The sequence below is a fragment of the Pseudochelatococcus lubricantis genome (assembly GCF_042432495.1).
GTDB classification, from domain to species: Bacteria; Pseudomonadota; Alphaproteobacteria; order Rhizobiales; family Beijerinckiaceae; genus Pseudochelatococcus; species Pseudochelatococcus lubricantis.
Map to the genome: position 1 here is coordinate 1 of NZ_JBHLXC010000007.1, position 56,221 is coordinate 56,221.

The window sequence follows — 56,221 nt, forward strand, 5'->3', positions numbered from 1 at the left end:
AAGCCAAAGCCGCAAGGACAACGCCACCTACGATTCTCTTCCATTCTTCAATTGTCAAAGAACAAACGTATTCCAATCAAATGGAACACCAAGCCATAACAGGCCAAATCATATAGCCAACTCTATAAGACAAAAACAAATTGTCAACCCAACCCTCGCAAGCCGGGCAAAACAATCAATTCCGCTCACAGAAAAATAAAACCCAGCCGCCGCAACCAATCTCTCAAACCGCCCGCAGCGCCGGTGTGTTTGTTGTATATGCCGGGCCGCCCTTCGCTGTCAACGCCCTTGTGAAATTTTTTTGACGAATTCTTCGATTGGCGATCCTCCTTGTGGGTAAAAAGCCTTGCCGGCTTTGGGTTTGGCGGCCATCGCCATGGCGCGGGAAAACCGGTTCGGGAGCCTTCTCCCGCTATGCCGCGTCGCATGAGAGAGTCGCGCAACGTCCGACAGCTACGCGGACGAATGAGGAAAGAGCGGCACCTCGACATGGAGCGAGGCGCTATATATCTTCACGCGAACGCTGGTTGGGACGGGCGCACGCATGATTGGCGAGGACGGGACGCTCTGATGCTTCAAAGAACGCCGGTTGCATTTCGGGTCGATGCCGCGCTGCGGCAGCCGACGACACTGGCTCACCGGCGATTCGAGTCCGCCAGCGTCGATAACGTTCCGCCGCTCGATCCTAGCGGCATCGCCATCATCAACCGGAACAGGCGGCGCGTCAGTCTGCGCTGGCTCGTGGGCAGCGTTCTCACGGCTTTGAGCGGCGGCGCGCTGATCGGCGGGGCGATCATCATCGCACTGCAGGGGGAGATCGCGTATGTGGCCCGGCCGCAGCGGGCCGACGTAAGCAGCCCGGGCAGCGAATCGCAGTCCACCGTGCGCAAGACCGACCGGCTGGTCCGGAAGGAAATGACCGGCAGTTCCGCCCGCCTCGCGTTCAAGGCGCCGATGACGGTGCGGGTCGGCGATCGGGAGGTCATCAAGACGCGCGATTTCGTGCGAATCAGCGCCCCGTTGTCGCTGACCGCCGGCACCTATGCGCGGTCGATTCCGCCGTTCAACCCGCTCAACCTCTTCGCCGACAGCAATAACGGTCCCGCAGCGGGCCGGGACATCGCGCCGGACGCCGCCGATGTCGACGTCTCCGTCATCAAGCGCCCGCTTGCGGGAATCGCCTTCACGCCCACCTCATCCGCCCTCGATGCCGAGGAGGCGCTGGCGCAGATCGTCGCCGAGGAGAGGCTGACGCGCAGCATTGGCGGCAACGCTTCCCAGCCGGATGCAGCCCGCCTGATGCTGTTCCACTCACTTCGCCAGGCGCCCGTCGGACCCGCGCCAATGGCCTACGCGACGCTGGTTGACGCGCCTTTCAGTGATATCGATGTCCGCGTCATTCCGGAAAACGTCACCCTGCTGCCCAAGCAAGCGCCGGCGCTCATGTCGCCGCTCGGAGAACGCCACGGCGAGGAGCGAATCGCCGGCCGCCCGGGCGACACCGTGCTGAAAGTGATCCTCGGCCAGGGTGCGCAAGCCGAGACCGCCCGCGCCATTCTGGCCGCGCTCGAACTCAAGGAGCGCGACAGGCTCCGCGAAGGGCAGAGCCTCGCCATCCTGCCGGCACTCGACGTCTCGGCGAACGGTTCCGATAGCGATTCGTCGGCCATCGGGCGCGTCACGCTGTGGGACGAAGGGACGATTCGTGCCATCGCGGCGCTGACGGACGACGGCCGTTATGTGCCTGTCTCCCTGCCGCAGGATGAGATGGCGGCCGCTGGAAACCACAGCCACGACGATTCGCGGATCGAGCGTGTGGAAGGGCCGGGTGCGCCGCTCTACGAAAGCCTGCATGAGACTGCCGCGCGCTATGAAGTGCCGGCCGATCTGGTGCGGGAGATCGTTCCGCTCTTCGCCTCCGACGTCGATTTCCAGCGCCGTGTCGGAACAGGCGAATCGGTGGAGTTGCTCTATACGACAGCCGAGGACGGCGACGAACCCGAACTGCTGTATGCGGCGCTGACCGTGGAAGGGGAAAAGAGGCGCCTCTTCCGTTTCCAGTCGCCCGGCAGCGAGACGGCGTTCTACGATCCCGAGGGACGTTCGCTGCAGAAATTCCTGATCCGCAAGCCCATCGCCGAGGGGCGGCTGACGTCTGGCTTCGGCATGCGATATCATCCCATCACGAACTACGCCAAGATGCACACGGGTGTGGACTGGGCCGACAGGATCGGCACGCCGATCCTCGCCGCGGGCGACGGCATGGTTCTCAAGGCGGGGTGGTCGTCGGGCTACGGGCGGCGAACGGAAATCCAGCACGCGAACGGCTACGTCTCCACCTATTCGCATCAGTCTAATTTCGCGCGCGGCATCCAGCCCGGCCTTCGCGTGCGGCAGGGGCAGGTGATCGGCTATCTCGGCAACACCGGCCTCTCCACCGGCCCTCACCTGCATTACGAGGTGATGGTCAACGGCCGTTTCGTCGACCCGATGAAGATCAAGCTGCCGCGCAGCAACGAACTCAGCGGCTCGGAACTGGCGGAGTTCTCGCGCCAGCGGGAACAGGCCGAGGAGCTGCTCGCCCGGGCGCAGACCTCTATTCAGACTGTCGCCACGCCCTAGAATCTGTCCTGTTTACATTGAAACAGGACAGATTCCAGGTTCCTTAGTTTGGCGAATTCTGATCGATCAGATCGATTCCATCTGATGGGAAGCGCTTTAACAGCCGCCAGCTTCAGGGCGCGCCGGAGAAAACTCCGCCGAAGCCGAGTTCCGCGCGGATGGTCTCCGCTGTCACGCCCGATTCGCGTAGCGCCCGCAGAGGCAGCGAATCGCGGGACTTCGCGAGCTTGTCGCCCGTCTCATCCCGAATAAGCGCATGGTGATGATAGACGGGAACCGGCAGGCCGAGCAGTTCCTGCAGCAGGCGATGGATATCGGTCGCCGCTTCGAGATCGCGCCCGCGAATCACGTGGGTGATTCCTTGCAGCGCGTCGTCGACGACCACCGCGAGATGGTAGCTCGCGGGCACATCCTTGCGGATGAGAACGACGTCGCCCCAACGCGCAGGATCCGCCATTTGCCACGCGATGTCGCCCGTCTCAGGAAGCGCGGGAAAGACGAGATTTTCCGCATCCAAGGCGGCGAGTGCGCAGCGCATGTCGAGACGCAGGGAGAACGGCTCGCCCGATTGCCGGCGGCGGCTCTCCTCGTCTTTCGCGAGTACCGGATTGTCGCGCCAGCGCAGCGGCGCGCCATCCGGATCTCGCGCGCCGCCGGCCGCGGCCGCGATTTCGGTGCGCGAGGCATAGCAGGGATAGGCCAGCCCCCGTGCGCGCAGCTTTTCCGCCGCTTCGGCATAGTCGGCGAAGTGGCGCGATTGCCGCCGCACCTCGCCGTTCCAGCGAAGCCCCAGCCAGCGCAGATCGGCGATCGCGGCTTCGACGAACTCCTCCGGGCAGCGTGCGACATCGATATCCTCGATCCGCAGCAGCAAGCGCCCGCCCCATGCGTGGGCGAGATACTGGTTGAGCAGGACGGAATAGCCGTGCCCGCGATGCAACAGGCCATTCGGGCTCGGCGCGAATCGCAGCACCGGCGTTCGCGAAACGCCGGAGGAGGGGATGACGGGGAAAGGCGCGTGCCGGCCTGAAGCGGCTGTCATTGCGATTCTGTCTTCCTGGCACGGTCCCGGCGCACGGCTGCCTCCCGCTGCAGAAGACCATGCATGAACAAATGATAGGGCGGAGCATCAATTCAATCACGCGCGGCTTCGCTCTGCCCGGAAATGGCGGACAGTGTGTCACGAGACCCGGCTGTTGTCATGAAAGCGCTCGACGCCGATCCTCATCGCAACCCGGCGCCCGCAAGGGCCGGCGAGCGGGCGGCGATACGAATTTTCGCCCGCGCGATGATTCGCTTGCGCGGAGGATATGGTAGGCTTATCCGGATTCCCTTCCACGGCCATCGCCCGCATGGCTGCGAGAGGGGCAACCGGCGCGTCGGCCGCCGGATAACTGTTGTGGGGATATAACACATAATGAGCATATCGGCATGAGCGATCTACCGCCCGCCATCACGGCAGCATCGGATATGGGAACGGTCGCTTCCGTTTCTCCTGCCGCTACGCCGGTTGTCGCGGTTATCATGGGCAGCCAGTCCGACTGGGCAACCATGCGCCACGCGACCGAAACGCTCGACGCGCTCGGCATCGTCTACGAGGCGCGCATCGTCTCGGCCCACCGCACGCCCGATCGCCTTTACGATTTCGCCCGTTCGGCTCGGGCGGCCGGGTTTCGCGTCATCATCGCGGGCGCGGGCGGCGCGGCGCATCTTCCGGGCATGACGGCGGCGATCACCAGCCTGCCTGTGTTCGGCGTACCAGTCGAAACGAAGGCGCTGGGCGGGAAGGACAGCCTGCTGTCGATCGTGCAGATGCCGGCAGGCATTCCCGTCGGCACGCTGGCCATCGGAAAGGCCGGCGCGGTGAACGCCGCCCTGCTGGCAGCGGCCGTCCTCGGCCTGTCCGATATGGATCTCGCGGCGCGGCTTGACGCCTGGCGGGCGATGCGCACGGCCTCCGTTGCCGATTTTCCCGCTGACGAGGCATGACGATGCTTGCTCCCGGCTCCACTATCGGCATTCTGGGCGGCGGACAGCTCGGGCGGATGATCGCCCTCGCCGCCGCCGAGATCGGCATGCACATTCATATCTATGCGCCGGAAGACGGCAGCCCCGCCTTCGAGGTTGCGGGCCGCCACACGCGCGCGGCCTATGACGACGCGCCGGCGCTGGCGGATTTCGCCGACGCAGTCGATGTCGTGACGTATGAATTCGAGAACGTTCCGGCCGAGACGGCGCGGCTGATCACCGGGCGGGCGCCGCTGCGGCCGGGCGCGCAGGCGCTCGCCATCACGCAGGACCGCCTCGCCGAAAAGAATTTCGTCGCCGGGCTCGGCATCCCCACAGCGCCCTTCCGGGCCATCGACAGCCTGGCCGATATCGAGACGGCGCTGAACGAACTTGGCTGGCCCGCCGTGCTCAAGACGCGGCGCTTCGGCTATGACGGCAAGGGGCAGGCGATAATCCGCGAAGGCGACGATCCGGGTGCGGCGCTCGCCGGCCTTGGCCACGCGCCGGCGATTCTTGAGGGCTTCGTGCCGTTCACGCGCGAGATATCGGTGGTGGCTGCGCGCGGGCAGGACGGGACCTTCCTGGCCTATGACCTGTGTGAGAACAGGCATCGGCATCACATTCTCGATGTCACCAGCGTGCCCGCCGTCGTCTCTCCGCAAGCGCGGGAGCAGGCCCTGGATGCAGCGTGGCGCATCGCGGCGGCGCTCGATTATGTGGGCGTTCTGGCGGTGGAGCTCTTCGTGGTCGTCAGCGAGGCCGGCGAATCGGTGCTGGTCAACGAAATTGCGCCGCGGGTGCACAATTCCGGCCACTGGACGATCGAGGGCGCGCGCACGTCCCAGTTCGCCCAGCATGTTCGCGCCATCTGCGGCTGGCCGCTCGGCTCCGTCGCGCTCACGGGAACGGGGGCGACCATGACGAATCTCATCGGCGACGACGTCGATCAATGGGCGCGAATCGCCGCCGAGCCCGGAGCCCATCTGCATCTCTACGGCAAGCGCGAGGCGCGGCCAGGCCGCAAGATGGGTCACGTGACCCGTGTAGCCTGACGCGCCGGACCGGAAAAAGCGCTTTGCCGCCGAGGGCAGAGGCGCCATGCTTGTTGTGGACAAGGCCGACCCGATCTGCTATCGGCAAGGATCGGTTAGCGGCGCGTTTGTCGCGCCAGGGGGCCTTGTGCCCTTTTCATCCTTCAAGACTACAGGAAGACAAAGCGTGCAGGTTCTCGTTCGCGATAACAATGTCGATCAGGCACTTCGGGCTCTCAAGAAGAAGATGCAGCGTGAAGGCATCTTCCGCGAGATGAAGCTTCGCGGTCATTATGAAAAGCCTTCCGAAAAGAAGGCCCGCGAGAAGGCGGAGGCAGTGCGTCGCGCACGCAAGCTGCAGCGCAAGCGTCTGCAGCGCGAAGGCCTGTTGCCCTCCAAGCCCCGCACGGTTTCGCCGCGCTGAAGTCCGCTGCTGATCAGGCCCGCCGCCGGCCGCGAGGCTGGCCGCGGACTTTTGCCGAAACGGTATGCTACGCACGTCGTCCCTTACGTTTCGGGTGTTTTGCGTTCTGTTTGATAGGCATTCGTCTGCCGGCACATATTGATGCCGACGTGGTGGTGACAGGCGTCGATTGCGCTGCACATGCAGCAGGATGAACGTCGCAGAATGGGCGTGGGCCGTGACTGACCGATTCGCGTTCGATGAATTCAACAAGGCTGGCATGTTCTCCGCCTCGCGGGGAGCGCCGGTCGCTCTGGTATTGGGCATCACGGCCTTGCTGGGTGCTTGCGGAACGGTGGGCAATTTCGCGCCGACACAAAATGTCGCAGTGGTCGACAAGACCAATCCTGACGCGCGTGTCAATATCAGCTCGCTGTCCGGCGTCATCAGCGCCAATCCGCGCGATCCCGTCGCCTACAACACGCGCGGCGCGGCCTATGCGCGACAGGGGCAGTACGGCGACGCGGTGCGCGATTTCACGCAGGCTGTCACTCTCGATCCCCGTTACGCCGCTGCCTATACCAACCGGGCGCTCGCGTACCGGCAGACGGGCAAGGACGATGCCGCGATGGGCGATTTCACGCAAGCCATCACCGCCGATGCCAATTACTCCCCGGCCTATATTGGCCGCGCAAATCTGCTGCGGACGAAAGGCGATACAAATCAGGCGCTCGCGGACCTGTCGCGTGCCATCGCCATCAATCCTGAGGCTGCCGAGGCCTTTCATGCGCGCGGCCTCGTCTATCAGCGCCTTGGCCAGCATCAGAACGCGATCCGCGATTTCGACGCGGCCATAGACCGCGATCCCTTCGTGGCGGCGCCCTATACGGCGCGCGGGCAGAGCCTGATCGAGGTCGGGCGTTACGACAAGGCGGTCGAGGATTTCAACGCCTCGCTGAACGTCAACAACAACAATGCCGACGCATGGGCGGCGCGCGGCCTGGCGCTCGAACGGCAGGGCAACACGCGCGACGCGCTCGAATCCTATCAACGGGCACAGAGCATCTCGCAGGACAACAAGGTTGCACGCGACGGCGTGGCGCGTCTCAGCCGCAGCAACCGGCTGTTCTGACGGCTTCGCCGCCGGGCGGGGTCGACGCGGACGCGAAAATCCGGCAAGATGCCTGAACAGGCGTCTGGCCGGTCATCGCGGCGGCGTGGGCGCGGGCGATTCGTCCCGGTCGTGCGGTCGGCTGCAGCGGTAATGTTTCGGTAAGGATGGACGGCTAGAGTCCTCCGATCGGGTGCATTCCTGCATCAGCGTAAAGGTTAGGTGTCTGAATGTTGAAGCGGCTTGTCTTGTTCGTTGGTGTCGGCATGGCGCTGGCCGGGTGTCAGGAAAGCGCTAAATATGCCAGCAATACCAAGGCCCGCGCGCCCATCCCCACCGAGACGGTATCGCTGATGCGCGAGAAGGGGATGGAGCAGTCATCGCCCATCCTTGTCCGCATCTTCAAGAAGGAAGCCGAGCTTGAGGTCTGGAAGAAGGGGCGCGACGGCCGCTTCGCCCTGCTCAAGACCTACCCGATCTGCCGCTGGTCCGGCCAGCTCGGGCCGAAGAAGAAGGAAGGCGACCGGCAGGCGCCGGAAGGGTTCTACAGCATCACCCCCGCGCTGATGAACCCGAACTCGTCCTATTATCTTTCCTTCGACATGGGCTATCCCAACGCCTTCGACCGCGCCAACGGTCGCACCGGCCGCTATCTGATGGTGCACGGCGCCTGCTCTTCCGCCGGCTGCTATTCGATGACCGACGAGCAGATCGCCGAGATCTACGCCATCGGGCGCGAGGCCTTCAACGGCGGCCAGCGCAAGTTCCAGGTGCAGGCATATCCGTTCCGCATGACGCCGGAGAATATGGCCAAGCACCGGCTCGACCCGAATATCGCTTTCTGGCGCAACCTGAAGGAAGGTTCGGACAATTTCGAGACTACCGGTCTCGAACCCGACGTTTCGGTCTGTGGCAAGCGCTACGTTTTCAACGCCCGCAACAGCAGCAAGTTCAACGCCGCCGGCGCCTGCCCGACGCTTGACATCGACAGCGGCATCAAGCAGGCGGTCGCTGCCAAGCAGCAGGCGGACGACGCCAAGATAGCCGACCTGCTGTCCAAGGGCACGCCTGCAGTCCGTCTTGTCTATCAGGATGGCGGGCAACACGCGGTGTTCCGGGGCGGTCGCCATCCCGAAGCCGGCCTGCTCGCGTTCTCCCGCCGCACACCTGGCTACGATCCCACGCTCGTCAGCCGGCCTGACGCCCTCGCCGCCGGCCCGCAGGAGATCGTCCTGAACGACGGCGGCGCGCCAGCCACGCAGGTCGCGGCTGCCGCGCCGGCCGAGAGCGCGCCGCGCGAAGCAGCCGCCCCCAAGGTTACCGCGCCGGCGACGCAGATGGCAGCTGCAGCACAGCCCGCCGCGGCGCAGTCGGTGCCGCTGCCCACGCCGCGCCCGGGCGCCGTTATGGTCGCCGCGGCAACGGCGCCGGGCGAGCCCGCACCGGCCGTTACCGGAAAGCCGTCCTTGTTCAACCGCATGATGTCGTTCTCGGGCCTCGGTTCCAGCCAGTCCGCGAGCACGGCGGTCGAGGCAAATGTGCCGGCTGCGGACGCGATTGTGACCGCTGCGACGCCGACCCCCGCGTCGCCTGTCGCGGATGCACCGGCCGTTCGCCCGGCGGACGCGACGACCACCGGGCTGTGGTGAACGGCGGCTGAGCGCCGGCCCAGCCGGCGCTCAGGGCCTGTAGACCTCTATCGCATCCTCAAAGCCGTCGAGCCGGAATGCGCCCAGCGGGTGAGGATTCGCCCACAGATGTTCACTGAAGGCACGTGACATCAGCAGCGGCTCATCGAGCACCTTGTTAAGCTGAGCAAGGCGGCTGGTCAGGTTGACGTCGCGACCGACCACGGTGAAATCGAGACGCGCTCCCGAACCGACATTGCCATAAGCCGCCTCACCGTGATGCAGCGCGATCCCTGCGCGGATGGTCGCGCCGAACGGTGTGCCGTCGATCTGGCCGATGCGCGCGAGGGCCTCAGTCGCCGCGGTCAGTGCCGATTGCGCGGCGGCGCCGGTATCGTCACCCCGGTCACGGAAGATCGCCATCAGGCCGTCCCCCATATATTTCATCACCTCGCCGCCTTCCGCCTCGATAGGCGGCACCAGGCAGTCGAAATACCGGTTCAGCAATTGCACCGCCTGCTCGGGATCGATGGCGGAGGTGATGCGCGTATAGCCGCGCATGTCGGCGAACAGGATGGCGGAGCGGATCCGGCTCACCTGTCCGCGCCCGATGCGGCCTGCGAGAATGGCGCGATGCGGCTCGTCGCCAACGTAAATCCGCAATACCTCGTCGAGCGACTTGTAACCGGACAAGATTTCCAGCGTCGCGGTCAGGGAAGGAATCAGCCCCTCCAGCAGGGCGAAGGCACGCGGCGGAAAACCGTCGGTGCTGCGGGTCGCGAAAGTCACCGCGTTGTTGTGGCCGTTGGCGAAGAAGATGGGAAAGCACACATAATGACGATAGCCCGCCTGACGGAGATCGGCGACGATGCCGAAACGGTCGTCCGGCGTCTCGTCAATCCAGAACGCGAGCGGCCGGCCGGACTCGTGCACCACCCGCTGGGGGCTGTGTGCATAGCCGGCCGTTACCTCCTTGCCATAGGCCTGCAACTTCCAGACGCCCGGATCGTCCTTGATCCAGGTTCCCGAAACCGCCGCGTGTTCGGAATGCAGCGCCTCCGCGGCGAAGGTCAGCCGGTCGACGGGCACGCCCTCCGCGTTCAGCCGGTCGGCGAGCCCCGCGATGGCGCGGCTGATATCGGCGCTCAGGCGGGCGTCGGTCAGCAGCCAGTCGCGCAGGCCCGCCACCGCGACGTCGACGGGCTCGATGGCAGAAGCGGACGAAAGTTCCACGGTCTTCGCTCTTTCATTGCGGCGTCAGCCCGCCGGCCCCGCACCATCGGCCAACGTGCCCGGCAGCCTGCCTCGCGCAAGCCTCACCGGCCATCAATGAGCGAGGTTCATCCTGCTTCATATAGGGCGACTTCAGGGCCACGTGAAGACTCCCGGGATGCCCCCATAAAACGCATGCAGGGGGCTGGATATTTATCCGACGAAAGCATAGATTTGGGATGCGGGCTCTGCGAGGTTCGTCAGGAGGCATATTCCCCGGGGCCTTATTGATCCCCAGGGAGCTGTCCCTGCCCAGGTCCGTGGACCCGGGCACACGGCGCCCACCTACATTGTAGGTTCCCGGGATCTTTCTCCAACGGCCATTGTGGACCCGCACCTTATCTTCCCGTCCTTCCCGAGCCGTCCCGTTAATGGCCGACCTTCCTAACATCGCGGCGCTAGCGCCTGCCGAACAGAAAGCGCGTCTGCGGCGCGAGGCTCTGGCGCGGCGTGACCTGTTCGCCGCCGATCTCAAACGGGTACAGGCCGCTGCTGCCTCCGTTAGCGACCGGGTCATTTCGGATTACCCGGCTGTGCTGCGCGGCGGCATCGTGGCGGGATATTGGCCCATTCGCAGTGAACTCGATCCTCGTCCGCTGATGGCGGCGCTCGATGAACGCGCCGTGCCGCTCGCGCTGCCGGTGATCACGCCGGACGGGCTGGTTTTCCGCCGCTGGCGGCCGGGCCTGCCACTGATCGACGCGGGATTCGGGACACAGGGGCCGCCGCCGGAAGCGCCGGAGGTCGACCCCGACGTGCTGCTGGTGCCGCTCTCCGCATTCGACCGCCGGGGCAACCGGCTGGGCTACGGGCAGGGCAATTACGACAAGGCCATCTCTCGTCTCTCGGCGAAGCGCCCGCTCATCACCATCGGCGTAGCCTTCGACGTGCAGGAAATTGGCGAGATCCCGGTCGAGCCGCACGATCGCCCGCTTGACGCGATTGTCACGCAGGTGCAATCGATCACGATCACGAAATAGGCACGCGCCATGGCGGCGGCGGTGGTTCGCGCGTATGTGGAGGTTTCATGCGTCTGTTGTTTCTAGGCGATGTCGTCGGGCGGCCGGGAAGAGCGGCCGTCGTCGATCAGCTCCCCGACCTGCGCACCAGATGGAAACTCGACGTCGTGGTCGTCAACGGCGAGAACGCCGCGGGCGGGTTCGGCATCACGGAAGCGATCTGCGACGATCTCCTCAATGCCGGTGCGGATGTCGTTACACTCGGCAACCATTCGTTCGACCAGCGTGAGGCGCTCGTGTTCATCGAGCGCCAGCCGCGCCTGCTGCGCCCCATCAACTATCCGCCGGGCACGCCGGGGCGGGGTGCAACGGTGGTGGAAGCAGCGAACGGCAGCCGGGTGCTGGTGGTGAACGCCATGGGCCGCCTTTTCATGGACCCGCTCGACGATCCGTTCGCAGCCGTCGACAAGGCGCTGGCCGAATGTCCGCTGCGCGAAGTGGTCGACGCCGCGATCATCGATATGCATGCCGAGGCCACCAGCGAGAAGCAGGCCATGGCGCGCCACGTCGACGGGCGGGCGAGCCTCGTCGTCGGCACCCATACGCATGTGCCGACAGCGGACGAGCAGATTCTCGCCGGCGGCACCGCGTACCAGAGCGATGCCGGCATGTGCGGCGACTACGATTCGATGCTCGGCATGCAGCCGGAGGAACCGCTGCGCCGCTTTATCGAGAAGACACCCGGTGTCCGCCTTGAATCCGCGTCCGGGCCGGGCACGCTGGCGGGGCTCGCGGTCGAGACCGACGACGCCACCGGCCTTGCCGTCCGGGTATCGGCAGTGCGCATCGGGCCGCATCTCAGCCAGGCGCATCCCGCCTTCTGGGAGATCTGACGTAGCCGCGCCGCCAGCCGTTGAAAATCCATACCGCCATCGTTTCCGCGCTTCACAAGGACGTGTGTCCGGCAGCGCCTGCTGCTTTCGTCATCTCTTCCCTAAGTGACATAACAATGGCATGATTTACTGTGTCGGCGTGATTGGCCCGATTCAACGGAGCAGCTTACAAGCGGAGACGCATCGCCGCTCTATCTCCCTGTTCAGACATCAGATTTTTCCGGAAGACGGCGTCTGTTTTCCGGTTTGATGCTGTAACAATATATTGACTCATATCCGAGGCGCATTTCGAAGCGAGGCGTTTCATGACCGACAGCCCGGCGAAACATTCCGTTCTGCGTCCATCCGATTCGCGGCAGTCCGATCCGGCCCGTTTCGATGTCGCCAACCGCGTCTTCTTCCGTCTCTACCAATGTGCCAATCTCATGCACAAGGTGGGTGCGCGGTTCATCGGCGACTTCAACAGCACAACGCAGCAATGGGCGGTTCTCGGCGCGCTCGCCCGGCCGGAGCCGCGGGAACACGGCATGACGGTGAAGGACCTGATCGCGTTCCTGCTTGTCAGCCGCCAGAACATCACGCCCGTGCTGGACCGGCTGGAAGCGCGCGGCTGGATCGAGCGGATCAAGGACGCCGAGGACGGCCGCAGCCGCCGCATCGTTCTCACAACCGCCGGGGACCTGGCATGGTCCGAGATGCAGATCGCCATCGATGCATTCTACCGCGAGGCGCTGGAAGGTCTCGACCTTGATGAGCAGGTCGTCCTCTACCGCCTGCTCGACCGGCTGAAAGCGCGCCTCAACACCCTGTAGAAGCGGGTCCCGGCCATCTTCAGCCGATCAGCGTCCTTTCCGCGCGTCGAGCACCGCGATCAGCGCTTCGAGTTCCGGCTCGGTCAGCTTCGCGATATCGCCGGAGAGGCGGTTGGCGAGCAGCGTGGCCTTCGGAGACAGGCCCGCCGTGTCGATGACGACGCGCGGGTCCGATATGTCCGCGAGCTTCACCAGCGCGTCGGCGTCATCCCAGATGAGGTTGAAGTAGTTGAGGATGGACTGGAGCAGCGCCCAGGTCGGCTTGCCGCGCTTGCCGTGCTCGAGCGCCGAGAGATAGGCACTCGACACGCGCAGCGCCTGCGCCATTTCCTTCTGGGTGACGCCGCGTGCGGTGCGCAATGCCCGCAGGTGCATGCCGAAGGGTGTCATGGCCGTGCCTCGCCCCCGGGGCGGCCCTTCGCGCCCTTGCGCAGCCTCACGTAAAGCGCGCCGTCGCCGCCGTGCTCGCGGCTGGCCGTCGAGAAGCCCACCACCACCGGGCGCATTTCCGCGAGACCAAGCCAGTGCGGCACGAGGCGGCGCAGCACCCCGCGCTCGCTGAACGGATCCGCGACCGCCGTGCTGCCCTTGCCAGTCACCACCAGCGCGACGCGCGCCCCCTCCCCCTGCGCGCGGCGCAAGAAGCCGAGGAGTGCGTAATAGGCCTCGTTCTGACGCATGCCGTGCAGATCGATGCGCGCATCGATGCGATCGATTCCGCGCCGCAGATCGCGCATCAGCCGGCGTTCCAGCGGCACCAGCGGCGGCGGGGCGGGCGGGCGGCGTTCAATTTTTGCGGGCGGCGAGGCTTCCGCAGGCCGGTGCTCCGGAGACGTCGCCTCCGCCTCCGGAGCGGGTGCCGGCTCAAGCGGCGGCGTGTGGCCCGGAAGCGGCCGGATGCTGCGGGTCACGTGGCGCCAGAGCTTCGCCTCCTCTTCAGACAGGCGCCTGCCGCCGCGCCGTTTCATGTCCCCTGCTCCGCACCGACGGGCAGGAACACCACGAAGCGCTCGGGCACATGGCGGACCAGCCCGGCCCGCGCCCCCGCCGCTTCGCCCGAGCCGAAGAAGATGTCTGCCCTCGCCGGACCAACGATGGCGGAGCCTGTATCCTGCGCGATCATCAGCCGGCGCAGGGAATAGAAATCCTCGCTACCGGAACCGCCCTCGCCCGCGGGATGCGGCAGCCGCGCCTCGATCCAGACCGGCAGGCCATAGGCCCAGATGCGCCGGTCGATCGCGACTGCGCGCCCGGGTGTGAGTTGCACGGAAGCGCCGCCGAGCGGGCCGTCGTCCGCGGCGAGTTCGTCTGCGGGGCGAAAGAAGATATAGGAACGATTGCGGCGCATCAGTCGCCGCGCCTCCTCGGGGTAGGCGCGCAGCCACGCGACAAGCTTCGGCGCCGTCAGATCCGCAGGTGCGATGCCCGTCTCAGCGACGACGAGCCGCGCGACCGACGTGTAGGCGTGGCCGTTGCGGCCGGCGTAGGCGAAACGGCGTACCGCCTTCCCGTCGGTGCCGGCGTCGACGAGCCGCACCCGCACGGAGCCCTGCACATGGGCCATGAATGCATCCACGGCATCGAGATAGACAAGCGGCCGCGCGCCGCCGCCCAGCGCCCCGTCCTCAATCGCGGCGCGGTCCGGAACGGGTTCCAGACGAACGCCCTGCGGCCCGGCGACACGGCGCGCCGCACGCAGCGCCGGATCGAGGCCCGGGACGTTCTCGCCTTCTGCGACGTTCACCAGATCGTCCGGGCGCGACAGCAGCGGCGTGTCATGGACACCGCCGGAGACGAGCCGGCCGGCGAATTCCGGTTCGTAATAGCCGGTGAGAAAGCCGTCGCCGTTTGCCGACCTTACCCGGAAAGGGCGGAAATGACGCTCGAAGAAGCGGCGGGCGCTGTCGCCGTCGGGGGACGGCGGCGCTGCGAGCGCGGCCGCGCACACCGCCCGTAACGCGCGCGGCGGGGGCGCGCCCTGACGCAGAACCGCCGCGTCGCCGACGACCGTCTGACAGGTGCGCCGGAAGGCGGCGAAAGCCGCGGCGTGGTCGTCCGCCCGCCATTCGGCGAGCGCGTCGAACGTCAGCTGCTCCAGCGCCGCGCCATCCACGGATGGCGCCTTCGACGCGGAAACGGTTTGCACGGATGCCGTCATGGCAAGAATCATCAACATAAAACAGAGATACGCCGGCGTCACGAGCCACCGAACCGGCGCGAAGGTGCCGGGCCAGCCGACGTGCGCCCGGCCCATCGCGTCAGTGACCGGACTCGGTCGCGATCAGCAACCAGTTGGGGTCGCGGCTGCGTAGCGTGCGTGAAAACGTCCACGTGTCGCTGACATCCGCCACCTCATCCGCCGCGCCATCGATCACCTTGCCCTCGACGTCATAGGTCGCGGTGATCAGCTTGGACGCAAACCGGATGGTGATCTGTGCGACCTGATTCTGCACCTCGACAGCCTGGATATCCGCGCTGTCGACGGAAACGAATGTGGTGTTGACGACCTCGCCCCGGCGTTCGCGCTCGCCGATGGCGCGGTCGAAGCCGTCGAAAACCTCACGGGACAGCAAGCCCTTCAGCGTCTTGCGGTCGCCTTGGGCGAAAGCGGTGACGATGATCTCGTATGCAGACTTGGCGCCTTCCCGGAAGGCCTTGATGTCGAACGCGGGTTCCGCCGCCGCGACGGCGTCGAGCCCGCGGGCGATGGGCGAGCCGGGTTCGGCGACGCCTTTCCAGCGGTCCGGATCGACAGCGGCGCCGGGCGCGCTCACGTCGTTGGCCGGCCCCGGCAGATGCACCACGTTGCCGCCGTTGCCTTCGGCCGAGCGGCCCTCGGCCTGGCCCTTCGCCGCACCTTGCTGCCCGTTCCCGTTGCGCGCGTCGCGCCGGGTGAAGGGGTCGACCGGCGGGCGCTCGTTGCCGGTGCGCTGGCCGAGAACCGAGCGCAGCCGCCAGATGACAAACACCGCAAGGCAGAGAAAGACGATGGTCACGATGTCAAAACTGTCCTGCATGTTTCTATCGTCTCACTTCCCTGTCGCTCCGACCAGCTTCACCGGCACATATGGTGTGCCGTGCTGGTAACATCCACATCCCGTCCGGACAAGAACGCGCCCCGGCCGCACCGGAATGGCCGCGCTCCAAAACCGTCCCCTGGCCGCATATCGTATCCTGCGACGGGCTTTACGGAAACGCTTTTATCATCAAAATTCATGCCGGAACCTATACCGGAAGCCATGTTGCCAGATGCGGCGACAGAACGGCAACAAGCGCGGAAATGACGCCCGATCCTTTCATATGCGGCTTGCGTTAATCGGCTTTACACGTCACACGTCTAGGGAATCCATCGGATACCGATGATGATGATTCTGACTATGACTAGCGGAGAAATCACATGACCGACGCAACAACCAATAGCGAAACGACCGCAGGGCCGGTGGTCAGCGCCCTCGCGCAGTACATCAAGGATTTCTCCTTCGAGAACCCCAATGCGCCCCGCTCGCTGGCGCCGCAGGAAAAGTCTCCCGAGATTTCCATTCAGGTGAACGTCGGCGGCAACCAGATCGGTGAGGAAGACTACGTGGTCGACCTGACGCTGGAAGGCAAGGCGACGATCGACAACGAGGTGCTGTTCGCGTTCGAACTCGTGTATGGCGGCGTCTTCCGTCTGCGCAACATCGCGGCCGAGCACGTCCACCCTACGGTCATGATCGAATTCCCGCGCCTGCTGTTTCCGTTTGCCCGCCAGATCATCGCGGACGCCGTCCGCAACGGCGGCTTCCCGCCCCTGTTCATCGATCCGATCGATTTCTCGGCGCTCTACCGCCAGAAGATCGCCGAGCTGCAGGCCGAACAGGCACAGGCGACCGTTTCCTGATTCGCAGGGACATACCCCGCGTTCGGGTATTGCGAAAACACCGTGGCGCGGTCTTTCCGGCCGGGAGCAGCGCGTGGCGCCGCTCCCGGCTTTTCTATTGGCGCCCCTCCCCGCCGGCCTGAAGATACTTCAGCCACTGGCTGGCGCCGCCCAGCTCGGAGACGAAGGCGGCGTGCGCCTGCCGCTCCGCGTCACTCACACGCGACTGCAGCGGCACTGGCCGCCGTGGCGCGGCAGAGCGCTGTGCGTGGGCAGTCACCTGCGCGGACGGCGCGATACCAAGGTCAAGGCCCGCCTGCCGGCCACCGAGCAGCTCGATGTAGACCTCCGCCAGAATCTCGGCGTCGAGCAGCGCGCCGTGTTTCGTGCGCTTGCTGTTGTCGATGCTGTAGCGCGCGCAGAGCGCATCGAGATTGTTCGGCGCGCCCGGATGCTTGCGCCGCGCCAGCACCAGCGTGTCGACGAGCCGTTCCTGCGCCAGCGGCGCGATGTTCAGTCGACGGAACTCCGCGTTGATGAACATGGCATCGAAGCTGATATTATGGGCGACAAGCGGCGCTTCCGCGATGAAGGCGAGGAACTCATCGACCACCGCCGCAAACACGGGCTTGTCGGCAAGAAACGTATCGGAGAGGCCGTGCACACGAAAGGCGCCCTCGCTCATCGGCCGTTCCGGATTGATGTAGGCGTGAAAATGCCGCCCCGTTGGCACCGTATTGACAAGCTCCACACAGCCGATTTCGACTACGCGGTCGCCGGTGGCGGGGTCGACGCCCGTCGTTTCGGTATCGAAGACGATTTCTCGTGACATGGTTGGACCCGATAATTCTGACTGGAGACGGACGATCGTTCGACGCCGGCGTCAGGCCGGCGCTTCCGCCTGCCGTCGATGCCCCGGCCGGCCGGCGAGCGCCCTCAGAATATCGCGCACTTGCCGCTCCGCCGCATCGAGACCAAGCGAGCTGTCCACGACGAAATGCGCGCGGCGGCGCTTTTCGGCATCCGGCATCTGTTTCACGTGAATCCGCTCGAACCTCTCCTCCGTCATGCCGGGACGCGACAACACGCGCGCCCGCTGCACCTCCGGCGGCGCACTCACCACGAGGACGGCGTCGCAGCGGCCGTCCTGTGCGGTCTCCAGCAGCAGAGGGCTATCGATGATGACGAGCTGCGCCCCATCGCGGCGTGCCCGTTCCAGAAAGACGCGCTCCTCCTCCGCCACCAGCGGATGAACGATCGCTTCCAGACGGCGCAACGCCTCCGCGTCGCCAAGCACCCGCGCGGCAAGCCGCTCGCGGTCGACAACACCATCAACCACGACACCCGGAAACGCCGCCTCCACCAGCGGCGCGGCGCGACCCCGGTAGAGTTCGTGGACTGCGGCGTCGGAATCGTGCACCGGCACACCCCTCGCCCGAAAGAAATTGGCGGTGGTGGACTTGCCCATCCCGATCGAACCGGTCAACCCGAGGACGAATGTCATGGCTTCGATCCTTCTGTGGTGGCGAGCAGATCCGCGACCACGTCATCGTAGAGAGCCCGCGAAACGACGGGTGTCATGCCAAACCAGCGCGCGAATCCCGGTGCCGCCTGATGCAACAGCATGCCAAGCCCGCCAACGGTCCGCAATCCGCGCTGCCGCGCCGCTGCAAGCAACGGCGTCTCAAGCGGCACGTAGACGATGTCCGTCACCAGCGCCGTTTCCGGTAGTGTTTTGGGGTCCACATCGAGGGTGGGCTGGCCGTGCATGCCCATCGACGTCGTATTGACGAGTAGCGAACTGGCGGGCAGGAGGCCAGGCAGCGCGTCCCATCCCGCACCCGCGATCTGCCGGCCCGAGAACAACTGCCCGAAATGTTCAGCCAATGCTTGCGCGCGCGCCAGCGTGCGGTTGACGATATGGATGCGCTCGACGCCGCGCGCCAGGAGGCCGTAGACGACGGCCCGCGCCGCTCCCCCCGCTCCCAGCACCGTGGCGGTTGGCGTGCGCGCGTCCCATCCCGGCGCGTCCGCGTCGAGGCTGGCGAGGAAACCGGCGACATCGGTGTTGTCGCCCATCAGCCGCCCGTCCTCGAACCAGAGCGTATTGACCGCGCCGAGCGCCCGCGCCGTAGCCGTTGCGTCATGCACAAGCCCGAAGGCGGTTTCCTTATGAGGAACCGTGACATTGCCGCCCACGTATCCATTCGAGGCGAGATCGCGGATGAAGCCCGGAAAGTCGTCAGGCGAAACCTCGGCGAAACCGTAGTCCCCGGCGATGGCGTGCTGCCGCAGCCAGAAGCGGTGGATGAGAGGCGAACGGCTGTGACGGGCCGGGAAGCCGATGATGCAGGCCTTGGGAGCGGATGACGGAAGCGGTTGCGGCATGGGAATCAACATGAGAATGAAAGGCTGTCTGTCCGGAGCGCGGTTCCGACAGGCGGAGACAGTTTCCGGGAAGGATCGTGCTTAACCAGATGGACGGAACGGCGCGGCAATTCAACGAAAAAACGTTCTGTGCCGGACACTGTCAGTGACTATGGACAGGCGACAGGCCGCCGGCAAACGCTCATTTCTTGATTTCGGGCGAATTCTTATCACTTAAATAATTAAATTTAGCCGGAACGCGCCCTCGGCCATTTCTACGTTTCGTTGAAACGCAACATTCCCACGCAAAAGCGGTGCCTGCTTTTGCTGAAACTGCTTTAGGACGCGAGACATCCTTCCTCGCGCAGGAAGGCGAGAACGGGCAGAAGCGGCAGACCGAGTATCGTGAAGTAATCGCCGTTGATGCGCGAGAACAACTGGACGCCGGCCCCCTCGACCTGATAGCCACCGACGCTCGACAGAACGCTGTCCCCCACCACCTCGACATATCTGGTGACGAACGCCTCCTCCAGCGGCCGCACATCGAGATCGGCCGTGGAGACGACTTCGAACACCACCTCCCCGTCACGCGCCAGCGCGGCCGCGGAATGGAGATGATGCGTCTTACCCGAGAGCGCGGCAAGTTGATTCCGCGCAGCAGCGATATCGACGGGTTTGTGAAACTGCCGCCCGTCGCACTCAAGCGTCTGATCCGCGCCGAGAACCAGACGTCCCGGTTCCCGCCGGCTGACGGCGAGCGCCTTTTCGCGTGCCAGCAGCGAAGCAAGATCCTCTATCGGCGCACCGGATGAACTGAACGGCTCCTCGATGGCCCGCTCATCCACGCCCGGCTGCCGTGTTTCCACCGCGATGCCCGCCGCTTCGAGGAGATTGCGCCGCGTGCGGCTGGTGGACGCCAGAACAAGCGGCTGATCCGCGATCCAGAGAGTTGCAGGGTCCGGTTCCGACATTAAGTCCCCTCCTTCACGGCATGACAGAAATCAAGACATCATTCAGAGCGGCGGCGGCTCAGGACAGGGCAATGAACTGCAGGCGGTGGGCGCGCAGCAGTTCCATGATGGCCGCCGCCGTCTCCTCGATGGAGCGGCGGGTCACGTCGATCACCGGCCAGCCGTTGCGCGCGCACAGCTTTCGCGATTCCGCAATCTCCGCTGCCACCGAATCCCTATCGACATAGGCTGTGTCGTCGCCCGCGTTCAGGCTCAACAGGCGGTTCTGCCTGATCTGGACGATACGGTCCGGGCTCGCGACAAGCCCCACGATCAGCGGCCTCTTGGTTGTGCTCAGCGCCTCAGGCAAGGCGAAGCCGGGAACCAGCGGAACGTTCGCGGTCTTGATACCCCGGTTGGCGAGATAAATAGCCGTCGGCGTCTTGGACGTGCGGCTGACGCCGACCAGGACGACATCTGCCGAATCGAGATCCTCCCCCGTCTGTCCGTCGTCGTGGGCAAGCGTATAGTTCATCGCATCGATACGCTTGAAATACTCGGCATTGAGTGTGTGCTGCGCACCGGGCCGCGCGATGGTCTCGGTGCCGATGTAAGACTGAAACAGATTCACCACCGGATCAAGCACGGAAAGCACCGGAATTCCCTCCGCGCTGCACACGCGGTTCAGTTCGTTCGCAAGATCTGGATTGACGAGCGTGTAGAGGACGATGCCAGGTTCGTCCATGATCGAGGCCATCGCCCGCTCCAGTTGGGCGGCGGAACGCACGAGCGGGTAGACGTGCTCGATCGCCGAGATTCCCTCATATTGCGCGGCAACCGCCCTGCTCACGGCAAGAAGCGTCTCCCCGGTCGAATCAGACACCAGATGCAGATGAAAAAAGCTGCGGTTCACGTGATCCCCCATCCGTTTCCCGAACCGGTTTAACATCTGGCGGCGCCGGCGCGAACACCTTTCCGGAACTCCGCCGTCGTCCACGGGTCAAAGCCTGGCGGATTCACGTGAAACACTGGCGGAGGACCGCGATTCCAACAGGGGGAGTCGACACGTGTGGATAACAAACCGTTAACGGCCGGCCGGGAAAAGGCCCTGTGAATCGCCAGCCAATCGTTCAACAGTCGTTTCCGTGTGGCCTGATTCAGTCACGGATTTTCGCGGCCGTGGACAAAATCCCGCAACGGCGATTTCGCGACAGGCTTAACGCTTCCTAAACGTTAACGAATCGTTAACGAATAGGGCGAAACTCGGACCCGGCCGCAGCGCTCCCGCGGCGTCGAAGCACGGTGAGCGAATCTGGGGACGAAATGTGGACGCCGCTGGGATGCTGCTATTCGCCGTCTAACAAGAACAACAGAATCCTTTTAATAGACATTCTTTGATTCAAGACAGGAGTGAAGGATCGTGAGCCTGCCCCCCCGAGACGACGAGCGCATCCGCACAGAACCTCTCTCCGCAAACATCCCGCTTCTGCGGGTGTTGGCCGGTGAAACCCTTGCAACACCGCCGCTCTGGATGATGCGGCAGGCCGGGCGCTACCTGCCGGAATACCGGGCGCTGCGCCAGAAGGCGGGCTCGTTTCTCGATCTCTGTTACGATCCCGAAAAGGCCGCCGAGGTTACCCTTCAGCCGATCCGCCGTTTCGGGTTCGACGCTGCCATTCTCTTCAGCGACATCCTCGTGGTGCCCGACGCTCTCGGCCAGAAGGTCAGGTTCGCGGAAGGTGAAGGCCCACAACTCGATCCGCTGACACCCGGAGGGGGGTTGGCGACGCTCGCCAGTGAACTCGATCTGGAACGGCTTGCGCCCGTCTACGAGACGGTGCGCATCGTCCGCGCTACCCTACCCTCGGAAGTCGCGCTGATCGGCTTCGCCGGCGCGCCCTGGACCGTGGCGAGCTACATGATCGCCGGCAAGAGCACCCCCGATCAGGCGCCCGCCCGTCTTTTCGCCTATCAGCACCCCGAGCTCTTCGGCGAGATCATCGACAGGCTTGTGGACGCGACTTCAAGCCACCTCATTGCGCAAATCGACGCCGGTGCGCAAGCGCTGCAGATTTTCGAGAGTTTCGCCGGCGCCCTGCCCCCTTCCCTCTTCCGGCGCTGGTCTCTGGCGCCGGTCGGTCGCATCGTTCACCGCATCCGTTCGCAACGGCCGGGAATTCCCGTGATCGTGTTTGCGCGCGGCGCCGGCGTGGGTGTGGAGGAACTGGCGCAGGCCGGCATTGCCGACGCCGTGGGGCTTGACTGGACTATCGACCCATGGCGCGCGCGCGACAGCGTTCAGAAGCTGCGCCCGGTGCAGGGCAACCTCGATCCGCTGGCCTTGCTCGCCGGCGACGATGTTCTTGCCGGCGCCGTGGACGATATCCGCGCCGCGCTGGGCAATGGGCCGCATATCTTCAACCTCGGGCATGGCATTTTGCCGCAGACGCCGATCGCCCATGTCGAGCAGATGATCGCCAGGGTTCGCGGTTGATCGCAGCCCGCTTCCGTAACCTGGAATCGGTCGAAGAAATGCTTGCGGGAATCTGCCGTTCGCGGGAAAAGAGCGTACGGCCCGGGCGAGGTCGGGGCGATCCGGAGAGCGCGCGATGCTTTATGAATGGCTGAAGGCCCTGCACATTATCTCGGTCATTGCGTGGATGGCGGCGATGCTCTACCTGCCGCGCCTGTTCGTCTACCATGCCGAGGCGGTGCCGGGCTCCGATCGCATCGCGGCCTTCAAGGTCATGGAAAGGCGCCTGTACAAGGCGATCATGACGCCGGCCATGATAGCGACATGGGTTTTCGGTCTGATCATCGCCTATGAAGGCGGCTGGTTCGCCGCCGGGTGGTTTCATGGCAAGCTCCTGCTCGTCGTGATCCTGTCGGGAGTTCACGGCTTCCTGGGCGCGGAGCTGCGTCGGTTCGCCGCTGACAAGATCACGCGCAGCCCGCGCTTCTACCGCATCGTCAACGAGGTGCCGACACTCCTCATGATCCTCATTGTCATTCTCGTGGTACTCAAGCCGTTCTAGTATGCGCGGACGGAAAGGGCTGCATCCGGCGGAGTCGGAGCGGACAGGGCGAAAAACCGCGGGGTCGGACTTGAAGTCGGAAGGGAAATCCGCTAGATAAGGCGTGCCTTCCTGACAGCAGGATGGCGAGCGTGCAGTTATATTGTGCGCATGCTCGCCTGTGTCGTATACCCGACGTTTCAACCTGCGCTTCATCACATCCTTCCGGGCTGCACGGCAGCCCCCTTATAGATCGAGAGTTTTTCCCCGATGCGGGAGATCAAGCTTCAGGACCTCAAGTCCAAGACACCGACCGAGCTTTTGGCTTTTGCCGAAGAGCTGTCGGTCGAAAATGCCAGCATCCTGCGCAAGCAGGAATTGATGTTTGCCATCCTCAAGCAACTGGCCGCCGCCGATACCGAGATCATCGGGGAAGGCGTCGTGGAGGTGCTGCAGGATGGCTTCGGTTTTCTGCGTTCGCCCGATTCCAATTATCTGGCGGGGCCAGACGATATTTACGTGTCGCCGTCCCAGATTCGGCGCTTCGGCCTGCGTACCGGCGACACCGTCGAGGGTACCATTCGCGGCCCCAAGGACGGCGAACGCTATTTTGCCCTGCTCAAGGTCAACACGATCAATTTCGAGGATCCCGAAAAGATCCGGCACAAGGTGCATTTCGACAACCTGACGCCACTTTACCCCAATGAGCGGCTGCGTCTGGAGACGGAAGAGCCGTCCAAGAAGGACCTGTCCGCCCGTGTCATCGACATCGTCTCACCGATCGGCAAGGGCCAGCGCGCGCTCATCGTCGCACCGCCGCGCACCGGCAAAACGGTGTTGTTGCAGAATGTCGCGCAGTCGATCACGACCAATCATCCCGAGTGCTACCTGATTGTTCTGCTGATCGATGAGCGTCCGGAGGAAGTCACCGACATGCAGCGCTCCGTCAAGGGCGAGGTCATTTCCTCGACCTTTGACGAACCGGCGGCGCGTCACGTGCAGGTCGCGGAAATGGTGATCGAGAAGGCCAAGCGCCTTGTCGAGCACGGCCGCGATGTCGTCATCCTGCTCGATTCGATCACCCGTCTCGGCCGCGCCTACAACACGGTCGTGCCGTCCTCCGGCAAGGTGCTGACGGGTGGCGTGGACGCCAATGCGCTGCAGCGGCCGAAGCGTTTTTTTGGTGCCGCACGCAACATTGAGGAAGGCGGCTCGCTGACCATCATCGCGACGGCGCTGATCGACACCGGCAGCCGCATGGACGAGGTGATCTTTGAGGAGTTCAAGGGCACCGGCAACTCCGAAATCATTCTCGACCGGAAGGTTTCGGACAAGCGTGTGTTCCCGGCCCTCGATATCACCCGCTCGGGCACCCGCAAGGAAGAACTGCTCGTGCCGCCGGACATCCTCAAGAAGACCTACGTGCTGCGCCGCATCCTCAATCCGATGGGCACCGTCGACGCCATGGAGTTCCTGCTCGACAAGCTGCGCCAGACACGCCGCAACGCCGATTTCTTTGATTCGATGAACACGTAGTCGCGCTGCGTCGCACTTCGATTGCTGCAGGATACAGAGGCCTTTCGCTATATGCGGAGGGCCTTTCCTGCTTCTTGTGCCATGGCTTATGATGTTTCCGGCTTGCAATGTAGAGGATGGCGACTGCGATACGGCGGTCGGTGATTTTGCGGTGGAGATTTTCCTTGCGTCGTGAAGATACGATCGTTGCGGTGGCGACGGGTAGCGGACGGGCTGCGATTGCTGTCCTGCGGCTGTCTGGCCCAGCGACACGGCGGATACTGGAAGTGCTGGCCGGTTCCGTGCCGCAACCGCGTTTCGCCAGCCTGCGCGCCATCTACGCCAGCGATGGCGCCGTGCTTGATCGGGCGCTCGTTATTTTCTTTTCGGCGCCGGCGAGCTTCACGGGTGAGGACGTCGCTGAACTGCATCTGCACGGTGGGCCGGCGGTAATCGCAGCGGTGCTGGGGCGCTTGCTGGAGACGAGGCTATGCCGGCTGGCTGAGGCGGGAGAGTTTTCTCGACGCGCCTTCATCAACGGAAAGCTCGATCTGACGGAGGCCGAAGGCATCGCCGACCTGATCGACGCGGAGACGGAAACACAGCGCCGCCAGGCCATGCGCCAGCTTGAAGGTGCGTTGTCGCTGACGGTGGAAAACTGGCGCGAACGCCTGGTCGATACGATGGCGCTGGTCGAAGCATCGCTCGACTTCTCCGACGAGGGTGACGTCCCGGAGGGCCTGATGGATGAAGCCGTGTCGGCTGCGTCGTTGGTGGGCAAGGAGATTGAGACTGTTCTGAATGACGGAGCGCGGGGAGAGCGTCTTCGTGACGGCTTCACGGTGGTAATCGCTGGTCCGCCGAACGTCGGCAAATCCACGTTGATCAATCGCATTGCCGGACGGGACGTGGCGATCGTCTCTCCCGTTGCCGGAACGACTCGGGATATGATCGAGCTGCATTGCGATCTCGGCGGCACGCCCGTGGTATTCGTCGACACCGCCGGGCTGCGGGACACGGACGACCCGGTTGAGAGAGAAGGCGTTGTACGCGCCAGAAAGCGCGCGCAAGCGGCCGATCTCGTCCTGCTTTTGTTCGATAACAAAATTGACGCCGATACCGATGGCGCTACCGGATTCGAAGCCGTTGCACCGGAAAACATTATCATGGTTCGCACGAAATACGATCTTCAGCCGGACGACGAAGTGATAGAAGGCGCGGTGGCGGTCTCCGCGAAGACCGGGGCAGGAATCGATATCCTTCTGAAACGAATTGAACAACAATTCGCGGGCCGGTCCGACTCGCAGACGGCGCTCATCACGCGCGAACGCCATCGCACTGCACTGACCGATGCAGCGCGCCATCTGTCCCGGGTGTCGGCGGCTCACGTGTCTACATCGCCGGAACTGCTTGCGGAGGACATCCGCCTCGGCATGCGAGCGTTGGGTAGAATCACCGGTCGCGTGGATGTCGAGGATGTCCTGGATCGGTTGTTTGCGGGTTTCTGCATCGGGAAATAATGGGGATGAAAATCCGCGCAGCGTGTTTCACGTGAAACAATCTCGTCTGTCCAGGTGCGATAAATCGAAACAGAAACGCTACCGGAAGACAACGGCCCGTTCAGGGGTTATAAACAGTGCCCGACACAAGGGTAGATGAATCGGCGGTGATTGAAGGCATGATTGAGCGGCAGCAAAACGGCGAGCGAGGGTATGACGTTGTCGTCGTCGGAGGAGGGCATGCGGGGACAGAGGCCGCGGCCGCCGCCGCTCGCGTCGGCGCAAGGGTTGCGCTGGTCACCCATCAGTTCGCGACGATCGGCGCGATGTCATGTAACCCTGCCATTGGCGGTCTGGGCAAGGGACATCTGGTGCGAGAGATCGACGCGCTCGACGGAGTCATGCCGCGTGCGGCCGATCAAGGGGGCATCCAGTTTCGCGTACTGAACCGGCGAAAGGGGCCGGCCGTCCGCGGTCCGCGTGCGCAGGCCGACCGCAAACTCTACGCGCGGGCTGTGCAGGACACTATCAGTACCATCGCCAACCTGTCGGTGATCGAAGGTGAGGTGGCCGATCTTTCCGTGCGCGACGGCTGCATCGCGGGCGTGAGGCTGGTGGACGGCCGGACATACGACGCCGGCGCTGTCGTGCTGACCACCGGAACATTCCTGCGTGGTCTTATCCATATCGGGGAAAAACAGATCCCGGCGGGCCGCATCGGTGAGGCGCCGGCGGACGCGCTGTCATCGATATTGATGCATCACGGCCTGACACTCGGCCGTCTCAAGACGGGTACACCAGCCCGCCTGGACGGCCGGACCATTGACTGGAGTATTCTCGATCGTCAGGCAGGGGATGATGAGCCCGAGCCGTTTTCGCTTCTGACGGAACGGCTACCGAACCCACAGATTGCCTGCGGTATTACGCGAACAACGCCGGAAACCCACACAATTATTCGCCAGAACATTCACCGGTCGCCCCTCTATGCAGGCGTCATCGAAAGCCGTGGCCCCCGATACTGCCCGTCTATCGAGGATAAGGTGATGCGGTTTGCTGACCGGGAAAGTCATCAGATATTTCTGGAGCCCGAGGGTCTCGACGATTTTACCGTCTATCCCAACGGCATTTCGTCATCGCTGCCGGAGGATGTGCAAGACGCCTTCATTCATTCCATGCCGGGGCTGGAGCACGTCACAATCCTGAGGCCGGGATATGCAATCGAGTATGATTATGTAGATCCGCGGCACCTCGACGCGACTCTGGAGACGCGGGCTATCAGAGGCCTGTTTCTGGCCGGGCAGATCAACGGAACGACCGGATATGAGGAAGCGGCGGCGCAGGGTCTTGTTGCAGGACTAAACGCGGCCCGTCGCGCGGGAAACCAGCCCGGTATCACCTTCGACCGCGCGGATGGCTATATTGGCGTGATGATCGACGATTTGGTGACACATGGTGTCAGCGAACCGTATCGCATGTTTACGTCCAGGTCGGAGTATCGGCTCAGTCTGCGCGTCGATAACGCCGATGAGCGTCTTACAGACAAGGGGATTGCTGCCGGTTGCGTCGGGCCGCACCGGGGTGTGTTCCATGAGGAGAGAAGCCGTCTTGTTCACGAGTGGCGTACACGTCTGCGCGGGCTCAGCCTGACGCCGCGAGAGGCTTCAAGACACGGTTTGACCCTCAATCAGGATGGCCAGCGTCGCTCGGCTTTCCAGTTGCTGTCATATCCCGATATCTCCGTCGAGCGGCTCCGTGTTATTTGGCCGGAACTGGGTGAGATGCCGCGCTGGCTGCGCGAACGCCTTGAAACGGACGCAATCTACGACGTGTACCTCGACCGGCAGCAGGAGGACATCGCCGCATTTCGGCGGGATGAAGAGCTTGAATTGCCCGCAGACCTTACGTTTGAAGCGCTGCCGGGTCTTTCGGGTGAACTTCAGCAGAAGCTGTCGCAAATCAGGCCCAGGACGCTGGGTCAGGCCGCGCGAATTGAAGGTATTACCCCGGCTGCGCTGACGATTCTCTCCGGACATGCCGGAAAACGCCGTCTGAAGCAACCACAGCAGCAAGTTTGAGGAATGATTTCATCGTCTGATTCATCTTCGCCGGACGCTGACAGGCTTGAAACGCTGACAGCGTTTTCTGTTTCACGTGAAACATCCGATCGGCTGACGATTCTGGTGCAAGAGCTGCGTCGTTGGCAAGCCGTGAAGAACCTTGTCGGGGCGGGCACGCTGGCCAATGTCTGGACACGCCATATCGCGGATTCGTTGCAACTTATCCGGCACGCGCCCGACGCACGCCATTGGCTCGACCTTGGCTCCGGAGCAGGGTTTCCGGGTATCGTTCTGGGCATTCTGCTGCGTGAACGGGGGGAAGGGCATATCGATCTCGTGGAAAGCAACGGGCGCAAATGTACCTTTCTGCGTCACGCGATCCGAGCTACCGGCGCCAGCGCCGCGGTTCATCAGGGGCGTATCGCTGACATTCTGCCGATACTCGGCGGGGCGCCAGTCGATGCTGTGACAGCGCGCGCGTTGGCTCCGCTTGCCGAGCTGCTGGATATGACGAAAGACCTGTTGAGAAACGGTGCAACAGGGGTATTTCCAAAGGGGCAGGACTGGGAGAGTGAATTGACCGAGGCGCGCAAATACTGGAGAATCACTGTGGATGCGTTACCGAGCCTGGTTGATTCCCGCGGTCGCATTCTTGTCGTTCGGGAACTGCAAGAGGTCGATGGCGGTCATGGCCGACGTTAATCAGCTTATGGAGCCTTCCGGCAGCGGTGTTTCGGGGGGGATTCGCGTGCTGGCGCTGGCCAACCAGAAGGGTGGGGTCGGCAAGACGACGACCGCGATCAATCTCGGAACGGCGCTTGCGGCGATCGGCGAGCGTGTCCTGATTATTGACCTTGATCCGCAGGGCAATGCATCGACCGGACTTGGGGTTGACAGGAAGAGCCGCAAGATTTCGACGTACGATGTCATGGTCGGCTCGGCAACATTGCAGGACACGTTGCTGGAAACGGCTGTTCCGGGTCTCGCCGTGGCGCCGTCGACGCTGGATCTGTTGGGCGTGGAGCTGGAGATCGCCGCCAGCAAGGACAGGGTGCACCGGCTTGGCCGCGCTATCGATGTGCTGGGACGTGACATCCGCCCCAACGGTTTTACCTATGTCCTCATCGATTGCCCGCCGTCGTTGAACTTGTTGACTATTAACGCATTGACGGCGTCGAATGCCGTGCTGGTGCCGCTCCAGTGCGAGTTTTTCGCGCTTGAAGGCTTGAGCCAGTTGCTGCGAACCGTGGAGCAGGTGCGCGTATCGCTCAATCCGGGGCTCGGGATACATGGTATCGTGCTGACGATGTTCGATCCGCGCAACAACCTTTCGAACCAGGTCGTTGCCGACGTCCGCGAGTTCATGGGCGCGAAGGTCTACGATACAATCATTCCGCGCAATGTCCGCGTTTCAGAAGCACCGTCCCACGGTAAGCCGGTGCTGCTTTACGATCTGAAATGTGCGGGATCGCAGGCTTATCTGAAGCTGGCTTCCGAGATCATTCAACGGGAACGGGCGCTGCGCGCCGCCTGATGACGGAAGTACACCGACAGGTGTCGGCGATGAGGGCGGATCCACCGAAAACGGATCGGGCTGCCGAGAGAGGGCCGTTTGTGGGCCATGGTAATGGAGATCAGTATGGCTGAGGATTCAAACCGTTCCCGCCTGGGGAGGGGACTTGCGGCGCTGATCGGCGACGTCGGTGACGAGTTCGCAGCCCAGACGCGCCAGACCAGCGCGGGGACGCAGAAGGTTCCGATCGAGTTCCTGCGGCCTAACCCGCGCAACCCACGCAAGATATTCAACGCAGAGGCGCTCGACGATCTGGCGGCATCGATCCGCGAACGTGGTCTCATCCAGCCCATTATCGTGCGTGCCTTGCCGGGCGTGGCCGATGTCTACGAAATCATTGCAGGCGAGCGGCGCTGGCGCGCGGCACAGCGCGCGAACCTGCATCAGGTGCCCATTGTCGTCGTGGAGGCCGACGATCGTGTGGCGCTTGAAATAGCCATTATCGAGAACGTGCAACGCACGGACCTCAATCCGCTCGAAGAGGCGGCCGGTTACGAGCAACTGATTGCGGAGTTCAACTATTCGCAAAACGACCTTGCACAGGTCATTGGCAAGAGTCGCAGCCACGTCGCCAACACGCTGCGCCTCTCGCGGCTGCCTGCGTCGATCAAGCAACTCGTCAATGACGGAGAACTCTCTGCCGGGCACGCACGGGCGCTGCTGACAGTCGCGGACCCGGAGGCCGTGGCGCGGCAGATTCTCACGCAAGGACTGACGGTGCGCGATGTGGAGCGCATCGCCCAGCGTGACACCCAAGGAGAAGGGGAGGGCGGCGGCAATCGCCGTGCCGCCCGGGCCAGGCCGGAAAAGGACCCCGATACCCGGGCGCTGGAGCAGGCGCTGGAGGAAGTTCTGGGGCTCGTTGTTTCCATAGAGCACAAGGCGAATGGTGGTGGCGAGGTCAAGGTGCGTTACAAGACGCTCGACCAGCTCGATAACCTTTGCCGTCGTCTGCGGGGCTGACCGCAGGAACGCCTGTGTAAAGGTGAGGGGTTGACTGCCCGGCCATCCCGAACCGGTCTGCGGCAGACTACTGCTCATATCCCGGAGCAGAAACGAGATGCAAATCAACGCCCCTCAAATATCTCGATGCGGATGTTACGGCGCGTCGACGCGCCGTAATCCGTTTATCATACCATCGCCGACATCCGGGCCGGTAATGACATCAGTGCCAATTACTTGTCGGTGCTCTGGTTCGCTGCGCGCTCGATGGCTTCGTTGATCAGCTTGTGCGCCTCTTCAGCGTCGCCCCAGCGCACGATCTTGACCCACTTGTTGGGCTCCAGATCCTTGTAGTGCTGGAAGAAGTGCTCGATCTGCTGCAGCGTGATTTCGGGCAGATCGGTATAGTTCTTCACGCGGTCATACCGCTTGGTCAGCTTGGAGGAGGGAACCGCGACGATCTTCTCGTCCTGCCCGGATTCGTCTTCCATGATGAGCACGCCAATGACGCGCGAGGAGATGACGGCGCCAGGAATGAGGGCGCGGGTGTTGACGACCAGCACGTCAGCCGGGTCACCGTCGCCAGAAAGCGTGTGCGGAATGAAGCCGTAGTTACCCGGGTAGCGCATCGGCGTGTACAGGAAGCGGTCGACGAAAAGGGTACCCGATTCCTTGTCCAGCTCATACTTGATGGGTTCCCCGCCGATCGGCACCTCGATGACGACGTTGACGTCGTGGGGGGGATTCTTGCCGATGGCAATGGCGTCGAGACGCATGTCGGAAACTCCTGACAGGATAGACAATGATGCGACGTTCCGGCGGTGCTGGCAGCGCTGGCCAGCTGAAACCGCGCGGACGCGGGTGGAGACAGCGTGCCGCGACGCCACCGGACAGGAGCCCGTACCGCATGACGCCGCAACCACGGCGGCGGCTCTTTCTACAGCATCGGTTATAAAAGTGAAATCCGCATTTTGGCTCACACCGTTACCATGACGGCGGCGGTATCACGGAAAGACAAACGCCGTGCGCATCAGCGACACACCGCCGACGCGAATGTTCTCGTTCACCTGCGCCCGGCCGCCCAGCCTCTCGTAGAAGCGCGCGGCGCGTTCGTTATCCTGCAGTGCCCAAACGACGAGGCCCCGGCGGCGTTGCATGGCGAGTTCCCGCCGCGCGGTCGCAAATAACTGCGTGCCGAGGCCAAGCCCCTGAAAGACCGGATCGAGGTAAAGCTCGCTGATCTCACCCTGCTGAGGCAGGGAGAAGCTGCGGCTGGCGCCGAAGCTGGCGTAACCGGCGATACGCTCGCCGATGTCGAGGACGATGAGAGAGCGCGTGCGCGCGATGGACTTCTGCCACCAGCCCGGCCCCCGATAGGCTATCATGCGTTCGAGCGCTACCCCGGGGATGATGCCGCGATAGGCCTCGCGCCATGAAACGTCATGGACCGCCGCCAGAGCCGTGGCGTCTGACGGTCGTGCGGCGCGGATGTTGATGACGACCTCGTTCATATGAAAAGTCTAGGATGAGCTGTGTCTGGCGACAAGATGCAAAGCCGATATGGATTCGAACATGGACAAGATTTCATACGTGTTGTGGTGTCGCACGCGGCCTGCTATGGCGTAGGACAACTGCAACGACATTCGGGACCCCGTGTTCAACCGTTTCAACAAGCCCGAGGTGCGCTATGCGCGCCGCATGGCCCGCATCAGGCGCTGGGATGCGCCGCTGGAAGGCGGCTGGGCGCACCTCAAAGCCTACGTCAATATGCTGTTCGTCGATCATGGCATATTCCGGGCAATCTATCTCAATCGCCACAAGGTGACGGACCGCTTCTGGCGGGCCGCGCAACCGTCGCCCCGGGATATTGACGCCATCGCGCGCCTGGGCGTGCGAACGGTGGTCAATCTGCGCGGCGGGCGCGAGTACGGCTCCTGGCCGTTGGAGCGCGACGCCTGCGAACGCAACGGCATTACACTTGCGGAATTCGTGGTGCGGTCGCGGGAGGCGCCGTCCCGAGAAACAATTTTGTCGGCAAAAAGGTTTTTCGAGACTCTCGACTATCCTGTTCTCGTTCACTGCAAGTCGGGTGCGGATCGTGCCGGCTTCATGGCGGCGCTGTTTCTCCTGGTGCATGAAGGGCGGCCCGTCGAAGAAGCGGTGCGCGAGTTGTCACTGCGCTACGGCCACTTCCGCTTCGCGAAGACAGGGATACTCGACGCCTTCTTCGAACTCTACCGGCAGGAAGGTGCCGCAGCCGGCCTCGACTTCATGACGTGGGTCACGACTGTTTATGAGCCGGATAAATTGAGGGCGCGCTTCCGCCCGAATTTCTGGTCAGCGTTTCTCGTCGACCGCATCCTGCATCGGGAATGAGTTTCCATGGACGAGCAGGACGGGACCTCTGTCGACGGGACAGGAAGCTGGATAATGCCCTCCATGGTTGACAACGTTCATAGCGAAGCCGGTGCAGCGCCGCATCTCGTGTTCCTGGTGACGGAAGACTGGTTTTTCGTATCGCACTTCCTGCCGATGGCGCGGGCGGCGTGCGAACTCGGGTTGCGCGTCACCGTGATCACGCGCGTGCGCGATCATGTGGCGGCGATTGCCGCGACAGGTGCGCGCGTCGTTCCCCTGCAGGCGGAGCGGCGCAGCCTCAATCCGCTGGCGGTTGCGGCGACGCTGAAGCGGTTGCGGCAACTGCTGCGCGACGAACGCCCGGATATTCTGCACTGCATCGCGCTGCGTTCGATCGTTCTCGGCGGGTTGGCCGCCCCGGCCGGAACGGCGAAGGTGCATGCGCTTACCGGTCTCGGCTTCCTCGGCGCGCGCGCGGACGTCATCGGCCGCACGGCGCGGGCGCTGCTGCGGGGCGTCCTGCGGCCGCTGCTCGATGGACCGCGAACGCGCTTTCTGTTTGAGAACGAGGACGACGCCCGCATGCTGGGGCTCGATCCGGCCGATGCCGGCAAAGTCGCGCTCGTCGGCGGGGCGGGGGTCGATCCGGCGGCGTTCCCGGTCACGCGACCAGCACCGTCGACCAGCCTGAGAATCGCCGTGGTCGCGCGTATGCTGTGGTCGAAGGGCATCGATCTCGCCGTCGAGGCGCTGACGATGGCGCGGGCCGCCGGCGCTGACGTGACGTTGTCGCTCTACGGCGCGCCCGATCCGTCTAACCCGCGCGCCGTGCCGGAGGAGACATTGCGGGAATGGGGCGCACGGCCTGGCATCGCGTGGTGCGGTGCGACGCAGGACGTGCCCTCCGTCTGGCGGGCGCACGAGGTGGCATGCCTCCCGTCCCGGGGCGGAGAGGGGCTGCCGCGCACACTGCTGGAAGCTGGCGCGAGCGGACGCGCCATCGTCACCACCGACGTGCCGGGCTGCCGGCGTCTGGTGCGCGACGGCGTCGAGGGTCTCATCGTGCCGCCTGACAATGCGATTGCCTTGGCTCAGGCATTCGTTTCGCTGGCAAATGATCGGGTGCGAGTTCAGGAAATGGGCCTCGCGGCGCGGGCACGGGTCGAGAGCGGTTTCACCGAGCGCCACGTGATGGATACGGTGAAGACGCTGTATGCGAGCCTTCTCAGGAGGCCGTCATGACCATCACCGACCACGAAGCGTTCATCCGCTCTCACACGCGACTGCTGCCTGTGCCGCATGCGCCGGAGATCAGCCTGTTCGTGGCGGACGAGGCGACGGCCCTGTGGCAGAAGACGGAGGAGGAGCTGGGCGAGATGGGCCTGCCGCCGCCCTTCTGGGCTTTTGCCTGGGCCGGCGGCCAGGCACTGGCGCGCTATGTCCTCGATTATCCGGATGCGGTGGCGGGACTGCGGGTGCTCGATTTCGCTGCCGGCTCAGGCCTTGTCGGGATAGCGGCGGCGAAGGCGGGGGCGGAAAGCGTGGAGGCGGCCGATATCGATCCCTTCGCCGCAAGCGCCATCCGCGTCAATTCGCTGGCTAATGACGTGCGGTTGAAGGTCCGCACCGACAATATCGTCGGGCGCGACGAGGGTTGGGATGTCGTGCTGGCGGGGGATATATGCTATGAGCGCGATCTTGCCGAGGCGGTGTTCGCGTGGCTCGTGACGCTGCAACGGCGCGGCGCGCGTGTGCTGATCGGCGACCCCGGACGAAGCTATCTTCCCAAGGATCGGCTCGACTGCCTTGCGACCTACAGGGTGCCGGTGACGCGCGCGCTGGAGGATGCCGAGATCAAGACGAGCCGTGTCTGGCAGCCGCGCATCGCGCCGGGGACATGATTCGTGCGGAGACATGATGACCAGTAATCCATCGCCTGACCCCACCCCCGACAGGCGCGCCGCAGGGCGTCGGTCGCCGCTCTTTCTGGGCAGGATGCTCGGGAAGGGAACGCCCTTCGCGCGCGGCGATACGGTGCCGACCATCCGGCGCCTGTGGCGCGATCAGATGCGTCCGCACCGCGGCGCGCTGTCGCTGGTGCTGGTGTTGATAGCGGTCATCGCGGGCGCCTCGGCGCTCTACCCGGTCCTCATCAAGGAGGCGTTCGACGCATTCACGGCGCGTGACGCCAGCGCCATCGCGATCGCGCCGCTTCTCGTCATCGTGGTTACGAGCGTCAGGGGCTTCGCGCTGCTGGGGCAGACGGTGCTGACCAACCGCGTGATCTCGCGCATCGAGGCCGATATGCAGACGGCCCTTTACAGCCATCTCATCGACGCCGATCTCGCGCAGCTCGACCGCGAAAGCCCGGCGACGCTCACGCAGCGGTTCACGACGGATTTCGCTTACATCAAGGAGGCGCTGACGCGCCTTTTCACCGTGCTGCTGCGCGACGGGGCAACGGTGATCGCGCTCGTCGGCGCGATGCTGTGGATTGACCCGGTGCTGACGATCGTCGCCGGGCTGATTGCGCCTTTCGTGGCGCAGCCGGTGGCGCGGCTCGGCAGGAAGCTGCGCCGCGTCGCCACCTCCACGCAGGAGGAGATCGGGGCGATGGCCAACCTGATCTCCGAAAGCCTTGCCGGCGCGCGTGTCGCCAAGGTGTTCGCCCTTGAGGGCTATCTGAAGGGGAGGGCGGCGCAGGCCTTCGAGACCGTGCGGGAATTGAAGGTCAAGGCGGCCAATGCGCGCGGGCGGCTCGACCCCTTGCTTGAAGTCGGCGGCGGGCTCGCTGTCGCGGGCGTGCTGGTGCTGATCGGCTGGCGCATCGTGGAGGGCAACAGCACGATGGGCGAGTTCACCGGCTTCATCACGGCGCTGCTGATGGCGGCCCAGCCCGTGCGCTCCATCGGCAACCTCAACGCCATCGTGCAGGAGGCAATGGCGGCGCTGCGGCGCTACTACGACATTCTCGACCTGCCGCCGGCTATCGTCGACAGGCCGGATGCGCAACCCCTCGCGCTGACGCAGGGCGAGGTGGCCTTCCGCGACGTGCGCTTCCGCTACCGGGACGACGTGACGGCGCTCGACGGCATCGATGTCACGCTGCCGGCGGGCAAGCTCACGGCGCTCGTCGGCCGCTCCGGCTCCGGCAAGTCGACGCTGATGGCGCTCGTGCCCCGCCTTTACGATGTGACCGGTGGCGCGGTGCTGATAGACGGGAGGGATGTGCGCGAGGTGACGCTGGCAAGCCTGCGCGCGCAGGTCGCCGTCGTCAGCCAGGAGGTCGTGCTGTTCGACGACACCATCCGCGCCAATATCGGGTTCGGCCGTCCCGGCGCGTCGGACGCGGAGATCGTGGCGGCGGCAAAAGCGGCGGCGGCGCATGCCTTCATCGATGCGCTGCCGGAGGGTTACGACACCCGCGTCGGCGATCGCGGCTCCCGGCTGTCGGGCGGTGAACGCCAACGGGTGTCGCTGGCCCGCGCCATCCTGAAGGATGCGCCGGTCCTCCTGCTCGACGAGGCGACGAGCGCCCTCGATGCCGAGGCAGAGCGCATGGTTCAGGATGCGCTCGCCGTCCTGACGCAGGGGCGCACGACGCTCGTCATCGCGCACCGGCTGTCCACGGTGCGGCGCGCCGACCTCATTCTCGTGATGGACCGCGGCCGCATTGTCGAGCAGGGCCGCCACGACGACCTGGTGGCTCGCGACGGCCTTTACGCACGCCTGCAGCGCCTGCAGTTGACCGACGACACCGAAAAACACGACGCAGTCTGAAGCCGGAGAGCGGCGCTATACAGTTCAGAAATTTACAGAATTGTGACGTGTTCCGCCGATCGAGGGCGTTTCTTTTGCTGCTGCATGGCAATAAAATTCTGGTGTACACGCTGCGCTCCGCTTAACGTTAATGCATCGTTAACCAAGGGAGCTGTTCATGCTTGATGCAAAGAAGCTACTTGATGCGCTCATCGGTTCCGCCGCCGCCGGTCCTTCTTCTGCCGGTGCGGCTCCTGCCGAAGGAACGCCCGCGGCCGGCGGAAGCGTCGGCGATCTGCTGGGCAGCGTCATCGGCCAGTTGACCGGCGGAACGGGCGGCCAACCCGGCTCCATCACCGAGACGGGCGCGGATCTGGTCAGCCAGGCGCGCCAGTATCTCGACTCGCCGGAGGGCCGCAACATTGCCAGCGCCGTTGCGGGTGGCCTTGCTGGCCTGCTGCTCGGCTCGCGCGGGTCGGGCAAGTCGATTGCCGGCTCCGCCGCAAGCCTCGGCGGCATCGCCCTTATCGGCGGGCTGGCCTACAAGGCCTATCAGAGCTGGCAGAACGGCCAGCCGGCCTGGGCAGGTCAGACCGCGATCGAGGCGCCGCCGCGCGACTCCGCCTTTGGTGCCGATGCCGTCTCTCAGGACACGGCGCTGGTGCTGGCCCGCGCCATGATCGCGGCTGCGGCTTCGGACGGCCAGATTGATACGGAAGAGCGCGGCCGGATCATCGGCAATCTGACGAAGGTCGGTTTCCAGGCGGAGGCCACGCAATTTCTGGACCGCGAGTTCGCCAACCCGGCGTCGATCACGCAGCTTGCTTCGGCGGCGACCAGCGAGGAACTCGCCGTGCAGATCTACACGGCGTCGCGGCTTGCCATCGAGCCGGATACCGAGGCCGAGCGCGCATACCTGCAGGAACTGGCGGACGCGCTTTCTCTCTCGCCGGATCTCGTGGCACACATCGACGCCGGCGCCACTGCCGCGAAGGTGTGACGGGCGGAATGGCGGACGGGACGGTCGGCGCACCCGGATGTTAATGCGTTTGTGCAACCGTGAGCAGCGCTCCGCGCATCGCTCGCACGGTTGATTTGTGGCGCCGATCTGCGCAAAGGTGTTGCCGGATGGAAATCCAATAAGGATGCGCGACAAAGCGCCCGGGAAAACGCCAATGACGCCAGCCATCGGTTCCTGCTGCCGAACGTTCTTCTGCCATTGTCGGCTCGCGCCGGCGGCGTGGCGGCTGTGCGTTGCGCCATCCATGCGATTGTCTTGCGGGGGAGCGGCCATTCCGGATGGCCGCTCCCCTTCCTGTTTTTGATAGGCGTGCGAACCGCCGGGGAGCGGTTTGATGAATTGGAAAATGATGGACAGGCGAGGATGAAACGAGCTGTAGACCGGCGCGTCGTCGGGGAGAAGCACGGACTGAGCCACAGCTTTGGAGCGGCGCAACGCAGGGCGCTGCAAGAGGGAGCGCCATGAGCACCATCCACGAACGCCGGCGCGCTTTCCGCAAGCTGCACGAATCGTCGGGCACCCATGTCCTGCCCAATCCGTGGAATGTCGGCACGGCGCGCTATCTGGAGCACCTTGGCTTCAAGGCGCTCTCCACCACCAGCGCTGGTATCGCCTTCGCAGACGGTTTTCCGGATACCGACTGGGCCGTGCCGCGTGGCGTCATGCTCCAGCACATCCGCGAGATCGTGGCGGCGACGGACCTCCCGGTCAGCGCCGACTTCGAGTCCGGCTATGCCAACGAGCCGGAGGATGTCGCGCGGAACGTGCTGATGTGCATAGAGACCGGCGTCGCCGGCATCATGATCGAAGACACGACGCCCGATCACCAGCATCCGTTCTATCCGCTGGAACTGGCCGTTGATCGGGTCCGGGCGGCACGCGCGGCCATTGACGCGAGTGGCACGGGTGTGGTGCTCACGGCCGGCGTCGAGCGGCTCACCAACAACCACGAGGAATCGCTTGCGGGCATCCTCGCTCGCCTCAAGGCCTATGTCGCGGCGGGGGCCGAGGCCGTGCACGTGCCGGGTGTCGTCAACCCGGCTGATATCACGGCCATCGTGAAGGCAGTCGCGCCATGCCCCGTCAGCATCGTGGTGGAGCCGGAATGCGGGCTGACCATCAAGAACTATGCGGAACTCGGGGTGCGCTGGCTCAGCAGCGGGTCGGGCATGTGCCGTGCCGCCTGGGGCGGCTTCATGCACGCGGCGGAAGAGATCGCTGCCAGCGGCTCCTTCTCCAGCCTCCGGAGCGCCGTACCCTTCACGCAGATCAACCAGTTCTTTCGGCAGGACCTGCGCAAGGGCCGCAATCGCAGCCGGGGCTGAGGCGGCGGGCATGTGGTCGCCGATGACCTGGCGTGCCTTGTCGTCGGTAAGGCCGCGGCCACCTGTCGAACGTCTTCGTCTGCCAGTTAAAGAGTCCGTTCAAAGGTGACGACCCGTCGATATGCAGTCCACTATCGCCTTGACGGACTCTGGAGTGCCAGACGTTCTGATGAAATCAGACTATGCGTTCCAAATTTTATATTTCATCGCAGTTTTCATTCAAGTCGATCCATCGACTTGAATGAAAACATTTCTATACGGACGTGCTCAAGGGTTTCGGTTTCTTGATTCGGTCGGGATGCGAAAACGCTATACTGTTCCCGTACGCAGCAGGTCGAGGATGTGAACGATGCCGACCGGGCGGCGGTTATCGTCGGCGACGATGAGCGCGCCGACCTTCGTGCGCTCGACGATCTGCACCGCCTCGCCGGCGAGGGTATCGGGCGAGATGACCTTGGGCGTGCGGGTCATCACCTCGTCGACGGTGCGTGTGGGCAGGTCGTTCGTCATGTGGCGGCGCAGGTCGCCGTCCGTGATGATGCCGGCGAGCGTGCCGTCCGCATTGTCGACCAGCACGCAGCCGTAGCCCTTTGCGCTCATCTCGACCAATGCCGGCGCCATGTTGCTGCCGCTTCGCACCAGCGGCAGCATGGCGCCGGTGTGCATGATGTCGCGCACGAAGCGCAGTTGCGCACCAAGCCGCCCGCCGGGGTGGAACACCTTGAAATCCTGCGCCGAGAAGCCGCGCGCCTCGATCAGCGCCACGGCGAGGGCATCGCCGATGACGAGCTGCATGGTGGTCGAGGTGGTGGGGGCGAGGCCGTTCGGGCAGGCCTCCAGCGCCCGGGGCAGGATCAGCCCGATGTCGGCCGCGCGCCCGAGTTCCGATTCGGCGTTCGACGTGATGGCGACGAGCGGGATACTGAAGCGCTTGGCGTAGGTGAGGATCGCGCCGAGTTCCGCCGTGTCGCCGGACCATGAAAGCGCGAGGACGATGTCGTCCGTCTGGATCTGGCCGAGATCGCCGTGGCTCGCCTCCGAGGGGTGCACGAAATAGGCCGACGTGCCCGTCGACGACAGGGTGGCCGCAATCTTCCGCCCCACATGGCCGGATTTGCCCATGCCGGTGACGATCACGCGCCCGCTCGCTTCGCGGATGCGGCTTACCGCCGCCCGGAACGGCGCGCCAAGCCCGTCGCGCAGCGCCTGCGCGAGCTGATCCAGCCCGCGGCGTTCAGTTTCGATGGTGTCGAGGGCGGAGGTGAGGGCGTCGAAAGGTGCTTTGCGGGCGGCCGGCATGGCGGCGGGGTCCTCCAGTGTGGAAATCAGGTGCGGCGTGCGGCGGATCAGATGTCGATCCAGCCGCGCAATTCGCGCCGCACGACATGGGCGATGACGGCCATGCCCTCTGGCGTGTCGTTGAGGCAGGGAATGGCGGCGAAGCGTTCTCCGCCGTTTTGCAGGAAGATGTCGCGATTCTCCACGCCGATTTCCTCCAGCGTCTCCAGGCAATCCGCCGAGAATCCGGGCGTGATGATGGCAAGCCGCTTCACGCCGCTCTGCGCCAGCCCCTTCACCGTTTCGTCCGTATAGGGTGTGAGCCATTCCTCGGTGCCGAAGCGGGACTGGAAGGTGAGCAGCAGCCGGTCCGGCGCCAGCCCCATCGCCTCGCACAGCAGCGCGTGGGTCCGCAGGCACTGGCTGCGGTAGGGGTCGCCTTTCAGGATGTAGCTTTTGGGAACGCCGTGGAACGACGCGAGGATCTTCTCGGGCTCGAAGTCGAGCGACGCCAGCGCCTGCCGCAGGCTCGTGGCGAGCGCGTCGATATAGACCGGTTCGTCGGAGTACGGCGGGGCGACGCGGATGGTCGGCTGCCAGCGCATCGTCATCAGCGCCTCGAAGGCCTTGTCGCAGGCGGTCGCGGAGGTGGCGGCGGCATACTGCGGGTAGAGCGGCACCAGCAGGATGCGGTCGCAGCCCTGATCCTGCAGGAACTGCAGGCGGCTCCGGACGTCGGGAAGGCCGTAGCGCATCGCCCAGTCGACGGTGATCCGCGCCGCCTGTTCCGGTGCCCCTCCGGCGATGATTTCCGCGAGTTTCTCGCTCTGTGAGCGGGTGATGGTCTTCAGCGGCGATTCGTTGCGTTCCCGGTTCCAGATGCTCTCGTAGTCCCGCCCTTTGGGGCCTGGGCGCTTCGTCAGCACGATCAGGTTGAGTACAGGCCACCAGATCAGGCGCGGGATCTCGATCACCCGCCGGTCGGACAGGAACTCCTTCAGGTAACGGCGCATCGACCAGTAGTCGGTCGCTTCCGGTGTGCCCAGATTGAGCAGCAGGACGCCGATCCGCCCGCTCCTGAAGACGGGAAATTCGTCGGCGGCAGGCGCGGTCGGCGCAACGGCTGGCGGCATGCGGAGTCCCCTTGTCGGTTCGCCCTGCGGTGCGCGGGGCCGCCAACATGTAATGTGATTTGCGCGCCGATCCAACCTCACAAGCGCGTGGCGAACCCACGGCAAAATGGCCGCGGTGCAAAACGGCCGCCGCGTAACCGGCTTTGAACATGGCGCTTTTTCAGTTGTTTTTGCTGCTTCTAAAGTGTTAAGATGCTGAAATTATTTGATTATTTCTCTTGATTCCGTGGCGCGGGAAAGCTACTTGTTGCCCTGTCTTACCGAAAGTTAACGCGCTCGGCCCCCGTGCGGGGCGTGAGCGCATCCGGATCGTGTGCGGTTTTCCTGAGTTGTGGCGCGATGAGTTTGGCAACCTTTCACTATGACGACGGTCGCGAGCCGAGTGGGCTGCCGCGCTGGATTCTGGCGGCCGTGGTGGCTCTGGCGGCGCATGGCGGCCTCGTCGCGCTGGTGAATGCGTGGGGAAAGAGCGAGCAACTGCCCAGCAATCCGCCGGCGGCGATGATGCTTGAGCTGGAGCCGATGGCGGCGGCGCCCGAGGTTGCCCCGTCGGAAGCAGCAGAACCTGGCCCGGTGGCCGAGGAAGCGCCGCCCATGGAGGATCTGCCGCCGGTCGAGGACGTGCCACCCATCGAGGAGCCGGAGCCGGTGCCCGAAACGCCGCCCGAGCCCGTACCCGAGCCTACTCCCGAGCCTGTCGTCGAGCCCGAGCCGCTGCCTCCGGAGCCCTTGCCTCCGGAGCCGGTGCCCGAACTCGTCGAGACGCCGCCGGTGCCGGAGCCGGCGGTTACCCTGCCGCCTCCACCCCCGCCTGCGCCGCGCCCGGTGGTCGAGAAGAAGCCCGAACCCAAGCCTGAGCCAAAGCCCAAGCGGGAACCGAAGCCGAAGCCGGAGCCGAAGAAGGAGGCCCCGGCAAAGCCGGCGCCCAAAAAGACCTCCGACAAGCCGCAGGCAGAACGCACCACCGCGCCGCCGGCCTCTCAGGGGCGGCCAGGCGCGCGCTCCGCCGCCTCGGAGGGCGGCGCGATCAACCCGTCCGCGACGCCGCCGTCGTGGCGCAGCCGCCTTGTCGCCCATATCAAGCGCAATCAGCGGTATCCCGCGCTGTCGCGGCAGCGGGGAGAGGAAGGCATCGCGCATCTTCAGTTTACGATGGACCGGGCCGGCAGGCTGCTGTCTTACAAGATCGTCGGCTCCTCCGGCGCTCCGCTGCTTGATCAGGAAGTAACGGCCATGATAAAGCGCGCCGAACCGTTGCCGGCCGTTCCGGCGGAGGTGCAGGGATCCCGGCTGACCTACACCATCCCGATCCGTTTCGATTTGCGATGAACTGAGAGCGTATGACCATTTCCGGCGACGAAGCGACGCGGGCCCCGGCTGTCGCGAGCGACACGCAGACGGGCCTGTCGCGCCAGTATGCCCGTTTCATCGCGGTGCGCGTCGCCATTCTGGTCGTCCTCTTGGTCGTGGTGGCTCTGTCCTTTCTGGCCGATGTCGCAACGGGGACGTCCAGTCTCACGGTCGGCGACATCCTGCGCGGCCTTGTCGCGCCGGAAGCGCTCAGCCGCTCGCAAGCCGTTATCCTCTGGGACGTGCGCCTGCCCTACGCGGCGATGGCCGTGCTCGTGGGGGCGGCGCTCGGCCTCGCGGGTGCCGAGATGCAGACCGTGCTCAACAACCCGCTGGCGAGCCCTTTCACGCTCGGCGTGTCGGCGGCGGCGATGCTCGGCGCCTCCGTCGTCATCGTCTTCAACGTTCTGCCCGCCTGGCTAGACCAGAATTACGGCGTGGCGCTCGGCGCCTTCGTATTCGCTGTCGGCGCGACCATGCTGATCCAGGGGTTGTCGCGTCTTTACGGGGCGACGGTGGATACTGTCGTGCTGTTCGGCATCGCCATGGTGTTCGTGCTGAACGCGCTCGTGGCGCTGATCCAGTTCGTCGCCGACGCGGATGCGTTGCAGCAGGTGGTGTTCTGGAACATGGGCAGCCTGACACGCGCGACATGGGGGAAGATCGCCATCGTCGCCGGCGTGCTGGCGCTGTGCCTGCCGGCATCCATGATGCATGTCTGGGCGATGACGGCGCTGCGCGGCGGCGAGGACCATGCGCGCAGCTTCGGCATTCCGGTGGAGCGGCTGCGGCTTCTCGTCATGCTGCGGGTGAGCCTGCTCGCCGCGGCGGCGGTGTGTTTCGTGGGCACCATCGGCTTCGTCGGCCTCGTCGGCCCGCACATCGCGCGCCTCGCGCTCGGCGAGGATCATCGCTTCTACCTGCCCGGTGCCGCGCTCGCGGGGGCACTGGTGCTGTCGCTGGCCTCCATCGCCAGCAAGGTGCTGGTGCCAGGCCTCATCCTGCCGGTCGGCATCGTCACGTCGCTCGTCGGCATCCCGCTGTTCATGGCGCTCATCCTCACCCAGCGGAGGCGCGCATGAGCGATGCGGCGGGCGGCCCGCTGCGTTTGGAGGACGTCAGCGTCGGCTATGGCCGCACGCCGGTGCTCTCGCATCTCGACATCGGCCCCGTGGCGCCCGGTTCGCTGGTCGCCGTGGTGGGCTCGAACGCGGTGGGCAAGTCCACGCTGCTGAAGGCCATCGCGGGCCTGCGGCCTGCTACTGGCGGCATCCGGCTCGGCGATACCGACCTTGCCCGCCTGCCGCTGGCGAAGCGCGTACGCCTCGTCGGCTATCTGTCACAGTCACTGCCGCAGCCTACCTCGCTCGTCGCCTACGAGGCGGTAACGAGCGCGTTTCGCGCCGTGCGCGGCGATCTCTCCGCGGACGAGGTTGAGCGGCGGGTCGAGGAGGTGTTCGCGGCGCTCGGCCTGCGAGGGCTCGCGCTGCGGCGCCTGTCGGAGATGTCGGGCGGCCAGCGGCAGATGGTGGGGCTGGCGCAAGTGCTGGTGCGCAAGCCACCGCTGCTGCTGCTCGACGAGCCGACCAGCGCGCTTGACCTGCGCTGGCAGCTCAACGTGCTGGAAACGGTGCGCGGCATCACGCGCGGCGAAAACGCGATCTGCCTGATCGCCATCCACGATGTCAATCTGGCGCTGCGTTTCTGCGATGCGGTGATCGTGCTCGGCGGCGGCGGCGTGCTGGCGGCCGGCGCGCCCGAGGACGTGATGACGCCGGACCTGCTGCGCCGTGCCTACGGCATCGAGGGCCGGGTGGAGCGGTGCTCGCGCGGCTTCCCGATCGTGCTGAGCGACCGCGCTCTTTCCGTTTAGTTTTTCACGCCTCCAGCTTCTCCAGCTCGGTGATGAAGCCGTCGATGACGTTGAGGCCGTATTGCCAGAAGGCGGGATCGCCCGCATCGAGGCCGAAGGGCGCGAGCAGCTCGCGATAGCCCTTCGAGCCGCCCGCCGACAGCAGCGCGAAATATTTCTCCACGAAGCCCTCGCTCGCGTTCTGGTAGATGCCGTAGAGCGAGTTCACGAGGCAGTCGCCGAAGGCATAGGCATAGACGTAGAACGGCGTGTGGATGAAGTGCGGAATGTAGGTCCAGAACGTCTCGTAGCCGGGATTGAGGCGGATCGCCGGCCCGAGGCTCTCGCCCTGCACGGAAAGCCACAGGTCGTTGATCTGCCCCGTCGTCAGCTCGCCCTCGCGGCGCGCGGTGTGAACCTTGCGCTCGAACTGGTAGAACGCGATCTGGCGCACCACCGTGTTGATCATGTCCTCGACCTTGCCTGCGAGCAGCACCTTGCGCTGGACGGGGTCGTCGGTGGCGCCGAGAATCTTGCGGAAGGTCAGCATCTCGCCGAACACGGAGGCGGTCTCGGCCAGTGTCAGAGGCGTGGGGGCGAGCAGCGCGCCCTGCGGCGCGGCCAGCACCTGATGCACGCCGTGGCCGAGTTCGTGCGCCAGCGTCATCACATCGCGCGGCTTGCCGAGATAGTTGAGCAGAACGTAAGGATGGGCGGAAGGCACGGTTGGATGCGCGAAGGCGCCCGGCGCCTTGCCGGGGCGGGCGGGTGCGTCGATCCAGCTCTTGTCGAAGAATTCGCGGGCGATGTCGGCCATGCGCGGCGAGAAGCCGGCATAGGCGCCGAGCACGGTGTCGCGCGCCTCGTCCCAGCCTATGACGCGGTTGTCGGTCTCCGGCAGCGGCGCGTTGCGGTCCCAGCTTTCCAGCGCATCCTTGCCGAGCCAGCGGGCCTTCAGCTTGTAATAGCGGTGAGACAGGCGCGGGTAGGCGGCGCGCACGGCGTCCGACAATGCCTCGACGACCTCGCGCTCCACCCGGTTGGCGAGGTGGCGGGAATCGGCGATATCCCGGAAGCCGCGCCAGCGGTCGGAGATTTCCTTGTCCTTGGCCAGCGTGTTGGTGATCAGCGTGAACACGCGCGCGTTCTCGGTGAACACCTTCGCCAATGCCTCGCTCGCATCCTTGCGTAGCGCGGCGTCGGGCTCCTGAAGCTTGTTGAGGGTTTCCTCCAGCGTCAGCCTCTCGCCGCGCACGTCGAAGCGCAGGGAGGCCAGCGTCTCGTCGTAAAGACGGTTCCAGGCGTTGCGGCCGGTGACCGATTTCTCGACGAACAGCTTTTCGATGGCGTCGTCGAGCTGGTAGGGCTTGTCCTTGGCGAGGTCGTCGAGCCACGGCTTCCAGCGCGCCAGCGGCTCGTCTGCGGCGGCCTGCGCCAGCAGCGCATCGTCGAGCCGGTTCAGTTCCAGCGCGAAGAACAGCAGGCTGGTCGAGGCGGTGGTGAGCTTGTCCTGCGTGTCGCCGTAGAACTTGGCGCGCACCGGGTCCGTCGTGTCGCCCGCATAGACCAGGCTCGCGTAGGAGGCGAGGCGTCCGATCAGGTCCTCGATCGCCTCATACTGGCGCACGGCCTCGCCGAGGTCGGCGCTGGCGCTGGCGCCGCGCAGCAGGCCGTCGAGCTTGCCCGCGTAGTCCCCCGAAAACGCCGCCGACAGCGACAGCGCGCGGTCGAGGTCGGCGGCGAATGCGGGGGCGTCGATCGCGGGATAGAGATCGGTCAGGTTCCATTCCGGCAGGTTGCCGAGGGAAGGCTGGTTCGACGAGGCGGCGCTGGTGGACATGGGATGTGGGCTCCGGGCATTCGGCGGGCAAATATGAAGCGGGTTCGGGACGTACGCTCAACTTAGTAGCGTTTCCCGAAAAAGTGGATACCCCATTTTCGCTTCGTCCGCCCAACGGGTTAGCGGCTGTTAATGACCCTATCCATGGTCATTAACGGCCTCTGGGCCAGCTCGGCCGATTCGGCGAATGGCGGTGGCACCTGCCAGGACGTGCAGACGACCGCGATGTGGCGATCCACGTGGTTTTCGCGCCGCAGCGTTAACGCACGTTTAACTGTCGCCGTTGCAACGTGTTTCGAAACGGGACACGGAAAAGGGGGCGCCCCGATCCGGCCGTCCCGCTCTCTGGCAGTCTCTATATCCGGCAGTCATGGCGACCATTCTCATTGTTGACGACGAAGCGATCCAGCGCAGACGGATGGCGCAGGTCGCCGAAACGCTGGGGCACCGGACGGTCGAGGCCGAATCCGCGGCAGCGGCGCGCGCCCTGCTGACGGCGGGCGGGCAGTTGCCCGGCCGTGCGCCGGCCATCGACCTCGTGGTCGCCGACGCCGCCGCGACCGGTCGCGACGGGGCCTCCATCGCGCGCTTCGGCGCCCTGCCCGGCGCACCGCCGGTGATCGCCGCCGTCGCGCCCGGCATGGCCGACGTCGTCGCCGGCCTGATGCGGGCGGGCGCGGCGGATTTCGTCGTCAAGCCGGTGAGTCCGGAGCGCTTGGCAGTTTCTGTCGCCAATGCCCTGCGCATGCAGGCGTTGCGGCTCGATGTGCTGCGCACGCAGAACCTCGTGCAGACGCTCGGCGCACGCGCGCCTTCACCGGCCGGCATCGTGGCGGACGATCCGGCGATGGTGCGGGCTCTGTCGGTCGCGGGCCGGGCCGCGCGCGCGCCGGGCCTGCCGGTGCTGATCGAGGGCGAGGCGGGCAGCGGCCGCGAGATGTTGGCGCGCCTCATCCACGCGGGCGGGGAAGAGCGGCGCACGCGGCCGTTCGCGATCCTGCGCTGCGCCATCGCCACCCCCGCCAGCCTCGAACACGGGCTGTTCGCGGCGCGCGCGTGCGAGGCGCAGGGCGGCACGCTCTATCTGGACGATGTCGATGCCTTGCCGGCCGCCCTGCAGGCGCAGGTGATGCAGATCGTGAACGCCGGCGACGACCGTGAGCGCGCCCGGCGGACGGCTTCAGGCAGGGCGGCGCGTGGCGACGCGCGCCAGGACGTGCGGGTGATCGCCGCCACGCGCGCCAGCCTGCTGGAGGCGGTGCGCCGGGGGGCCTTCCGCGAGGATCTGTTCTATCGGTTCAGCGTGCTGCCGATCACATTGCCGCCATTGCGCACCCGGCGCGGCGACATCGGCGCGCTGGCGCACTCGTTTCTGGCCCGTTTCGCCGCCGCCGAGGGCAAGGCGGTGCGCGACATCGCGCCCGACGCGCTCGCCTTGCTGCGCGGCTATTCGTGGCCCGGCAACGTTGCGGAGCTTGAGAATGCGATGTTCCGCGCCGTTGCACTGGCCGAAGGGGACTGGATCACGACCGCCGACCTGCCGCAGATCGCGGCTCGCATGGCCGCCGATGCCGCCCGGCCGTTCACGGGGTTCCGCCTTGCGCCGGCGCCCGCGGGGGCTTGCGCCGATGAGGCGTTTGACGGTAAGGCGGAGGCGCGGGCGGGCGATCCGTCCGCGGTGACGCTGGTCGATGGAGACGGCGACGTGCGCCCGCTGGAGGCGATCGAGGCGGATATCATCCGCTTCGCCATCCGTCACTATCAGGGGCGCATGTCGGAGGTGTCGCGACGTCTGGGGATCGGGCGCTCGACGCTTTACCGAAAACTCAAGAATGTCTGCTTCGATGGCGAGGCTAACGGCAGCGCCGGGGCGGATGTCGTCGTGCCTGGCGACGGGCCGGGCCCGGAGGTCGGGCAAGAGGATACTGAGGTCGCAGTCTGAACGGCGCGTGCCGGACGAGGGAGGATGGCTATGGATCGGCGTCATGTCGACGGGGCGGGGAGCCGTCGCGGGAAGGCGGCTTCGGGCCGCGCATCCCTCGCGCGCGCGGCCGCGACCGCCGGTCTAGCGATGGCCTGCGTCGCGATGGCGGCGCCGGTTGCCGTGTCCCAGTCCCTCCTGTCGCGCGCCGCCGGCGGCGCCGATCCGTTCACCACGGGCTCGATCGCGCCGCTGGCGCGGGAGGCGAGCGTGGACCTCGCGCTGCCCTCCGCGCTGGACGGCGAGGCGCGGGCGGCCGGGGACGCACGCGACGAGCTTGGATTGCCCGTGCCGGAGGTGCCGTCGCCCGTCGTCGTCGCCGCGCCGGATCTGCCCACCATGATCGGCGCGTTCCTGCTGGGGGATGACGCGGCCCTGCGCTCCCGCCTGCCGCGCGACCAGCGCGAGGCCCTCGTGGGTGCCTACGAGGCGCGGGGCTTCGCGCCCTTCTGGCTGCGCGACGGCGTGTGGAACGAGGCAGCGCGTTCCGTGCTCAAGGTGCTTGGCGATGCCGGTTCCCACGGCCTTTCGCCCGCGCGCTACCGTGTGGCGGACCCGGCCTCAAGCGCTTTTGATGCGCTTGCCGAAGCAGACATACGGCTGTCCGTGGCGTTGGTTTCCTACGCGCGGGATGCGCGCGGCGCGCGGCTCGACCGGCGCAAGATCGGCACGCTCGTCATGCCCGCGCCGGATCTGCCGGCCGCCGATGCCGTGCTCGCCGCCGTGGCTGATCTCGCGGCGGATGCCGGCGCCGCGCTGGAGAGCTACCAGCCGCGCTCGCCGCAATATGCGGCGCTGCGGGCGCGGCTCTCGGCCTTGAAGGGGCTCGGCCCGGACACTCCCCGCCCTCCTGTGGCGCGCCTGTCCCAGGGGCCGACGCTGAAGATCGGCATGCGCGACGAGCGCGTGCCGCTGATCCGCGCGCGCCTCGGCCTGAGCCCCGTGGACGACGCCGAGACCGCGAGCGTCTATGACGAAAAGCTGGCGGAGGCGGTCGCGGCCTTCCAGAAGGAGAAGGGGCTGCCGGGCAACGGCGCGGCTAACCGTCGCACGGTGATCGCGCTCGCGGGCGGCGAGCCGCCACCTGTCAGCGCGCGGGTCGACACGGCGCGGCTCGCGATGGCGCTTCGCATCAACATGGAGCGGTGGCGCTGGTTCCCGCACGAATTCGGCGACAGATACGCGCTCGTTAACGTGCCGGAGCAGAACGTAAAGATCGTGAACGGCGACAGGATCGTCCATACGACGGCCGGCATCGTCGGCAAGCTCGACTCGCCGACGCCGATCTTTTCGGACACGATGCAATATATTGTCGTCAATCCGTCGTGGTATGTGCCGCCGTCCATCGTCAAGAACGAGATTCTGCCCGCGCTCGCGCGCGATCCCGGCTACGCGGCACGGCGCGGCTACGAGGTGATCCGCCAGGGTGGAACAGTGCGCGTGCGCCAGCCGCCGGGGGAAAGCAACGCGCTCGGCACGATCAAGTTCATGTTTCCCAACGATCTGGCCATCTATCTGCACGATACACCCAACCGCAGCCTGTTCAAGCAGAGCAACAGGGCGCTCAGCCACGGCTGCGTGCGTGTTGACAATCCGCTGCTACTCGCCGAAAAGGTGCTCGGCAACGGCTGGACGCAGACCCGTCTCGAACGCCTGATCGGCGGCAAGGAACGCAGCATCCGGCTGGAGACGCCGTTGCCCATCCATCTCACGTACTTCACGCTGCGCGTGGAGCCGGATGGGAAGATCGTGACGTTGCCGGACGTGTATGGCTACGATCAACGCATGAAGACCGCCCTTGAAGCCGTCGACCGCGCGCAGGGCAGTCTCTAGAGCGCGTTCCGATCAGATGGAATCATCTGGTCGATCGGAATTCGCTCAAAACAAGGAAACTAGAAGCCCTCCTGTTTCAACGTAAACAGGACGGCTTCCAGGGCATCGAATTCGATGCCCGGACGAAAAACGGGGAGTGGCGGGGTGATTCGGGTTCCCGTTCGCCGCTCCGGTGCACGATTCCGGGAGGCGGGTGCCGTTTCCTTAAAAAAAGATTGTGCGTCGACAACGACATGGAGCGGCGGCCGTGAGGGCACTTCGATGCCCGCCGCTCTAATCACCTGTCCTGTGTGCATATTTACGATTTTACCGTGTTTCTTGTGTGCAACAGGTTGATGATTTTTCCGGGTAAAGCTAACTTCTCGTTAACGCATCTGGGCAAGAGTCCGACGGTGGGGAATCGCGGTTCCTCCGAGTCGATCAATCGTAACGACGGCCATCGCGGTTATCGCGGGCAGCCGTGCAACGGGCGAGTTTTCTTGTGCATTCGACGCGCACACGGCTGATGACGCCGCTGATCAACTGGAAAGCCGACACCGCCCTCGCTGGAGGATTCGGAAGCATGTTGAAGTGGGCGTGTTACGGCGCTTTGGGAGTTGTGACCGTCGCGGTGACGCTGGTCGCGGGAACCGAGGGCCTTCAGAATGCCGTCGCCAATGGTGATACGCGCACGCTGTCCCTCTATCACACGCACACCCGCGAATCGCTGACCGTCACCTTCCGCCGCAACGGCCGCTACGAACGGGGCGAACTCCAGAAGCTCAACTGGTTCCTGCGCGACTGGCGCAACGACGAAACCACGTCGATGGACCCGAAGCTGTTCGATATCGTCTGGGCGGCACAGCGTGAGGCGGGATCGAACGGCGCCGTCCGCGTGCTGTCGGCCTATCGCTCGCCCAAGACCAACGCCATGCTGCGCCGGCGCTCCAGCGCCGTGGCGAAGAACAGCCAGCACATGCAGGGCCGCGCGCTCGACTTCCAGCTCCCCGATGCGGACATGGCGCGGGTGCGCACCATCGGCATGCGCCTGCAGAGGGGCGGCGTCGGCTATTATCCCAACGTGCCGTTCGTCCATCTCGACTCCGGCTCCGTGCGGTCCTGGCCGCGGATGCCGCGCAGCCAGCTCGCCCGTCTTTTCCCGGACGGAAAAACCGTTCATTTGCCGGCTGACGGGCGGCCGTTCGAAGGTTATGAGGCTGCAAGGCAGATGATCGTCTCGCGCGGCGACCTCGTGCCCGGCATGAGCGCTGCGGACATCACGGCAGCGGCCGAGCAGCCGCAGCGGCGCCGCAGCCTGTGGGCGATGCTGTTCGGCGGCGCCGACGAGGAGGAGGATGCACAGGTTGCCGACACCTCCTCGCGCCGCCAGGTGGTGGCTTCCGCGTCGCGCAGCCAGCCGGCCGCCTACGATGACGATGGCGATGCCCGCAGCTTTTTCGTGAGCAGCCAGGCGCGCAACGCCGCGCCCGCACCGGCACGGCAGGCTCCCGCGCCACAACCGCCGGCACCGCCGGCACCCCCGCCGGTCGTTACGCCGGTTCGGCAGCCAGCCCCTCCGCCGCCTCCAGCTCCGGCGCCGGCTCCTCCGCCACCGGCGCTCGCGCCGATCCCGCCGATCCCGCCCGCGCCGGTCCCGTCGCTACCCTCCACGCCGCTTGTCATCGCGCGCAACGTGCCGATCACGCCGATTGCGCCGGCCGCGCGTGAGGTTCCCGTCGCCAGCTTCGACGGGCCGCTGCCGGTCGCGCGCCCGGTCGCCGCGCCGGAAGCGCCCGCGATCGAGGTGCCTGCGCCGGGCATCGCCGCGCCCGCCGCCGCCACGTCGGCCCTCGCCATGCTGCCGCTACCGCCGCGCCGTCCGGATGCAGGGGCGGCGGAGCCTGCCATGGTCGTCGCCGGCCTCCCGTTGGCATTCGTGCCGCAGCCGCCGGTTCGCCCCGGCGAACTCGTGCCGGAGCAGGCCGCCGCCGCCGGCGGGGACACGGGCAAGAGCGCCCTTGCCGCCATCGCCGCCGCTTCCGCCGGCGGGCGTGAGCCGGCGGGCGTCGACACGTCGATCCAGACCGCGGCCCTCGCCTATGCGGCCCCGGCGCTCGTGCGGCATCCCCTGCCGCCCGCCCGCCCCGTAGCGACTTCGGCACTGGCTGTCGCGGCCGCACCGGTGCCTGCGCCTGCGCCCGCACCCGCGCGGGTGACGCCGTCGCTGCCGCCCAAGGCGGCGCCGACCGGCGCCAGCGACGAGCGTAGCGCGCTGCGCCAGCTCTTCGCCATGGCTGTGACCGATACGGCGCCGTCGCCGCGCGCGAAGGTGAGCACGGCGCGCGTAACGGCGGCGAAACCCGCCGCGCGCGCTCCTGCCCCCGTTCAGGCAGCGCCTCCGGCGGTTGTCGTCCAGATGGGCTTCTCGAAGGATGCGTCGGAACTGTCGACGAACAGCTTCACCGGCCCGGCGGTCAGGCCGCTTCCGGTTGCCCGCTTCAATCAGTGAGCCGCGTTCGCCGTGCGTCCCCGGACGCACGGCGGGCCGGCATCAGGCCTGCATGCCCAGCGCCTGGAGATAGAGTTCGAGGATTGCATCCTCCTCGGCGCGCTCTTCCACCGGCTTCTTGCGAATCTGCACGATCTTGCGAATCGCCTTGGCGTCGAAGCCGCGACCCTTCAGTTCCGCGTAGACTTCCTTGATGTCGCCGGCGATGGCTGCTTTCTCTTCCTCAAGGCGTTCGATTCGTTCGATGAACTGCTTCAGTTCGTCCGCGGCGACGCCGCTGTCGGCTACGTCTGTGACCATGTATCCTTGCTCGTGACTGGGGGCATAAGCCCGGAAACTGCGTGCCGGCTAAAACCGGTGCCGATCTTCAATGCGTCAAACGTGTTGAAATTCGGTCAAGCCGGCGCGGCATCGCCGCGGGCCGGGGGTGCCGGGCGCGGCAGAATTTGTATAAGCAGGCTCGCGGCGCTTCGCCAACGCGAAATCGCTTGCGGCGCGCGGCCGGTCGTTGACAGCATCCGTGCGGATTGGCCACAACAGTCCGGCCGTCCGTTCACCGTCGCGCCCGGCAGCCACCCGGGCAGGAGAGTAGAGCCACCATGGTCCGCGTTTCCGTTCCGCCGTCCGCCCACCGTTGTCTGTCGTCCGTGCTCGTCGCCGGTCTGCTGGGCATGGGCCTCACGCTGCTCGCCACCGGCGCGGCGCGGGCGGATCTGCGAATCTGCAACATGACCACGAGCCGCATCGGCGTCGCGCTCGGATACCGCGACGGCCGCGGATGGCTGACGGAGGGGTGGTGGAACCTCGGCGTGCGCGATTGCGAGACGCTGGTGAGCGGCCCGCTCGCCGCCCGCTATTACTACATCCACGCCGTCGACTACGACCGTGGCGGCGAATGGTCCGGCAAGTCGCTGATGTGCACGCGCGAGAAGGAATTCACCATTCGCGGCGTTGAGGATTGCTTGGCGCGGGGGTTCGACCGCACCGGCTTCTTCGAGGTCGACACCGGCCAGCAGAAAAGCTGGACGATCCAGCTCACGGAGCAGAATCAACAGAGGGAGTAATACGGATGAAACGCGCCAGGCGCACGAAGATCGTCGCCACGCTCGGCCCCGCGTCGAACGGAGAGGAAATGATCGCGCGCCTTTTCGAGGCGGGCGTGGATGTGTTCCGCATCAACATGAGCCACACGTCGCATGAGGCGCTGCGCGAGCGGGTCGCGGCCATCCGGGAGGTCGAGGCGCGGTTCGGCCGGCCGATCGGCATCCTTGTCGACCTGCAGGGCCCGAAGTTGCGCGTCGGCCTCTTCGCCGACGAGCGGGTGATGCTCGACACCGGCGCGGAATTCGTGCTCGACGGCAGCAAGCGTCCGGGCGACGCGACGCGCGTCTGCCTGCCGCATCCGGAAATCCTGCAGGCGCTGGCGCCCGGCGACGCCATCCTCATCGACGACGGCAAGGTGCGGCTGGAGACGACCGCGGTCACGCGGACACGCGGCAAGGTGACGGCCAGGACGCGGGTCATCGTCGGCGGCAGCGTATCGAACCGCAAGGGCGTGAGCCTTCCGGACACCACGATCCCTGTTTCCGCCATGACGGAAAAGGACCTCGCCGATATCGAGGCGGCGGTGGCGCTGGGCGTGGACTGGATCGCGCTGTCCTTCGTCCAGCGGCCGGAGGACATCGCCGACGTGCGCAAGATCGCCAAGGGGCGCGCACTGGTCATGGCCAAGATCGAAAAGCCGCAGGCCGTGATGCATCTCGACGAGATCATGGAGGCCGCGGACGGGTTGATGGTGGCGCGCGGCGATCTCGGCGTCGAGATGCCGCTCGAAAAGGTGCCCGGCATCCAGAAGCGCATTACCCGGGCGGCGCGTGCGCTCGGGAAGCCCGTCGTCGTGGCGACGCAGATGCTCGAATCCATGATCTCGGCGCCGGTGCCGACGCGCGCCGAGGTGTCGGACGTGGCGACTGCCGTCTTCGAGGGCGCGGACGCCGTGATGCTGTCGGCGGAGAGCGCCGCCGGCCGCTATCCGCTGGAGGCGGTCGCCACGATGGATCGCATCGCCGTCGAGGTCGAGAGCGACGGCAACTATCCTCTCATCATCAACGGCCAGCGGGCGGAGCCGGAGGCGACGACCGCCGACGCCATCGCTGCCGGCGCGCGCTCCATGGCGGAGACGCTCCGGCTGCCCGCCATCGTGGCGTGGAGCTTTTCGGGCGCGACGGGCCTGCGCATCGCGCGTGAGCGGCCGCTCACATCCGTGCTGGCGTTGACGCCCAACGTGGAAACCGCGCGCCGTCTGACGCTGGCCTGGGGCGTTCATCCCATCGTGACGGCGGACGCGCGCGACGTCGACGACATGGCGCGGCGCGCCTGCGAGATCAGCGTTGCGGAAGGGTTCACGCAGCCCGGACAGCGCATTGCCGTCGTCGCCGGCGTACCTTTCGGCCGTCCGGGGGCGACCAACACCATCCGCATCGCCTCGACCGGCAGCGGGCGCTGAAGGCGCGCCCCGCCCGGCCTTGCGAAAGAACATCCGGGTCTTTGGCAAGTATTGATTCGCCGCAATGTGGATTGCCCGGCTAACTATAGTGGCCGGGTCCGGTTTTGCCGGTTGTACCGTGGCGCCAGACAGATTTAATTTTTATTCTCTGTGGAATGCCTGTATGTAGCGCCGAAGAGAACCGGAAGGGCATCGACTGATGAGCGCACTCTCGATCCACTATGATAGAGTTCTGTCGATTGTCGGAGAGGTTGTGCGCATTGCCTTGCCGTCCGCCGCCGTCGGTGAGGACCCCGACGGGCCTCGCTACGGCGATCTGGCTGTCATCAGCGAGGATGAGGGCGGAATAGCCGGCGGGGCGCGTCTGGCGCAGGTGGTGCGGCTGGATGCGGGCGAGGTGTCGCTGCAGGTGTTCGGCGGCACTCAGGGGCTCTCCACGCGCTCGAAGGCGCGGTTCCTCGGGCACGCGCCGCGGGTGGCGTTTTCGGGCAACATCCTCGGCCGCGTCTTCTCCGGTGACGGGCGCGTGTCGGATGGCGGTCCCTCGCTCGGCTACGAGCCGCAGGTCGAGATCGGCGGGCCGTCGGTCAATCCGGCGCGGCGCGCGCTCGCCTCGCGGATGATCCGCACGGACGTGCCGATGATCGACGTGTTCAACTGCCTGGTCGAAAGCCAGAAGATCCCGATCTTCTCGCGCGCGGGGGAGCCTTACGACGCGCTGCTCGCGCGCATCGGCGTGCAGGCGGATGCCGACATCGTGGTGTTCGGCGGGTTGGGGCTCACCTTCGACGACTATTGGCGCTTTCGCTCCACGTTCGAGGATGCGGGCGTGTTCTCGCGCACGGTCATGTTCGTCAACCAGGCCGCCGACCCGCCGCTCGAACGCCTGCTCGTGCCGGACATGGCGCTGGCCGTGGCCGAGAAGTTCGCCGTCGAGGAAAAGAAGCGCGTGCTCGTGCTGCTCACCGACATGACCGCCT

General features: G+C 65.4%; 51 protein-coding genes and 1 other RNA gene (1 of these 52 cut by a window edge). 35 read left to right on the plus strand and 17 right to left on the minus strand.

Going from position 1 to position 56,221, the window contains the following annotated elements:
* Together ACFFJ7_RS13625 and ACFFJ7_RS13630 are read left to right on the plus strand one after the other, a co-directional pair.
* A partial coding sequence (locus ACFFJ7_RS13625; protein ID WP_377593038.1) for a hypothetical protein occupies positions 1–199 on the plus strand: 199 nt, incomplete at its 5' end.
* 371 nt (positions 200–570) lie between these two features.
* The gene (locus ACFFJ7_RS13630) at positions 571–2,622 is read left to right on the plus strand and encodes a M23 family metallopeptidase (RefSeq protein WP_166952508.1); all 2,052 of its coding nucleotides are present in this window, start codon (positions 571–573) and stop codon (positions 2,620–2,622) included.
* A 112-nt stretch (positions 2,623–2,734) separates the two neighbouring features.
* Here ACFFJ7_RS13630 and gluQRS read toward each other — a convergent pair whose 3' ends face one another.
* A complete protein-coding gene (gene gluQRS, locus ACFFJ7_RS13635) occupies positions 2,735–3,664 on the minus strand; it encodes a tRNA glutamyl-Q(34) synthetase GluQRS (protein ID WP_377593039.1) in 930 nt (309 codons plus the stop codon).
* A 428-nt stretch (positions 3,665–4,092) separates the two neighbouring features.
* Here gluQRS and purE point away from each other — a divergent pair, with 428 nt between their 5' ends.
* From purE to ACFFJ7_RS13660, 5 genes are all read left to right on the plus strand, one after another.
* Entirely contained in the window at positions 4,093–4,611 is a 519-nt protein-coding gene (gene purE, locus ACFFJ7_RS13640) for a 5-(carboxyamino)imidazole ribonucleotide mutase (protein WP_166952627.1), read from the plus strand.
* Positions 4,612–4,613: 2 nt separating this feature from the next.
* Positions 4,614–5,684, plus strand: a complete 1,071-nt coding sequence (locus ACFFJ7_RS13645) for a 5-(carboxyamino)imidazole ribonucleotide synthase (RefSeq protein WP_377593364.1) — start codon at positions 4,614–4,616, stop codon at positions 5,682–5,684.
* A gap of 166 nt (positions 5,685–5,850) precedes the next feature.
* A complete protein-coding gene (gene rpsU / locus ACFFJ7_RS13650; RefSeq protein ID WP_166952624.1) occupies positions 5,851–6,087 on the plus strand; it encodes a 30S ribosomal protein S21 in 237 nt (78 codons plus the stop codon).
* Between the two features lie 259 nt (positions 6,088–6,346).
* A complete protein-coding gene (locus ACFFJ7_RS13655) occupies positions 6,347–7,198 on the plus strand; it encodes a tetratricopeptide repeat protein (RefSeq protein ID WP_166952621.1) in 852 nt (283 codons plus the stop codon).
* Between the two features lie 209 nt (positions 7,199–7,407).
* The gene (locus tag ACFFJ7_RS13660) at positions 7,408–8,826 is read left to right on the plus strand and encodes a L,D-transpeptidase family protein (RefSeq protein WP_377593040.1); all 1,419 of its coding nucleotides are present in this window, start codon (positions 7,408–7,410) and stop codon (positions 8,824–8,826) included.
* 30 nt (positions 8,827–8,856) lie between these two features.
* On the opposite strand, the gene ACFFJ7_RS13665 is transcribed toward ACFFJ7_RS13660, so the two are convergent.
* Positions 8,857–10,038, minus strand: coding sequence for an adenylate/guanylate cyclase domain-containing protein (locus tag ACFFJ7_RS13665; RefSeq protein ID WP_377593042.1), 1,182 nt, complete (start codon positions 10,036–10,038; stop codon positions 8,857–8,859).
* Positions 10,039–10,259: 221 nt separating this feature from the next.
* Between ACFFJ7_RS13665 and ssrS the strand changes: the two genes are divergently transcribed.
* The 4 genes from ssrS (at position 10,260) to ACFFJ7_RS13685 (ending at position 12,741) form a co-directional block, all read left to right on the plus strand.
* A non-coding RNA gene (gene ssrS / locus ACFFJ7_RS13670) (6S RNA) lies at positions 10,260–10,413 on the plus strand.
* A gap of 35 nt (positions 10,414–10,448) precedes the next feature.
* Entirely contained in the window at positions 10,449–11,057 is a 609-nt protein-coding gene (locus tag ACFFJ7_RS13675) for a 5-formyltetrahydrofolate cyclo-ligase (RefSeq protein ID WP_377593043.1), read from the plus strand.
* A 47-nt stretch (positions 11,058–11,104) separates the two neighbouring features.
* The gene (locus ACFFJ7_RS13680; RefSeq protein ID WP_166952489.1) at positions 11,105–11,929 is read left to right on the plus strand and encodes a TIGR00282 family metallophosphoesterase; all 825 of its coding nucleotides are present in this window, start codon (positions 11,105–11,107) and stop codon (positions 11,927–11,929) included.
* A 305-nt stretch (positions 11,930–12,234) separates the two neighbouring features.
* Positions 12,235–12,741, plus strand: a complete 507-nt coding sequence (locus ACFFJ7_RS13685) for a MarR family winged helix-turn-helix transcriptional regulator (RefSeq protein ID WP_166952484.1) — start codon at positions 12,235–12,237, stop codon at positions 12,739–12,741.
* Positions 12,742–12,768: 27 nt separating this feature from the next.
* Here the strand turns inward: ACFFJ7_RS13685 and ACFFJ7_RS13690 are convergent, their stop codons facing one another.
* The 4 genes from ACFFJ7_RS13690 to ACFFJ7_RS13705 all read right to left on the minus strand — a co-directional run bounded on the left by ACFFJ7_RS13690 (position 12,769) and on the right by ACFFJ7_RS13705 (position 15,758).
* Positions 12,769–13,131, minus strand: a complete 363-nt coding sequence (locus ACFFJ7_RS13690) for a helix-turn-helix domain-containing protein (RefSeq protein ID WP_377593044.1) — start codon at positions 13,129–13,131, stop codon at positions 12,769–12,771.
* Complete coding sequence (locus ACFFJ7_RS13695; protein WP_377593046.1) at positions 13,128–13,709, minus strand: Smr/MutS family protein; 582 nt, start codon at positions 13,707–13,709, stop codon at positions 13,128–13,130. Before ACFFJ7_RS13695 ends, ACFFJ7_RS13690 begins: the two co-directional genes overlap by 4 nt.
* Positions 13,706–14,899, minus strand: a complete 1,194-nt coding sequence (gene mltA, locus ACFFJ7_RS13700; RefSeq protein ID WP_377593047.1) for a murein transglycosylase A — start codon at positions 14,897–14,899, stop codon at positions 13,706–13,708. Before mltA ends, ACFFJ7_RS13695 begins: the two co-directional genes overlap by 4 nt.
* 100 nt (positions 14,900–14,999) lie before the next feature.
* Complete coding sequence (locus ACFFJ7_RS13705) at positions 15,000–15,758, minus strand: Tim44/TimA family putative adaptor protein (RefSeq protein ID WP_166952466.1); 759 nt, start codon at positions 15,756–15,758, stop codon at positions 15,000–15,002.
* Positions 15,759–16,138: 380 nt separating this feature from the next.
* On the opposite strand from ACFFJ7_RS13705, the gene secB reads away from it, so the two are divergent.
* Entirely contained in the window at positions 16,139–16,621 is a 483-nt protein-coding gene (secB, locus tag ACFFJ7_RS13710; protein WP_166952462.1) for a protein-export chaperone SecB, read from the plus strand.
* Positions 16,622–16,715: 94 nt separating this feature from the next.
* On the opposite strand, the gene dnaQ is transcribed toward secB, so the two are convergent.
* From dnaQ to ACFFJ7_RS13735, 5 genes are all read right to left on the minus strand, one after another.
* Positions 16,716–17,432: a DNA polymerase III subunit epsilon gene (gene dnaQ, locus ACFFJ7_RS13715; protein WP_377593048.1), complete on the minus strand. Its 717-nt coding sequence runs from the start codon at positions 17,430–17,432 to the stop codon at positions 16,716–16,718.
* 51 nt (positions 17,433–17,483) lie between these two features.
* Entirely contained in the window at positions 17,484–18,104 is a 621-nt protein-coding gene (gene coaE, locus ACFFJ7_RS13720; RefSeq protein ID WP_377593049.1) for a dephospho-CoA kinase, read from the minus strand.
* Positions 18,101–18,988 carry a shikimate dehydrogenase gene (locus ACFFJ7_RS13725; RefSeq protein ID WP_377593050.1) on the minus strand — a complete coding sequence of 296 codons (888 nt, stop codon included), beginning with the start codon at positions 18,986–18,988 and terminating at the stop codon, positions 18,101–18,103. Before ACFFJ7_RS13725 ends, coaE begins: the two co-directional genes overlap by 4 nt.
* Before the next feature lie 317 nt (positions 18,989–19,305).
* Positions 19,306–19,938 (minus strand): Maf family protein, encoded by a 633-nt coding sequence (locus ACFFJ7_RS13730; RefSeq protein WP_377593051.1) that lies wholly within the window; start codon positions 19,936–19,938, stop codon positions 19,306–19,308.
* A gap of 58 nt (positions 19,939–19,996) precedes the next feature.
* Positions 19,997–20,830 carry a pyruvate, phosphate dikinase/phosphoenolpyruvate synthase regulator gene (locus ACFFJ7_RS13735; RefSeq protein ID WP_166952619.1) on the minus strand — a complete coding sequence of 278 codons (834 nt, stop codon included), beginning with the start codon at positions 20,828–20,830 and terminating at the stop codon, positions 19,997–19,999.
* A gap of 537 nt (positions 20,831–21,367) precedes the next feature.
* Between ACFFJ7_RS13735 and hemE the strand changes: the two genes are divergently transcribed.
* From hemE to ACFFJ7_RS13775, 8 genes are all read left to right on the plus strand, one after another.
* The gene (gene hemE, locus ACFFJ7_RS13740; RefSeq protein ID WP_377593367.1) at positions 21,368–22,411 is read left to right on the plus strand and encodes a uroporphyrinogen decarboxylase; all 1,044 of its coding nucleotides are present in this window, start codon (positions 21,368–21,370) and stop codon (positions 22,409–22,411) included.
* Positions 22,412–22,526: 115 nt separating this feature from the next.
* Complete coding sequence (gene hemJ / locus ACFFJ7_RS13745) at positions 22,527–22,952, plus strand: protoporphyrinogen oxidase HemJ (RefSeq protein ID WP_166952441.1); 426 nt, start codon at positions 22,527–22,529, stop codon at positions 22,950–22,952.
* Between the two features lie 249 nt (positions 22,953–23,201).
* Positions 23,202–24,467: a transcription termination factor Rho gene (gene rho / locus ACFFJ7_RS13750; RefSeq protein ID WP_166952438.1), complete on the plus strand. Its 1,266-nt coding sequence runs from the start codon at positions 23,202–23,204 to the stop codon at positions 24,465–24,467.
* A 164-nt stretch (positions 24,468–24,631) separates the two neighbouring features.
* On the plus strand, positions 24,632–25,966 hold the full coding sequence (mnmE, locus tag ACFFJ7_RS13755) for a tRNA uridine-5-carboxymethylaminomethyl(34) synthesis GTPase MnmE (protein ID WP_377593055.1): 1,335 nt from the start codon (positions 24,632–24,634) through the stop codon (positions 25,964–25,966).
* Between the two features lie 158 nt (positions 25,967–26,124).
* Complete coding sequence (gene mnmG / locus ACFFJ7_RS13760; RefSeq protein ID WP_377593369.1) at positions 26,125–28,020, plus strand: tRNA uridine-5-carboxymethylaminomethyl(34) synthesis enzyme MnmG; 1,896 nt, start codon at positions 26,125–26,127, stop codon at positions 28,018–28,020.
* Between the two features lie 3 nt (positions 28,021–28,023).
* Positions 28,024–28,704: a 16S rRNA (guanine(527)-N(7))-methyltransferase RsmG gene (gene rsmG, locus ACFFJ7_RS13765; protein WP_377593057.1), complete on the plus strand. Its 681-nt coding sequence runs from the start codon at positions 28,024–28,026 to the stop codon at positions 28,702–28,704.
* A complete protein-coding gene (locus tag ACFFJ7_RS13770) occupies positions 28,691–29,536 on the plus strand; it encodes a ParA family protein (protein WP_377593371.1) in 846 nt (281 codons plus the stop codon). The genes rsmG and ACFFJ7_RS13770 overlap by 14 nt, the downstream gene beginning before the upstream one ends.
* A gap of 105 nt (positions 29,537–29,641) precedes the next feature.
* Positions 29,642–30,538 carry a ParB/RepB/Spo0J family partition protein gene (locus ACFFJ7_RS13775; protein WP_377593060.1) on the plus strand — a complete coding sequence of 299 codons (897 nt, stop codon included), beginning with the start codon at positions 29,642–29,644 and terminating at the stop codon, positions 30,536–30,538.
* Positions 30,539–30,750: 212 nt separating this feature from the next.
* On the opposite strand, the gene ppa is transcribed toward ACFFJ7_RS13775, so the two are convergent.
* Together ppa and ACFFJ7_RS13785 are read right to left on the minus strand one after the other, a co-directional pair.
* Positions 30,751–31,293: an inorganic diphosphatase gene (ppa, locus tag ACFFJ7_RS13780; RefSeq protein ID WP_166952427.1), complete on the minus strand. Its 543-nt coding sequence runs from the start codon at positions 31,291–31,293 to the stop codon at positions 30,751–30,753.
* Between the two features lie 228 nt (positions 31,294–31,521).
* Positions 31,522–32,028: a GNAT family N-acetyltransferase gene (locus tag ACFFJ7_RS13785; protein ID WP_166952424.1), complete on the minus strand. Its 507-nt coding sequence runs from the start codon at positions 32,026–32,028 to the stop codon at positions 31,522–31,524.
* Positions 32,029–32,170: 142 nt separating this feature from the next.
* Here ACFFJ7_RS13785 and ACFFJ7_RS13790 point away from each other — a divergent pair, with 142 nt between their 5' ends.
* From ACFFJ7_RS13790 to ACFFJ7_RS13815, 6 genes are all read left to right on the plus strand, one after another.
* Positions 32,171–32,893 carry a protein tyrosine phosphatase family protein gene (locus ACFFJ7_RS13790; RefSeq protein ID WP_377593063.1) on the plus strand — a complete coding sequence of 241 codons (723 nt, stop codon included), beginning with the start codon at positions 32,171–32,173 and terminating at the stop codon, positions 32,891–32,893.
* Between the two features lie 63 nt (positions 32,894–32,956).
* Positions 32,957–34,117, plus strand: a complete 1,161-nt coding sequence (locus ACFFJ7_RS13795) for a glycosyltransferase family 4 protein (protein ID WP_166952418.1) — start codon at positions 32,957–32,959, stop codon at positions 34,115–34,117.
* Entirely contained in the window at positions 34,114–34,776 is a 663-nt protein-coding gene (locus ACFFJ7_RS13800; RefSeq protein ID WP_377593065.1) for a class I SAM-dependent methyltransferase, read from the plus strand. The genes ACFFJ7_RS13795 and ACFFJ7_RS13800 overlap by 4 nt, the downstream gene beginning before the upstream one ends.
* Positions 34,777–34,870: 94 nt before the next feature.
* The gene (locus ACFFJ7_RS13805) at positions 34,871–36,655 is read left to right on the plus strand and encodes an ABC transporter ATP-binding protein (RefSeq protein ID WP_166952610.1); all 1,785 of its coding nucleotides are present in this window, start codon (positions 34,871–34,873) and stop codon (positions 36,653–36,655) included.
* 157 nt (positions 36,656–36,812) lie between these two features.
* A complete protein-coding gene (locus ACFFJ7_RS13810; protein WP_166952412.1) occupies positions 36,813–37,634 on the plus strand; it encodes a tellurite resistance TerB family protein in 822 nt (273 codons plus the stop codon).
* A 482-nt stretch (positions 37,635–38,116) separates the two neighbouring features.
* On the plus strand, positions 38,117–38,980 hold the full coding sequence (locus ACFFJ7_RS13815; protein WP_166952409.1) for an isocitrate lyase/PEP mutase family protein: 864 nt from the start codon (positions 38,117–38,119) through the stop codon (positions 38,978–38,980).
* A 309-nt stretch (positions 38,981–39,289) separates the two neighbouring features.
* Here ACFFJ7_RS13815 and ACFFJ7_RS13820 read toward each other — a convergent pair whose 3' ends face one another.
* The gene (locus tag ACFFJ7_RS13820; RefSeq protein ID WP_377593067.1) at positions 39,290–40,279 is read right to left on the minus strand and encodes a KpsF/GutQ family sugar-phosphate isomerase; all 990 of its coding nucleotides are present in this window, start codon (positions 40,277–40,279) and stop codon (positions 39,290–39,292) included.
* 47 nt (positions 40,280–40,326) lie between these two features.
* Positions 40,327–41,391 (minus strand): ferrochelatase, encoded by a 1,065-nt coding sequence (gene hemH, locus ACFFJ7_RS13825; protein WP_166952403.1) that lies wholly within the window; start codon positions 41,389–41,391, stop codon positions 40,327–40,329.
* Positions 41,392–41,730: 339 nt separating this feature from the next.
* On the opposite strand from hemH, the gene ACFFJ7_RS13830 reads away from it, so the two are divergent.
* From ACFFJ7_RS13830 to ACFFJ7_RS13840, 3 genes are read left to right on the plus strand one after another with little or no spacing between them, the layout of a single operon-like run.
* A complete protein-coding gene (locus ACFFJ7_RS13830) occupies positions 41,731–42,720 on the plus strand; it encodes an energy transducer TonB family protein (RefSeq protein WP_377593068.1) in 990 nt (329 codons plus the stop codon).
* 11 nt (positions 42,721–42,731) lie between these two features.
* Positions 42,732–43,823, plus strand: a complete 1,092-nt coding sequence (locus ACFFJ7_RS13835) for a FecCD family ABC transporter permease (protein ID WP_166952396.1) — start codon at positions 42,732–42,734, stop codon at positions 43,821–43,823.
* Positions 43,820–44,614: an ABC transporter ATP-binding protein gene (locus ACFFJ7_RS13840; RefSeq protein WP_166952393.1), complete on the plus strand. Its 795-nt coding sequence runs from the start codon at positions 43,820–43,822 to the stop codon at positions 44,612–44,614. Before ACFFJ7_RS13835 ends, ACFFJ7_RS13840 begins: the two co-directional genes overlap by 4 nt.
* Before the next feature lie 4 nt (positions 44,615–44,618).
* Here ACFFJ7_RS13840 and ACFFJ7_RS13845 read toward each other — a convergent pair whose 3' ends face one another.
* The gene (locus tag ACFFJ7_RS13845) at positions 44,619–46,433 is read right to left on the minus strand and encodes a M3 family oligoendopeptidase (RefSeq protein WP_377593069.1); all 1,815 of its coding nucleotides are present in this window, start codon (positions 46,431–46,433) and stop codon (positions 44,619–44,621) included.
* Positions 46,434–46,803: 370 nt separating this feature from the next.
* Here ACFFJ7_RS13845 and ACFFJ7_RS13850 point away from each other — a divergent pair, with 370 nt between their 5' ends.
* The 3 genes from ACFFJ7_RS13850 to ACFFJ7_RS13860 all read left to right on the plus strand — a co-directional run bounded on the left by ACFFJ7_RS13850 (position 46,804) and on the right by ACFFJ7_RS13860 (position 52,735).
* Positions 46,804–48,375 carry a sigma-54-dependent transcriptional regulator gene (locus ACFFJ7_RS13850; RefSeq protein WP_166952387.1) on the plus strand — a complete coding sequence of 524 codons (1,572 nt, stop codon included), beginning with the start codon at positions 46,804–46,806 and terminating at the stop codon, positions 48,373–48,375.
* A gap of 30 nt (positions 48,376–48,405) precedes the next feature.
* A complete protein-coding gene (locus ACFFJ7_RS13855) occupies positions 48,406–50,247 on the plus strand; it encodes a L,D-transpeptidase family protein (RefSeq protein WP_377593070.1) in 1,842 nt (613 codons plus the stop codon).
* Positions 50,248–50,809: 562 nt separating this feature from the next.
* The gene (locus ACFFJ7_RS13860; RefSeq protein ID WP_377593071.1) at positions 50,810–52,735 is read left to right on the plus strand and encodes a peptidoglycan L,D-endopeptidase MepK; all 1,926 of its coding nucleotides are present in this window, start codon (positions 50,810–50,812) and stop codon (positions 52,733–52,735) included.
* Between the two features lie 42 nt (positions 52,736–52,777).
* Here the strand turns inward: ACFFJ7_RS13860 and ACFFJ7_RS13865 are convergent, their stop codons facing one another.
* Complete coding sequence (locus tag ACFFJ7_RS13865) at positions 52,778–53,035, minus strand: DUF2312 domain-containing protein (RefSeq protein WP_166952378.1); 258 nt, start codon at positions 53,033–53,035, stop codon at positions 52,778–52,780.
* Between the two features lie 299 nt (positions 53,036–53,334).
* Between ACFFJ7_RS13865 and ACFFJ7_RS13870 the strand changes: the two genes are divergently transcribed.
* The 3 genes from ACFFJ7_RS13870 to ACFFJ7_RS13880 form a co-directional block, all read left to right on the plus strand.
* Complete coding sequence (locus ACFFJ7_RS13870) at positions 53,335–53,799, plus strand: DUF1036 domain-containing protein (RefSeq protein ID WP_377593072.1); 465 nt, start codon at positions 53,335–53,337, stop codon at positions 53,797–53,799.
* Positions 53,800–53,804: 5 nt separating this feature from the next.
* Positions 53,805–55,241, plus strand: coding sequence for a pyruvate kinase (pyk, locus tag ACFFJ7_RS13875; protein WP_377593074.1), 1,437 nt, complete (start codon positions 53,805–53,807; stop codon positions 55,239–55,241).
* A gap of 199 nt (positions 55,242–55,440) precedes the next feature.
* A protein-coding gene (locus tag ACFFJ7_RS13880) for a V-type ATP synthase subunit B (protein WP_166952369.1) crosses the window boundary here: on the plus strand, positions 55,441–56,221 show its 5' portion. The gene runs 578 nt beyond the window's last position; the window shows 781 of its 1,359 coding nt (coding positions 1–781); its start codon is at positions 55,441–55,443; its stop codon lies beyond the right edge, outside the window.

Excerpts from the sequence above, each read along its gene's own strand:
- ACFFJ7_RS13785 (WP_166952424.1), bottom strand. The coding sequence starts at position 32,028 with ATGAACGAGGTCGTCATCAACATCCGCGCCGCACGACCGTCAGACGCC.
- ACFFJ7_RS13795 (WP_166952418.1), top strand. The coding sequence starts at position 32,957 with ATGGTTGACAACGTTCATAGCGAAGCCGGTGCAGCGCCGCATCTCGTG.
- ACFFJ7_RS13865 (WP_166952378.1), bottom strand. The coding sequence starts at position 53,035 with ATGGTCACAGACGTAGCCGACAGCGGCGTCGCCGCGGACGAACTGAAG.
- ACFFJ7_RS13695 (WP_377593046.1), bottom strand. The coding sequence starts at position 13,709 with ATGAAACGGCGCGGCGGCAGGCGCCTGTCTGAAGAGGAGGCGAAGCTC.
- ACFFJ7_RS13860 (WP_377593071.1), top strand. The coding sequence starts at position 50,810 with ATGTTGAAGTGGGCGTGTTACGGCGCTTTGGGAGTTGTGACCGTCGCG.
- ppa (WP_166952427.1), bottom strand. The coding sequence starts at position 31,293 with ATGCGTCTCGACGCCATTGCCATCGGCAAGAATCCCCCCCACGACGTC.
- ACFFJ7_RS13685 (WP_166952484.1), top strand. The coding sequence starts at position 12,235 with ATGACCGACAGCCCGGCGAAACATTCCGTTCTGCGTCCATCCGATTCG.
- ACFFJ7_RS13850 (WP_166952387.1), top strand. The coding sequence starts at position 46,804 with ATGGCGACCATTCTCATTGTTGACGACGAAGCGATCCAGCGCAGACGG.
- ACFFJ7_RS13775 (WP_377593060.1), top strand. The coding sequence starts at position 29,642 with ATGGCTGAGGATTCAAACCGTTCCCGCCTGGGGAGGGGACTTGCGGCG.
- ACFFJ7_RS13805 (WP_166952610.1), top strand. The coding sequence starts at position 34,871 with ATGCTCGGGAAGGGAACGCCCTTCGCGCGCGGCGATACGGTGCCGACC.
- ACFFJ7_RS13705 (WP_166952466.1), bottom strand. The coding sequence starts at position 15,758 with ATGCAGGACAGTTTTGACATCGTGACCATCGTCTTTCTCTGCCTTGCG.
- dnaQ (WP_377593048.1), bottom strand. The coding sequence starts at position 17,432 with ATGTCACGAGAAATCGTCTTCGATACCGAAACGACGGGCGTCGACCCC.
- purE (WP_166952627.1), top strand. The coding sequence starts at position 4,093 with ATGGGAACGGTCGCTTCCGTTTCTCCTGCCGCTACGCCGGTTGTCGCG.
- ACFFJ7_RS13660 (WP_377593040.1), top strand. The coding sequence starts at position 7,408 with ATGTTGAAGCGGCTTGTCTTGTTCGTTGGTGTCGGCATGGCGCTGGCC.
- mltA (WP_377593047.1), bottom strand. The coding sequence starts at position 14,899 with ATGACGGCATCCGTGCAAACCGTTTCCGCGTCGAAGGCGCCATCCGTG.
- ACFFJ7_RS13845 (WP_377593069.1), bottom strand. The coding sequence starts at position 46,433 with ATGTCCACCAGCGCCGCCTCGTCGAACCAGCCTTCCCTCGGCAACCTG.
- pyk (WP_377593074.1), top strand. The coding sequence starts at position 53,805 with ATGAAACGCGCCAGGCGCACGAAGATCGTCGCCACGCTCGGCCCCGCG.
- ACFFJ7_RS13870 (WP_377593072.1), top strand. The coding sequence starts at position 53,335 with ATGGTCCGCGTTTCCGTTCCGCCGTCCGCCCACCGTTGTCTGTCGTCC.
- rsmG (WP_377593057.1), top strand. The coding sequence starts at position 28,024 with ATGATTTCATCGTCTGATTCATCTTCGCCGGACGCTGACAGGCTTGAA.
- secB (WP_166952462.1), top strand. The coding sequence starts at position 16,139 with ATGACCGACGCAACAACCAATAGCGAAACGACCGCAGGGCCGGTGGTC.
- ACFFJ7_RS13725 (WP_377593050.1), bottom strand. The coding sequence starts at position 18,988 with ATGCCGCAACCGCTTCCGTCATCCGCTCCCAAGGCCTGCATCATCGGC.
- ACFFJ7_RS13810 (WP_166952412.1), top strand. The coding sequence starts at position 36,813 with ATGCTTGATGCAAAGAAGCTACTTGATGCGCTCATCGGTTCCGCCGCC.
- hemJ (WP_166952441.1), top strand. The coding sequence starts at position 22,527 with ATGCTTTATGAATGGCTGAAGGCCCTGCACATTATCTCGGTCATTGCG.
- ACFFJ7_RS13655 (WP_166952621.1), top strand. The coding sequence starts at position 6,347 with ATGTTCTCCGCCTCGCGGGGAGCGCCGGTCGCTCTGGTATTGGGCATC.
- coaE (WP_377593049.1), bottom strand. The coding sequence starts at position 18,104 with ATGACATTCGTCCTCGGGTTGACCGGTTCGATCGGGATGGGCAAGTCC.
- ACFFJ7_RS13855 (WP_377593070.1), top strand. The coding sequence starts at position 48,406 with ATGGATCGGCGTCATGTCGACGGGGCGGGGAGCCGTCGCGGGAAGGCG.
- ACFFJ7_RS13645 (WP_377593364.1), top strand. The coding sequence starts at position 4,614 with ATGCTTGCTCCCGGCTCCACTATCGGCATTCTGGGCGGCGGACAGCTC.
- ACFFJ7_RS13840 (WP_166952393.1), top strand. The coding sequence starts at position 43,820 with ATGAGCGATGCGGCGGGCGGCCCGCTGCGTTTGGAGGACGTCAGCGTC.
- ACFFJ7_RS13680 (WP_166952489.1), top strand. The coding sequence starts at position 11,105 with ATGCGTCTGTTGTTTCTAGGCGATGTCGTCGGGCGGCCGGGAAGAGCG.
- mnmG (WP_377593369.1), top strand. The coding sequence starts at position 26,125 with ATGATTGAGCGGCAGCAAAACGGCGAGCGAGGGTATGACGTTGTCGTC.
- ACFFJ7_RS13800 (WP_377593065.1), top strand. The coding sequence starts at position 34,114 with ATGACCATCACCGACCACGAAGCGTTCATCCGCTCTCACACGCGACTG.
- ACFFJ7_RS13830 (WP_377593068.1), top strand. The coding sequence starts at position 41,731 with ATGAGTTTGGCAACCTTTCACTATGACGACGGTCGCGAGCCGAGTGGG.
- ACFFJ7_RS13675 (WP_377593043.1), top strand. The coding sequence starts at position 10,449 with ATGGCCGACCTTCCTAACATCGCGGCGCTAGCGCCTGCCGAACAGAAA.
- ACFFJ7_RS13730 (WP_377593051.1), bottom strand. The coding sequence starts at position 19,938 with ATGTCGGAACCGGACCCTGCAACTCTCTGGATCGCGGATCAGCCGCTT.
- ACFFJ7_RS13770 (WP_377593371.1), top strand. The coding sequence starts at position 28,691 with ATGGCCGACGTTAATCAGCTTATGGAGCCTTCCGGCAGCGGTGTTTCG.
- ACFFJ7_RS13835 (WP_166952396.1), top strand. The coding sequence starts at position 42,732 with ATGACCATTTCCGGCGACGAAGCGACGCGGGCCCCGGCTGTCGCGAGC.
- hemH (WP_166952403.1), bottom strand. The coding sequence starts at position 41,391 with ATGCCGCCAGCCGTTGCGCCGACCGCGCCTGCCGCCGACGAATTTCCC.
- rho (WP_166952438.1), top strand. The coding sequence starts at position 23,202 with ATGCGGGAGATCAAGCTTCAGGACCTCAAGTCCAAGACACCGACCGAG.
- ACFFJ7_RS13690 (WP_377593044.1), bottom strand. The coding sequence starts at position 13,131 with ATGACACCCTTCGGCATGCACCTGCGGGCATTGCGCACCGCACGCGGC.
- gluQRS (WP_377593039.1), bottom strand. The coding sequence starts at position 3,664 with ATGACAGCCGCTTCAGGCCGGCACGCGCCTTTCCCCGTCATCCCCTCC.
- ACFFJ7_RS13815 (WP_166952409.1), top strand. The coding sequence starts at position 38,117 with ATGAGCACCATCCACGAACGCCGGCGCGCTTTCCGCAAGCTGCACGAA.
- ACFFJ7_RS13820 (WP_377593067.1), bottom strand. The coding sequence starts at position 40,279 with ATGCCGGCCGCCCGCAAAGCACCTTTCGACGCCCTCACCTCCGCCCTC.
- ACFFJ7_RS13630 (WP_166952508.1), top strand. The coding sequence starts at position 571 with ATGCTTCAAAGAACGCCGGTTGCATTTCGGGTCGATGCCGCGCTGCGG.